The 57,671-nt window shown below is 50.9% G+C and carries 54 protein-coding genes (2 of these 54 cut by a window edge); 21 read left to right on the forward strand and 33 right to left on the reverse strand.

The window, feature by feature from the left end; genetic code table 11:
• A protein-coding gene (locus ABEB26_RS17630) for a S8 family peptidase (protein WP_345723354.1) crosses the window boundary here: on the reverse strand, positions 1-62 show its 5' end (the start). It extends 1,732 nt beyond the left edge of the window; 62 of the gene's 1,794 nt are visible here — the first part of the coding sequence; the start codon lies at positions 60-62; its stop codon lies beyond the left edge, outside the window.
• A gap of 419 nt (positions 63-481) precedes the next feature.
• Between ABEB26_RS17630 and ABEB26_RS17635 the strand changes: the two genes are divergently transcribed.
• Entirely contained in the window at positions 482-1,447 is a 966-nt protein-coding gene (locus ABEB26_RS17635; protein WP_345723355.1) for a metallophosphoesterase, read from the forward strand.
• On the opposite strand, the gene ABEB26_RS17640 is transcribed toward ABEB26_RS17635, so the two are convergent.
• The 5 genes from ABEB26_RS17640 to ABEB26_RS17660 form a co-directional block, all read right to left on the reverse strand.
• Positions 1,444-2,385, reverse strand: coding sequence for a PrsW family intramembrane metalloprotease (locus ABEB26_RS17640; RefSeq protein WP_345723356.1), 942 nt, complete (start codon positions 2,383-2,385; stop codon positions 1,444-1,446). The two genes, ABEB26_RS17635 and ABEB26_RS17640, sit on opposite strands and share 4 nt — an antisense overlap.
• Positions 2,386-2,440: 55 nt before the next feature.
• Entirely contained in the window at positions 2,441-4,246 is a 1,806-nt protein-coding gene (locus ABEB26_RS17645; RefSeq protein ID WP_345723357.1) for an aldehyde ferredoxin oxidoreductase family protein, read from the reverse strand.
• Between the two features lie 138 nt (positions 4,247-4,384).
• Entirely contained in the window at positions 4,385-5,422 is a 1,038-nt protein-coding gene (locus tag ABEB26_RS17650; protein ID WP_345723358.1) for a dipeptide epimerase, read from the reverse strand.
• Between the two features lie 2 nt (positions 5,423-5,424).
• Positions 5,425-6,462, reverse strand: a complete 1,038-nt coding sequence (locus ABEB26_RS17655) for a C40 family peptidase (protein WP_345723359.1) — start codon at positions 6,460-6,462, stop codon at positions 5,425-5,427.
• A complete protein-coding gene (locus ABEB26_RS17660; RefSeq protein ID WP_345723360.1) occupies positions 6,437-6,940 on the reverse strand; it encodes a hypothetical protein in 504 nt (167 codons plus the stop codon). Before ABEB26_RS17660 ends, ABEB26_RS17655 begins: the two co-directional genes overlap by 26 nt.
• A 444-nt stretch (positions 6,941-7,384) precedes the next feature.
• On the opposite strand from ABEB26_RS17660, the gene ABEB26_RS17665 reads away from it, so the two are divergent.
• From ABEB26_RS17665 to rsgA, 3 genes are all read left to right on the forward strand, one after another.
• Complete coding sequence (locus ABEB26_RS17665) at positions 7,385-7,600, forward strand: hypothetical protein (RefSeq protein WP_041304678.1); 216 nt, start codon at positions 7,385-7,387, stop codon at positions 7,598-7,600.
• 106 nt (positions 7,601-7,706) lie between these two features.
• The gene (locus tag ABEB26_RS17670) at positions 7,707-8,606 is read left to right on the forward strand and encodes an ABC transporter ATP-binding protein (protein WP_345723361.1); all 900 of its coding nucleotides are present in this window, start codon (positions 7,707-7,709) and stop codon (positions 8,604-8,606) included.
• Positions 8,607-9,527 carry a ribosome small subunit-dependent GTPase A gene (rsgA, locus tag ABEB26_RS17675; RefSeq protein WP_345723362.1) on the forward strand — a complete coding sequence of 307 codons (921 nt, stop codon included), beginning with the start codon at positions 8,607-8,609 and terminating at the stop codon, positions 9,525-9,527. It abuts the gene before it with no gap.
• 100 nt (positions 9,528-9,627) lie between these two features.
• Here rsgA and ABEB26_RS17680 read toward each other — a convergent pair whose 3' ends face one another.
• Together ABEB26_RS17680 and ABEB26_RS17685 are read right to left on the reverse strand one after the other, a co-directional pair.
• On the reverse strand, positions 9,628-10,809 hold the full coding sequence (locus ABEB26_RS17680; RefSeq protein WP_012191127.1) for an AAA family ATPase: 1,182 nt from the start codon (positions 10,807-10,809) through the stop codon (positions 9,628-9,630).
• Between the two features lie 98 nt (positions 10,810-10,907).
• The gene (locus ABEB26_RS17685; protein WP_345723363.1) at positions 10,908-12,131 is read right to left on the reverse strand and encodes an SH3 domain-containing protein; all 1,224 of its coding nucleotides are present in this window, start codon (positions 12,129-12,131) and stop codon (positions 10,908-10,910) included.
• A 152-nt stretch (positions 12,132-12,283) separates the two neighbouring features.
• On the opposite strand from ABEB26_RS17685, the gene ABEB26_RS17690 reads away from it, so the two are divergent.
• Positions 12,284-12,907 (forward strand): histidine phosphatase family protein, encoded by a 624-nt coding sequence (locus ABEB26_RS17690; RefSeq protein WP_345723364.1) that lies wholly within the window; start codon positions 12,284-12,286, stop codon positions 12,905-12,907.
• A 164-nt stretch (positions 12,908-13,071) separates the two neighbouring features.
• Here the strand turns inward: ABEB26_RS17690 and rpoD are convergent, their stop codons facing one another.
• From rpoD to lysA, 3 genes are all read right to left on the reverse strand, one after another.
• Positions 13,072-14,274 carry an RNA polymerase sigma factor RpoD gene (rpoD, locus tag ABEB26_RS17695; protein ID WP_345723365.1) on the reverse strand — a complete coding sequence of 401 codons (1,203 nt, stop codon included), beginning with the start codon at positions 14,272-14,274 and terminating at the stop codon, positions 13,072-13,074.
• 15 nt (positions 14,275-14,289) lie between these two features.
• Positions 14,290-16,227 carry a DNA primase gene (dnaG, locus tag ABEB26_RS17700; protein WP_345723366.1) on the reverse strand — a complete coding sequence of 646 codons (1,938 nt, stop codon included), beginning with the start codon at positions 16,225-16,227 and terminating at the stop codon, positions 14,290-14,292.
• Positions 16,228-16,392: 165 nt separating this feature from the next.
• Complete coding sequence (gene lysA, locus ABEB26_RS17705; protein WP_345723367.1) at positions 16,393-17,724, reverse strand: diaminopimelate decarboxylase; 1,332 nt, start codon at positions 17,722-17,724, stop codon at positions 16,393-16,395.
• Positions 17,725-17,901: 177 nt separating this feature from the next.
• Here lysA and ABEB26_RS17710 point away from each other — a divergent pair, with 177 nt between their 5' ends.
• Positions 17,902-19,764: a hypothetical protein gene (locus ABEB26_RS17710; protein WP_345723368.1), complete on the forward strand. Its 1,863-nt coding sequence runs from the start codon at positions 17,902-17,904 to the stop codon at positions 19,762-19,764.
• Positions 19,765-20,314: 550 nt separating this feature from the next.
• On the opposite strand, the gene ABEB26_RS17715 is transcribed toward ABEB26_RS17710, so the two are convergent.
• The 8 genes from ABEB26_RS17715 to ABEB26_RS17750 form a co-directional block, all read right to left on the reverse strand.
• Positions 20,315-21,550, reverse strand: coding sequence for a HAMP domain-containing protein (locus ABEB26_RS17715; protein WP_345723369.1), 1,236 nt, complete (start codon positions 21,548-21,550; stop codon positions 20,315-20,317).
• Positions 21,551-21,631: 81 nt separating this feature from the next.
• Positions 21,632-21,871, reverse strand: a complete 240-nt coding sequence (locus ABEB26_RS17720; protein ID WP_345723370.1) for a hypothetical protein — start codon at positions 21,869-21,871, stop codon at positions 21,632-21,634.
• Positions 21,872-21,937: 66 nt separating this feature from the next.
• On the reverse strand, positions 21,938-22,237 hold the full coding sequence (locus ABEB26_RS17725) for an AzlD domain-containing protein (RefSeq protein WP_345723371.1): 300 nt from the start codon (positions 22,235-22,237) through the stop codon (positions 21,938-21,940).
• Positions 22,234-22,920 (reverse strand): AzlC family ABC transporter permease, encoded by a 687-nt coding sequence (locus tag ABEB26_RS17730; RefSeq protein ID WP_345723372.1) that lies wholly within the window; start codon positions 22,918-22,920, stop codon positions 22,234-22,236. The genes ABEB26_RS17725 and ABEB26_RS17730 overlap by 4 nt, the downstream gene beginning before the upstream one ends.
• A 63-nt stretch (positions 22,921-22,983) precedes the next feature.
• A complete protein-coding gene (locus ABEB26_RS17735; protein ID WP_345723373.1) occupies positions 22,984-23,838 on the reverse strand; it encodes an alpha/beta fold hydrolase in 855 nt (284 codons plus the stop codon).
• Positions 23,839-23,862: 24 nt separating this feature from the next.
• Entirely contained in the window at positions 23,863-24,756 is an 894-nt protein-coding gene (locus tag ABEB26_RS17740; protein WP_345723374.1) for a DUF2085 domain-containing protein, read from the reverse strand.
• A gap of 38 nt (positions 24,757-24,794) precedes the next feature.
• Positions 24,795-25,346 (reverse strand): TlpA family protein disulfide reductase, encoded by a 552-nt coding sequence (locus tag ABEB26_RS17745; RefSeq protein ID WP_345723375.1) that lies wholly within the window; start codon positions 25,344-25,346, stop codon positions 24,795-24,797.
• 2 nt (positions 25,347-25,348) lie between these two features.
• A complete protein-coding gene (locus ABEB26_RS17750; RefSeq protein ID WP_345723376.1) occupies positions 25,349-25,606 on the reverse strand; it encodes a glutaredoxin family protein in 258 nt (85 codons plus the stop codon).
• A 68-nt stretch (positions 25,607-25,674) separates the two neighbouring features.
• Between ABEB26_RS17750 and ABEB26_RS17755 the strand changes: the two genes are divergently transcribed.
• The 3 genes from ABEB26_RS17755 (at position 25,675) to ABEB26_RS17765 (ending at position 27,997) form a co-directional block, all read left to right on the forward strand.
• Positions 25,675-26,469, forward strand: coding sequence for an alpha/beta fold hydrolase (locus ABEB26_RS17755; RefSeq protein ID WP_345723377.1), 795 nt, complete (start codon positions 25,675-25,677; stop codon positions 26,467-26,469).
• 63 nt (positions 26,470-26,532) lie between these two features.
• Positions 26,533-27,249, forward strand: coding sequence for a carbonic anhydrase (locus ABEB26_RS17760; RefSeq protein ID WP_345723378.1), 717 nt, complete (start codon positions 26,533-26,535; stop codon positions 27,247-27,249).
• Positions 27,250-27,358: 109 nt separating this feature from the next.
• Positions 27,359-27,997 carry a carbonic anhydrase gene (locus ABEB26_RS17765; protein ID WP_345723379.1) on the forward strand — a complete coding sequence of 213 codons (639 nt, stop codon included), beginning with the start codon at positions 27,359-27,361 and terminating at the stop codon, positions 27,995-27,997.
• A gap of 3 nt (positions 27,998-28,000) precedes the next feature.
• On the opposite strand, the gene ABEB26_RS17770 is transcribed toward ABEB26_RS17765, so the two are convergent.
• Positions 28,001-28,717: a peptidylprolyl isomerase gene (locus ABEB26_RS17770; RefSeq protein WP_345723380.1), complete on the reverse strand. Its 717-nt coding sequence runs from the start codon at positions 28,715-28,717 to the stop codon at positions 28,001-28,003.
• A gap of 393 nt (positions 28,718-29,110) precedes the next feature.
• Here ABEB26_RS17770 and ABEB26_RS17775 point away from each other — a divergent pair, with 393 nt between their 5' ends.
• The 4 genes from ABEB26_RS17775 (at position 29,111) to ABEB26_RS17790 (ending at position 33,611) form a co-directional block, all read left to right on the forward strand.
• On the forward strand, positions 29,111-30,166 hold the full coding sequence (locus ABEB26_RS17775) for an STAS domain-containing protein (protein ID WP_345723381.1): 1,056 nt from the start codon (positions 29,111-29,113) through the stop codon (positions 30,164-30,166).
• Positions 30,167-30,173: 7 nt separating this feature from the next.
• Entirely contained in the window at positions 30,174-30,947 is a 774-nt protein-coding gene (locus ABEB26_RS17780; RefSeq protein ID WP_345723382.1) for a class I SAM-dependent methyltransferase, read from the forward strand.
• Between the two features lie 20 nt (positions 30,948-30,967).
• The gene (locus tag ABEB26_RS17785; RefSeq protein WP_345723383.1) at positions 30,968-32,068 is read left to right on the forward strand and encodes a pyridoxal phosphate-dependent aminotransferase; all 1,101 of its coding nucleotides are present in this window, start codon (positions 30,968-30,970) and stop codon (positions 32,066-32,068) included.
• Between the two features lie 337 nt (positions 32,069-32,405).
• Entirely contained in the window at positions 32,406-33,611 is a 1,206-nt protein-coding gene (locus tag ABEB26_RS17790) for a hybrid sensor histidine kinase/response regulator (RefSeq protein WP_345723384.1), read from the forward strand.
• A gap of 36 nt (positions 33,612-33,647) precedes the next feature.
• Here the strand turns inward: ABEB26_RS17790 and ABEB26_RS17795 are convergent, their stop codons facing one another.
• Entirely contained in the window at positions 33,648-33,926 is a 279-nt protein-coding gene (locus ABEB26_RS17795) for a hypothetical protein (protein ID WP_345723385.1), read from the reverse strand.
• A 301-nt stretch (positions 33,927-34,227) separates the two neighbouring features.
• On the opposite strand from ABEB26_RS17795, the gene ABEB26_RS17800 reads away from it, so the two are divergent.
• Both ABEB26_RS17800 and ABEB26_RS17805 read left to right on the forward strand, forming a co-directional pair.
• Positions 34,228-35,394: a lipase family alpha/beta hydrolase gene (locus tag ABEB26_RS17800; protein ID WP_345723386.1), complete on the forward strand. Its 1,167-nt coding sequence runs from the start codon at positions 34,228-34,230 to the stop codon at positions 35,392-35,394.
• A gap of 100 nt (positions 35,395-35,494) precedes the next feature.
• Positions 35,495-36,412 (forward strand): ADP-ribosylglycohydrolase family protein, encoded by a 918-nt coding sequence (locus tag ABEB26_RS17805; RefSeq protein WP_345723387.1) that lies wholly within the window; start codon positions 35,495-35,497, stop codon positions 36,410-36,412.
• Between the two features lie 182 nt (positions 36,413-36,594).
• Here the strand turns inward: ABEB26_RS17805 and ABEB26_RS17810 are convergent, their stop codons facing one another.
• From ABEB26_RS17810 to carB, 3 genes are all read right to left on the reverse strand, one after another.
• Entirely contained in the window at positions 36,595-37,149 is a 555-nt protein-coding gene (locus ABEB26_RS17810) for a hypothetical protein (protein WP_345723388.1), read from the reverse strand.
• A 49-nt stretch (positions 37,150-37,198) separates the two neighbouring features.
• A complete protein-coding gene (locus ABEB26_RS17815) occupies positions 37,199-37,840 on the reverse strand; it encodes a cyclase family protein (protein ID WP_345723389.1) in 642 nt (213 codons plus the stop codon).
• Positions 37,841-38,016: 176 nt separating this feature from the next.
• Positions 38,017-41,214, reverse strand: a complete 3,198-nt coding sequence (gene carB / locus ABEB26_RS17820) for a carbamoyl-phosphate synthase large subunit (protein WP_345723390.1) — start codon at positions 41,212-41,214, stop codon at positions 38,017-38,019.
• Positions 41,215-41,509: 295 nt separating this feature from the next.
• Between carB and ABEB26_RS17825 the strand changes: the two genes are divergently transcribed.
• Both ABEB26_RS17825 and dnaA read left to right on the forward strand, forming a co-directional pair.
• Complete coding sequence (locus tag ABEB26_RS17825) at positions 41,510-41,722, forward strand: zinc ribbon-containing protein (RefSeq protein ID WP_345723391.1); 213 nt, start codon at positions 41,510-41,512, stop codon at positions 41,720-41,722.
• 342 nt (positions 41,723-42,064) lie between these two features.
• Positions 42,065-43,483 carry a chromosomal replication initiator protein DnaA gene (gene dnaA / locus ABEB26_RS17830; RefSeq protein ID WP_345723392.1) on the forward strand — a complete coding sequence of 473 codons (1,419 nt, stop codon included), beginning with the start codon at positions 42,065-42,067 and terminating at the stop codon, positions 43,481-43,483.
• Positions 43,484-43,542: 59 nt separating this feature from the next.
• Here the strand turns inward: dnaA and ABEB26_RS17835 are convergent, their stop codons facing one another.
• Both ABEB26_RS17835 and ABEB26_RS17840 read right to left on the reverse strand, forming a co-directional pair.
• Positions 43,543-44,502: a M28 family peptidase gene (locus tag ABEB26_RS17835; protein ID WP_345723393.1), complete on the reverse strand. Its 960-nt coding sequence runs from the start codon at positions 44,500-44,502 to the stop codon at positions 43,543-43,545.
• On the reverse strand, positions 44,499-45,698 hold the full coding sequence (locus ABEB26_RS17840) for a M20 metallopeptidase family protein (protein WP_345723394.1): 1,200 nt from the start codon (positions 45,696-45,698) through the stop codon (positions 44,499-44,501). Before ABEB26_RS17840 ends, ABEB26_RS17835 begins: the two co-directional genes overlap by 4 nt.
• 236 nt (positions 45,699-45,934) lie before the next feature.
• On the opposite strand from ABEB26_RS17840, the gene ABEB26_RS17845 reads away from it, so the two are divergent.
• Entirely contained in the window at positions 45,935-47,377 is a 1,443-nt protein-coding gene (locus ABEB26_RS17845; protein WP_345723395.1) for an SPOR domain-containing protein, read from the forward strand.
• A gap of 134 nt (positions 47,378-47,511) precedes the next feature.
• Positions 47,512-48,201 carry a CvpA family protein gene (locus ABEB26_RS17850; RefSeq protein WP_345723396.1) on the forward strand — a complete coding sequence of 230 codons (690 nt, stop codon included), beginning with the start codon at positions 47,512-47,514 and terminating at the stop codon, positions 48,199-48,201.
• Positions 48,202-48,251: 50 nt separating this feature from the next.
• On the opposite strand, the gene ABEB26_RS17855 is transcribed toward ABEB26_RS17850, so the two are convergent.
• The 6 genes from ABEB26_RS17855 to ABEB26_RS17880 form a co-directional block, all read right to left on the reverse strand.
• Entirely contained in the window at positions 48,252-49,691 is a 1,440-nt protein-coding gene (locus ABEB26_RS17855) for a hypothetical protein (RefSeq protein WP_345723397.1), read from the reverse strand.
• A 145-nt stretch (positions 49,692-49,836) separates the two neighbouring features.
• The gene (locus tag ABEB26_RS17860; protein ID WP_345723398.1) at positions 49,837-50,460 is read right to left on the reverse strand and encodes a macro domain-containing protein; all 624 of its coding nucleotides are present in this window, start codon (positions 50,458-50,460) and stop codon (positions 49,837-49,839) included.
• A 3-nt stretch (positions 50,461-50,463) separates the two neighbouring features.
• Positions 50,464-50,946, reverse strand: coding sequence for a PaaI family thioesterase (locus tag ABEB26_RS17865; RefSeq protein WP_345723399.1), 483 nt, complete (start codon positions 50,944-50,946; stop codon positions 50,464-50,466).
• A 16-nt stretch (positions 50,947-50,962) separates the two neighbouring features.
• On the reverse strand, positions 50,963-52,336 hold the full coding sequence (locus ABEB26_RS17870; RefSeq protein ID WP_345723400.1) for a phosphotransferase: 1,374 nt from the start codon (positions 52,334-52,336) through the stop codon (positions 50,963-50,965).
• Positions 52,337-52,465: 129 nt separating this feature from the next.
• Entirely contained in the window at positions 52,466-53,131 is a 666-nt protein-coding gene (locus ABEB26_RS17875) for a pyrimidine 5'-nucleotidase (protein WP_345723401.1), read from the reverse strand.
• Between the two features lie 214 nt (positions 53,132-53,345).
• Positions 53,346-53,642 (reverse strand): hypothetical protein, encoded by a 297-nt coding sequence (locus ABEB26_RS17880; protein ID WP_345723402.1) that lies wholly within the window; start codon positions 53,640-53,642, stop codon positions 53,346-53,348.
• Between the two features lie 429 nt (positions 53,643-54,071).
• Between ABEB26_RS17880 and ABEB26_RS17885 the strand changes: the two genes are divergently transcribed.
• A complete protein-coding gene (locus ABEB26_RS17885) occupies positions 54,072-56,174 on the forward strand; it encodes a glycosyltransferase family 39 protein (RefSeq protein ID WP_345723403.1) in 2,103 nt (700 codons plus the stop codon).
• Between the two features lie 311 nt (positions 56,175-56,485).
• Here the strand turns inward: ABEB26_RS17885 and ABEB26_RS17890 are convergent, their stop codons facing one another.
• Complete coding sequence (locus tag ABEB26_RS17890) at positions 56,486-57,265, reverse strand: type III pantothenate kinase (RefSeq protein WP_345723404.1); 780 nt, start codon at positions 57,263-57,265, stop codon at positions 56,486-56,488.
• Between the two features lie 156 nt (positions 57,266-57,421).
• Between ABEB26_RS17890 and ABEB26_RS17895 the strand changes: the two genes are divergently transcribed.
• On the forward strand, positions 57,422-57,671 hold the beginning of the coding sequence (locus ABEB26_RS17895) for a nuclease-related domain-containing protein (protein WP_345723405.1). The gene runs 1,058 nt beyond the window's last position; the window shows 250 of its 1,308 coding nt (coding positions 1-250); it begins with the start codon at positions 57,422-57,424; the stop codon falls past the right edge of the window.

Raw genomic sequence — 57,671 nt, forward strand, 5'->3', positions numbered from 1 at the left:
CTTAACAAGAGGCTTGCCAGCAATAAACTGCGAAAAAATCCTCTGCGATGTTCTCTATCCATAGCGCCTCCAAATTGGCATAGTTGCGATGTTTCGAGCGGAATGAGGCTGCTATATCATAGGCTATGCCAGTATTCGACGTTATGGATGGCCATTAGTCCTAGCTTGTACTAGCCCATGGGTGATATCTCCAAGCTCTGTAGTAGCTTTTTCATCAACCATTAAGCTCACTATGCTATAACTTCAACAGCATGATCCATGGCTTACAAGGATACATTGGGTTCTGAGCAGTAGGTTTTTACGCTTCGTACCAATGATTCTATGGTTCATTATTGGATGTGTGCCTACCCCGGATTTCCCTTGAGGGGGTGCTGGGGGATTAAAGCCCCCGGCGTTTCCCGCCTTGAGGCGGGACGGAAGGGTGGTGAATGCCAATAATTGGTTAAAAACCGACCCTTGAAGGGTCTATAAGGAAATTTTGATGATTGACGATCCTTTTGCCGATTTGGTGGCCGTGCCACGTGGCAGCAAAGATATTCCAAATGTCTCGCATGTTGTCTATTCGCGGCGCTGGCAATATCTTGGTGGAGTATTGGGGATGCTGGGGCTGAGCAGTGCTACAGCCTTATTTGCTAGCCAACCACCACGTTGGGCCAAGCCAATGCTTGGTTCGTTACTGGCGGCGGGCGTTACTGCAACCAGCCTTGGAGTTGGCAACATTTGGCGTTTGGCCGTCGAACGGCATACCTTGCGCTTGCCCCGCTGGCTAAGCACGCTCAATGGCTTCAAAATCGCCCATCTCAGCGATTTGCATCTTGGGCCAAACTATAGTCAGCGCGTGCTGCGCCAAGCACTCAACGCAATCAAAGCTTGGCAACCTGAGATCATTTTATTAACTGGCGATTTTGTAAATCGCCCTAGTGATGTTGGCACATTGGAACGCATGCTAACAGGAATTCAAGCACCCTTGGGCGTATATGCCTGCCTTGGCAACCACGATTACTGGGACGACCCGCAACTGATTGCCCGCACGCTCAAAAAGGTTGGAGTAGAGGTGTTGATCAATCAACATCGGGTGGTGCAATGGCGTGAGCAAGCAATTGTGATCGCTGGAGTTGCCGATCCATGGCAGGCCGATGCTGATTTGGCGCAGGCGTTGCATAATGCTCCTACCGCTCCAGTCGTCTTGCTAGCCCATGGTCCCGATTTTGCCGACATTGCTGCTAAGCAGCACGTGGCCTTACAACTTTCCGGACATGCCCATGCTGGTCATATCAATGCGCCGTGGTTGGGGCCGTTGGTTGTGCCACGTTGGGGCGAAAAATACCCACACGGCCAATTTCGCATCGACCAATGTGGGTTGTATGTGAGTCGGGGTTTGGCTGGCCTGCCGATTCGCTTTGGGGCAACGCCTGAAGTTGGCCTATTGACCTTGATCGCAGCCTAAAAATCTTCGTGAACTTCGAGAATCCGTCGGCGCAGCGGATATAAATCAGCGGGACGGCAATGCACATCGCCGATTCGCAGCTGATATTTCAAAAACGCCAACTCAGTAAGTAAATGATGGCGAGTACGCACCGTTTGCAGTGCTCGCCAGCCGCCGCGAACCAAGGCTTCCCATTGGCTTTGTACCCGACGGCGGGTTGAACGCACGGTTTGGTAAGTCGCTTGATCGATAAATCCACAGCGAATTTCCTCAACCAACTCTAGATCGATCCAATAGCGCTCTTTACGCCAAGCGATGATCGCTACCAGTACCACAATTAACACGCCGCCGCTACTGATCAACCATGCGATCAATACACCTGGAAAGCGATAGCTAATCGTCATATTGTGCAGTGCGTGGAACACGACAGCCAAAATTAGGCTCAATGGCTGCATCACAACCACCACCCAACGGCGGCGTTCATAGCGAATCATGCCCAAAGCTACCCCAATGATGCTGGTGTAGAAGGCATGATTAAAGCCAAATAACACCACGCGCAGCCACAGTAATGAAGTAATCGAGCCGCCGCGACTAGCAAAATAAATCGCATTTTCGGTCATGGCAAAGCCAAAACCAATCAATGCGCCATAAATAATGCCATCGAGCACACCATCGAACTCATAGCGAAAGAACATATAAATGCCAAACAATGCCAAGGCTTTGAGGGGTTCTTCGACCAATGGAGCATACCAAACTGGTTGGCTACCACGGTCAAAGCCTAAAGTTGAAGCAGTATTGGGCAATTCAGCCAACAACGCGAGGGCCACGGCAGGCACCGCACCCCATACAAACACTGCTAACAGCAGCGGCCATGGTTCTTTTTCATAGCGATCAAGCCACCACAAAAAGGTCACGTACAGCAGCGTTGGCAATACCGTCAAAACAATTGCAAGCCACATTGATTTTCTCGTTGATTGATTGCGGCGCTCAGCTTGGCCATCAATACGGTATGACCTACTCCGTCACCCATGGTCGGGAATCGGGTTCGGGAATACTTAGCTCAGCGAGACGGGCATTTGTGGGAATCCCATCACTGTCCCATCCATGCAGAGCATAATATTTCGTTAGCAGTGTGTCAAGGGTGGGAATTTGATTGGCGGCGATTCCGCTGGTTAATGGCTGTTGTTGCCAGCGGGTGCTGAGGTCGTCGCTATGGCCCCATTGCAAGGCCAGCAGACGCTCGACTGTGATAATTCGTTCGCCAACTTTGGCTAAATCGGTTGGCGAAACGCTCTTGCCAATATCGGCACTCAGAATCGTCGCCAGTTCTTTGGGGGTAATTTGGTAGGCTAAGGCCGCCAAGCGCCGACAAATTCCAGCGCTATCGAGGCCAGCTACAAAGCGTTCATGCCAGATTAGGCGTTCAGGCTTGCCATTGACCACGCTTGGTTGATGGTCGTCGTTGCCTTTGAGCCATTGAGGAATCGTATCAAGCCACTCGTACCAAGGCATGGCTCCTCGGGCATCGCCACCGATCGAACTGGTCGCCAAGTGCAAGGCCCAACCTTGGGCAGCGCGTGGGTCAAGTGGGCTGATCGTCAAATTATTGGCCAGCGGGGCAAATTGGTCGCTGCCATAAAAAACTTGGCTCATCTCGTATACGCCCAACGAGAGCAACCCTCCAATGCCTTGTTTGGTGGCAATCGCATCGATCGCCGCCAATATCGCCGCTTCATCGCCCCATTGCAAATCGTATTGGCGGGTCAATTCACGCTGGCGACATTCCATCAAAAAGGCAATTGCATTGGCGGTTGCATTGGGATCAAGCCCATAGCGCAAGCAGCGTTGGTTAGCCTCGATAATTGCTGCTGGAGATTGCAACCCGCAGCGTGCCCCAAAACCCACAATCGCCTCGATCTCAGGCCGGGGCTGGTTGGTGGTAGCAAAATCATGGTAGCAAGGTAGTGGGCAGCGTGGGCAACCACGATCATAAATCTCGCCAGCATAATCGCCAGTGGTTGGCATCACGCTTGGCTCAGGATCTTGGCCATTGCGTCCAGTAATCGCTCCATGGTTAGCGGCCAAATCAACATAGTAGCTTGAGCCATAATCGCGAATCGCGGTTGCCAGTGGGTCGCGGTCGATGCGCTCGGTAATTGGCTTAAACGATGAGAGAAAGTTGGCGGTATCGGCAGGCTTGACCATGCGGGTGCCGCGCACCACAATCGCCTTGAGTCGTTTCAAGGCCATCACCATGCCAGTGCCAGCAGGCTCAGCCAAGTAGCGGCCTTCAGATACCAAGGCTGCATAGGGCAACATCTTTTCGCCAGCCTGACCAAGCGTCAAAACTCGCGCATCAGCGCCATGTTCGGCCATCAGGGCATCGTTAATTTGCTGGGTATCAAGGCCATTAAGGTGATTAGCAGGGTAAAGTTCGGCTTGACCATTATCGATTACGGCGTAGAGCCAAGCAGTTGCCTGACCAACCACCCAAATCGCATCAAAGCCAGCGCGTTTGAGCGCCGCGCCCCAATCGCCAACCGCCCAACTATGAATCAGATTTCCAGTCAAGGGTGAACGAGTGGTAGCCACAAAGCCGCCAGTAGCATAGGCCGGAGTGCCAGCCAACACCCCAGGAGCCAACAACAACGGATTATCGGGAGAGCGAACTGCTGTATCGGGGGGAACAAAATGATACATCAAGCCCGCTGTCAGCCCACGTCCACCCAAATATAGCTCGCGAATTGGCGATGGGATGTCAAACGTGGAAGTACTGGCTGTGTCGAGGTTAATGCGTAACGCACGCCCGATAAACGCCATGCGTGGTCTCCTTCCGAAGCTACTACGATGCGTATTGTACAGTAGGTACACAAGTCTAGCAACGCATACCCTGTACGCTTGTCAGCCCGACCGCAGGACTGGCCTAAAACCGCTTCTCTAGTCGTTGTAGGCTGCATGCTAGCGTGTTTCAAGTCGGGCGCTGTTTAATGCTGGCCAGTCGATTTGCACGCCTAAACCTGGCGTTGCCGATGGCTGAATCGTAGCGGTTGCAAAGTTCAATCCAGTTGCCAGATCGTTGGTAATCAATAATGGCCCATCAAGGTCAACAAAATCGGCCAAGCCTGCCAAAGCACAGGCCGCTGAAACCCCGATGCTACTTTCAATCATACACCCAAGCATCACTTGTAAATCATGGGCTCTGGCGGTGGCAATCGCGGCGAGTGCCCCGACGATTCCGCCAGTTTTCATCAACTTAAGGTTTACGCCATCAACGACGCTGGCCCAGCGAGCAACATCGGCAGCAGTTTTAATTGGCTCGTCAGCAAAAATTGGCACGCCATAGTTGGCAGCTTTAAGTTGGGCATAGCCCTCTAAATCATCAACTGCCAAGGGTTGCTCAATCAACTCCACGCCCAGTTCAGCCAGCGCTGGAATCAATTGGGCGGCGGTTTCGCGGCTCCAGCCTGCATTGGCATCGACCCGCAGGCGGCTATTGGGCGCGGCTTCGCGAATTATCGCCACGCTGGCCAAATCGGCGGGGCCACCTAACTTAACCTTGAGCATTGGATAATGCGCCACGGCTAAGGCTTGTTGGCGTAAGGCCTCAGGCGCTTCAATTGGCAAAGTAACTGAGGTTTGCGGGATTTCTAAGCCATTCAAACCTAAAAGATGGCGCAACGAGACACCAAGTTGCTGGCCTAAGCGATCATGCAAGGCTAAATCGACGGCAGCGCGGGCGGCGCGGCTCTCAAAATCGAGCTTGGCCAAGAGCCAATGAATTGCCGCTGGATCATAGCTGCTGGTGATTGTTTCGCGATAGCGCTCCAGCCAAGCCTGAATTTTGGCGGCAGTTTCGCCGTGATACGCCACAGCAGCGGCCTCACCCCAGCCATCATCTAAATTCAACAACACATTCTGGCGGGTATTGCTGGCTCCGTGGGCAATCCGAAAGGTGTTGCGCAAGCGTAGTTCAACCGGATAAATCGCCCATTCCATGGCTATTGCTCCTCGCGAATCCGCCGAATCACCACCAAACCAGGGTTGCCCTGCGCTTGATAGACGTGCGCATGCACTTCATCAATCCGATCAAGCGAGATGCTCCAATTGCGTTGATTTGCATGAATCATCCACTCGTTGTCAAGGGCAATCGAAACATGGTTAATCCGTTCGTGGCGGTAATCTTCGATGTTGCGCAGCACGCCCCAAAATAGCAAATCGCCAGCTGCAACCTGCTCACGGCTGATTAAACGGCCAATTTGCGATTGTTGATCAGCGTCACGCGGCAATTGCACGCCCAGCCAACGATAAGCAGCTTGGGCCAAACCTGAGCAATCGAAGCCAAAACTGGTCGTGCCACCCCATAAATAGGGCACGCCAATCAATTGGCGAATTGCCTGCAACATATCCTCGATGCCAGCGCTATCAACCGAACACAAATCTTCAACTGGAGTTAATGAATCGGCTTCGAGCCAGCCTGGCACGCCCGCAGGTGAGCGCATAAAGGCTTTGCCATCACGAAATTCATCAATTTCGAGCCGAATGCCCCATGGCAACAAGCCAATTTGGTCGCCCTCTAAGCCCCACAATGGCAACCAACGGCTGGTAACAACATGGGTTGCCGCACTCCGATAGGTGCTTGGTTGATCGTGTAGCACGACACCATTGCGCCGTACCCAGCCCAAATAACCATCGCTGGTAATTACTTGTAACCATTCATGATCATGGGCGAGCACCTCTAAGCCTTCACCAAAACTGGCTTCAGTTACCAATTCTGAATCACGAGTGGCCTGCCAGCGCACATCGAGCACCCCAAACACCACGGTTGCAAAACCATGCTCAGGCTGTTCGCGCAGTACAATCAATTCATCGCGCACATTCGGCAACAATGCTAATAACGCCGCATGCTGGCTGCGATCCAACACCCGACCACGGAGCACCGTACCATTGTCTTCTTCGACGTGGGCAGCTAAAATCGTCATACGCCGACGATCAAATTGGGCTGCATACTGATCAATCGTGGTTTGAAGTGGATGCATCGTTCACGTCCTCTGCTAGCATGAAACCTTGAGTGGTGAAAAAGTGGGCCTGTGAACTATTGGCTAAAACGTCTACCTGAACTTGTGGATAACGCGCTTGGGCTAAGCCATTCAGCGCAGCGCTCAGCAACACTGATTCAAATTGTTGATCTTGAAAGGCTTGGGCCACCGCCAATTGCAAAATCTTAACCGTACTGGCCTGTTTGACCACAACGATTGCTCCGAGCAAACCGCTACGGGTTTCAATTGCAAATGAGCAAGCATCTAATAAACGACCATATTCGCCTTGCAAGGCCGCAAAGGCCCAGTCGATTGTGGCCGAGAGCGTTGGAGTTGGGTCATTCGGCAGTGGCACGCCAGCAGCATGCAATAGACGACCTAAATCAACCCCATCGTCGATACTCAGGTAGCGCAGTGGGTAGGGGGAATCAAGCACCCCTAGGCGAGTTGCCATGTGTAAGGTTTGCCAATGATCCATGGGGTATCCTTTGAGATCGTGATTAATGGGTATGCTACCATATTTTTGGGCAATCCGAACGATCCCCCACTCCACCAAGAGTCCTAGCTCGATAATCCGACTAAAGACTGAGTGATCGCTACTTGACGGCCTGCAAGCGGCTATGCTATTCTAGGCCTGTTCGAAATCAATTCTGCTATTTTCTTAGATGGAGGCTGCATGATGATCAACTTGATCAACAATCCAGTGCGCACTGCAAGTGATGCAGGCACCCATGCGCCCATCTACCTCGTGCTTCTCTCCTAAAGCGATTCGCTAATAAGCACCGAGGGCCGTGGGCGTGATATCAACAACGCTCACGGCTCTTGTTTTCTACGGCTGTGGACCTGCCTTTCTATGATGGGCCGTGAGCATTCTTTCAAGCAAGATACTCATGGTCTATTATGTTTGTTTAGGAGGCTCCTAGTGTTAATGCTCGACCGCGATGGAACCGTCCTGTGTGTAGAAAAGCCCAAGCCCAAGCCCAACTCGATGAAACGGGCTTATGCCGAGTTGCCCCACGAACCAGATCAAGATCAAACCAGCCGCATTGGCCGCTTGGTAGATCTGGCCTTCGATCAACTAGGCTTTCGGCGCTTGGAATTACACGTTAGCGACGACCACGCCAGCAAACGTCGATAAATCCTCCTCAATGAAGAGAGAGAGTTGATCGATCCCATCTATCGCATATCATGGAATTGCTAATAGCAATTGACCAGTTCGTGCAACCCTTGGATGGAGTATCCCAATGCAGCAAGCACCTGCTTTAGTGGTAGCAAATATTTATAAACAATTTGGCGCGAGTGAAGTCAAACATTGGCTCACTCGTCGCCCTCGTCCTAACCCCAAGCCACCAGTCGTCGCGGTTGATCACGTCAGCCTCGATGTGGCCGAGGGCGAGATTTTTGGCTTATTGGGAGCCAACGGCTCGGGCAAATCAACCTTGATTCGCTTGATCTCAACCTTACTCATTCCCGATTCGGGCAAGATTCAGGTTTTTGGCCTCGATGTACGCAACGATGAAAAAGCGGTCAAACGCTTAATCAATCGAGTTAGCGTTGAGGCTTCGTTTTTTAAGAAATTGAGCGCCTTAGAAAACTTAATGTATGCCGCCCGTTTGTATGATCTCAAGCCAGCCTATGCTCGTGCCGAATGTGTGCGCATTTTGGCGGCGCTGGGCTTGAAGGAAAAACGCTTGTATGAGCCGCTGGAAAATATGTCACGTGGTATGCAGCAAAAAGTTGCGATCGCCCGTGGCCTCTTGACCAAACCACGGCTGTTGCTACTCGATGAGCCAACGACTGGGCTCGACCCACGTTCGCGCTCGGATGTGCAGCGTTTTGTGCGGCGTTTGCGCGATGAATCGGGCACAACCGTCTTTTTGACCACCCACGACATGGACGAAGCCGATCGGCTTTGCGACCGCATCGCGATTATCGATGCTGGCAAAATTGTGGCCTTGGATACCCCGCAAGGTCTCAAAGATCGCATTGGTCAGCAAATCGGCAAGCCCAACGCTACGATGGAAGACGTTTTTATGACTCTCACAGGCCGATCGTTGGCCGACGAAGATTTTATGGACGAAGACACCGACTATATGGAGCATCATCATGAAGACCAAGCTGAACACAGCATCGAAGGAGCGTGAATGAACGGAACAATTATGCGTGCCCAAAGTGGCTTTTTCTGGGTAAAACTCGACGAGACAGGCGAAACGTTACGCTGCACCCTGCGCGGGCGGCTCAAAAAAACCAAACAATATAGCGATCTCGCGACGCTCGGCGATTTTGTGCGAATCACGCCAACCATTCCCAACGAGGGCGTGGTCGAAGAGATTTACCCACGGCGCAGCAAGCTTGCCCGTACAGCCATCAAGGGCGCACATTTTGAACAAGTGATTGTTGCTAATTTAGATATTGTGCTAATTACCTTTGCGGTAGCCCACCCTGAGCCACATGTGCGCATGATCGATCGCTTTTTGGTGATTGCTGAGGCCAATAACCTTGATGTAGCGATCATTGCTAATAAATGCGATTTAGCTGGCGATAGCCTAAAACAGGTTTTCAGCATCTATGAGCAAATTGGCTATCCGGTGTTTTACACCAGCGTTAGCACTGGCCAAGGCATCGAGCAAGTTCAAGAGATAATTCATAATAAAATTTCGGCCTTTACTGGCCCTTCAGGGGTCGGCAAATCGAGCTTGCTTAATGCGATTCAGCCAGGCCTCAATTTACGCACTGGCGATGTCAGCGATGCAGTGCATAAAGGCCAGCATACCACCGTAGCCGGCGAATTGGTGCCGTTGCATGCTGGTGGTTTTGTGGCCGATACTCCAGGGATTCGTGAGCTGGGGCTGTATCAAATGGAGCCAGATGAGCTTGAATGGTGCTTCCGCGAGTTCCGGCCATTTATTGATCAATGTGGGTTTAGCGATTGCACCCATACGCACGAGCCAGAATGTGCAGTCTTGACCGCAGTTGAAGCTGGCCAAATCAGCAGTGCACGCCATCAAAGCTACCAGAAATTACGCGACCACACCGCTGAACAAAGTGCTAGTCAACGCTTTTAAGTTCCCTCGCCCCTTGCCCACCCAGCAGGCGAGGCGAATTGCCAAACGAAAAAAGCCCCTCTCCCGCGTTCAGTGGGAGAGGGGTTGGGGTGAGGGAATATTAGCGCCGATTGTTGTTTTCGGTCGAACGGGCAATCGATGGGCCAGGGGTATGTGATGGCGGCCCAGCAACTTCACGGGCTGATGGTGGCGCTTGCTCTTGCTTGGCGGCATAATCCGCTGCAAAGGCTGCCAAGGTTGCATCAGGCTCGTAGAAGAAATCAAGATTATTGCCATCCTTGGCTTCTTCTTCGGAAACCACAATTTGGACTTTTGCCCCGCTAGGAATTCCGCCCGAAGCCAGCAAATCGGCCAACGGAGCATCGATATCCTTCATCAAACGGGAGCGCAACGGGCGAGCGCCAAAACGTGGGTCGAAACCACGGCGCAGAATATAATCGCGAGCTTCCTCGTTTAAGCTAATTTCCACGCCATGGCGACGATATTGCTCATTCGATTCGGCAACCATGCGATCAAGTACTTGACGTAATGTATCGCTACTTAATGGCCGGAAAGCGATAATTTCATCGATCCGGTTGATCCATTCAGGGCTAAAGACCTTTTGCAGCGATTCAAAGCCGATTTGATAAATTTGTTGGCCAGTCGATTCGACGACGCGATTGGGTGTGCGGAAACCAATGGTGCGTTGCGAGACATAATTTGCCATTTCCTGAGCGCCAACATTCGTGGTCATGATAACAATAGCGCGATGGAATGAAACTTTGCGCCCACCGTTGAGCAAGGTAATCTCGCCATCTTCCATGATTTGCAGCAACAAATTCCAAAGCTCGGATGTGGCTTTTTCAATTTCGTCAAACAAGATCACCGCATTTTCTTGCTCGATTAACTCAGGGTCGAGCAAGGGCTTTTGATCGCGTCCGACGTAGGAGGGAGGAGCGCCAAGCAACGCCGAAACTTCGTGGCCTTGGCTAAACAGCGAACAATCGAGCTTGAGAAACCCACCGCCTTGCGGATGTAAAAATGCAGCTAAACGCTTAGCACATTCACTTTTACCAACGCCGGTTGGCCCAAGAAACAGCAAGGTTGCGCGTGGACGCTGCTGACTACCAGCACTAAAGCCAAAGCGAGCACGATTCAAGGCGCGAATTAAACTTTCGATCGCGCGATTTTGGCCAAAGACACTAGTGCGTAATTCTTGTTCAACGGCATCGAGTGGGTTTTTATCACCGCGCACCGCTCGTTGCATGGAACCGCTGATCGGTGTTTTTTGCTGTTCATCCATACTTTACCTCCAAGACAGATACGGCAACCATGGCAAAACCCGTGAGACTATTGTATCCCACGGGTTTTTGCTGAGTCAAGGATGCTTAGTACTGTTTTTTAGGGTGCTACAGGGATGGTATTTAATACCGCAGGGTTGATAGTTAGGATCTGACCAACGACCCATCCTTCACTACCATTTGGTAACTTGATTTTGAACCAAGCACTATCGCTGCTGCGGTTGATCAGCGAGACATTTACCCCAGCATCAACTTGGGTCAAAACATCGCCGCCAGGTGCTGAGCGCACATTGCCACCATTGAAGGCTACGGCAAATGGGGCATCGCCGCTGACAGGGGTAATTTTGTTGACTTCAGTCGCAGGTAAGTCGATTGTACTGCTATTGAGCCAGCCCGATTGGCCACTTTGGCTGATGGCCACCAAATACCAAACTTCGCCATTAACTGGCATCTTGACGACAATCCGCGCAATTTCGCCAGCAGTTACGTTGCCACGTTGGTTGGCTGGGCCAAACGGCGTGGTGTACACAATGCCTGGGCGGCTGATCACCACATTATCCAAGGGTACTGGCACGCCACCAGGCGCAGCGGTTGGTTGGACTGGGGTAACTTGGGTTACTGGAGTTGAGCCATCAGCAGGTGTTGGCACCATCGTGCCTGAAATTGGATCGGTGGTAGTAGTTGGGGTTACATCGATCGGAGTTACCGCAGTATCGCCCAAGAAGCGATCAAGTGCATCGCCCTTGATTTCAATCGCTTCGTCGGCAGTTGCCAAAGTAATACCATCGGCACTAGCAACCGTCACCTGAACGGTATATTCCGACGATTTGCGGCCATCTTCGTGGCCTTCCATCTCAGGAATAATCAAGCGAGCCTTGCCGCCACTGATAGTTGTGGTCATCGCATCGGTTTCAAAAAACTCAAATGGGCGGCCATCTTCCAATAAGATCGCTCCCACTTGGCTGTTATCAGGGGCATCTGTGGTAATTGAGATTTGAGCCGTCAATTTGCCATCACTCACAATCATGCTGGCACGATCGATCGTCAAGGCTGTGGTTGGAACTTGGGTTGGCACAAGATCCTCTTCGCCGCCACTTTGGCCCCAAACAGCATAGGCGATTGCAGCCAAAACTAGGAACAATACCACCACAACCAAAATGATCCCTAGCCCACCACCTTTTTTTGGTTCTTCGGGGGTTGGCAACGACGTATAGTCAGTTGGAACATAATCAGCAGGCAACGAAAGTTGATCGGGGACTTTTTTGCGCCGTAACTGCCAAACAGTCGTTGGCTGAGAACGTGGTGTTAAGGCAACTTGAGACATTCGGCTCGCCTCCCCCACGAAGTGTGGGTTACTAAAAAATGCAAAGTTATCGCTTTAGGGCGTATTATAGCGAGGAGAGATTGATTTGACAACGAAGCCAAGTGTTGGCTCTGATACAATAGCCTAGCATTAGTGTCAAGCGAGGTCGTTTTATGCGGTTGATCGTGGTTCGTCATGGCGAAACAGCCTGGAATGCTGAACGCCGTTATCAAGGCCATTTGCCAATTCCGTTGAATCAGCGCGGGCGCGAACAAGCGTTATGCGCTGGCCAACGTCTAGCAAAACTAGCAATCGATCATCTTTATGCCAGCGATATTGCCCGTGCTTGGGAAACTGCCACCATTATTGGCGAGCAAATTGGCCGCACGCCTGAGCCATTAATCGATCTCCGAGAGATCAACGATGGCGATTGGGCCGGCCATACTCCCGAAGAATTGCACGATTTGTTTCCCGACCATATGCAATTGATCAAGCTCAACCCCGATAGCACCCAACGCCTGAATGGCGAATCGTATGCTGAGTTGCAACAGCGTATGGCCAAGGCCTTCGATCACTTTGCGGCCAATCATCACGGTCAAACCGTGGTAGCGGTTTCACATGGTGGCGCGATCCGCGCTTTGGTCTGTCATCTGCTGGCAGCACCGCTCCGCCACTTTGGCCGTTTGTGGCTTGATAACGGCGCATTCGTCGAGATTGTTGCCCACGGCGATGAATGGCGGGTCTTGCGGGTCAATGATGCCGCCCACCTCGATGGGGTGTTTGCCAAGGGCGAATGAGCGCAAATCAAAAGGCAAAAGTCAGAAGGCAAAAGCGAGCATAGAATATAAATATAACGTTTAGGGGTCAGGGATCAGGGGCTAGGGTTTAGGAGCCAACAGTGCTATGATTCAACATCCTGATCCCTGATCCCTGATCCCTCTCCTTTCGTGTTTAAAATAAATTATTCAAGATAATCGCGGAGTTTTTTGCCAAAGCGGGGGTGACGCAGTTTGCGCAGCGCCTTAACCTCGATCTGGCGAATCCGTTCGCGAGTTACCCCAAACTCTTTGCCAACTTCTTCAAGCGTGCGTTGTGTGCCATCTTCTAGCCCAAAACGTAGCTTCAAGACGCGCTTTTCGCGCTCGGTCAGCTGATCAAGTACCTGAGCCACTTGTTCGCGCAACATCTGATGTGAAGCTGCATCGGAGGGCGCTTCAAGTTTTTCGTCGGGCAAGAAATCGCCAAGTTGGCTATCTTCTTCTTGGCCAACTGGGGTTTCGAGCGAAACTGGCTCCATCGAGGTTTTGCGAATTGCCCGTACTTTCTCGACTGTCAGATCGAGTGCCTGTGCTAGTTCTTCATCGCTTGGTTCACGACCATTCTCTTGGGTCAAACGCCGCGCCGTGCGCATCATGCGGTTGATCGTTTCGACCATATGCACCGGAATCCGGATGGTACGGGCTTGGTCGGCGATTGCCCGCGTGATTGCTTGGCGAATCCACCAGGTGGCATAGGTTGAGAACTTAAAGCCTTTGGTGTAATTAAATTTCTCAACTGCACGAATCAAGCCGACATTGCCTTCTTGAATCAAATCAAGCAACGAAAGCCCACGGCCAATGTATTTTTTGGCCACGCTGACCACCAAACGCAAGTTGGCGGTGGTCAGGTGTTCACGGGCTTGCTCGCCACGGTCGATGCGGCGGCGCAAGGCTAGGCGTTCAGCATCCGAAAGCGTATGATCATTCTCGATCAACTCTTGTTGGGCTTTATCGCCATCTTCCATGGCGCGGGCTAGCTCAACCTCTTGTTCGCCTTTGAGCAACGGTACTAAGCCGATTTCGCGCAAATACAAGCGTACCGTGTCGTTGACACTAATGCCTTCATTGGAAAAATCGGCTTCAGGATTCTCGCTGACCGTGATTTCATCGTCATCGTCGCCAGTTTCCTCGACCCGAATATTGGCCTTTTGCAAGGTATCGCGAATTTCTTCGAGTTGTTTATCCTCGTCACGCTGCGAATCGATAATTTGCTGAATTTCGCCAGGCGTAACATAACCTCGTTTTTTGCCAGTGGCTAAAAGATCGCTGAGTGTGCGTAAAGCGGGAAAATCGTCAGTTTCATCACCCGCAAGCTCAGAGTCGAGGATTTCATCGTCAAGAGCCATCTGTTCCTCCTCTAATTATTTGAGCGAATCACGGGTATCAAGAAAATAGCTGCTGCGACGTGGTTCCGAAGTCGCACGCAAATAATGTTGTATGGCCATGGCTTGCTCCAGCAATCGTTCCTGTTGATCAGGTTCGGCGGCGGCAATTATCTGACCAAGGCGTTCGCTCCAGCGCTTGCCTAAACGGTGACGCAATGGGCGCAAACATTCCTCGGCTTCACGAGTCACACGAAAACTACGGGTTGGTGGAGCATGATCCCAATTAAGTAGGCGTTCGCCATGGGCTTGCAATTCGGCTGGTACCGTTTCAAGCCATTCAATTGGATTGGGAGTAGCCATCGCCTGGGCTGAGCGCCACAGATCCCATAATACACGATTTTCGACTCGTTCAAAAAGTTCGCTCACATCGCCACTCCACAACTCGCGCAGAGTTGGCGCTGCGGCTAAATCATCACGTAGCTGTTCGCTGACCACTGCTTGGACTTGGGGAAAGCGAATTAATAACGATAAGAGAAAATCTTCGCGCCGCGCCTCCTGCTCTAGAATTGAAAAAACTGGCGGTGGCGCAGCGGGGCGGCTTTGACGCTGGTTGGGTTTGCGCTGACGCTCTGGTTGGTCGCCGCCAATTGTGCCTTCAATTAACCGTTGATCAACCTTAATCTGGTTGGCAAGCCGCTGAATATAATGCGCTTTTTCAACTGGATCGGCAATTTGATTGAGCAAAGGCGTAAGTCGCTCGACCGCCGCCGATTTGCCCTTGGCAGTGGTCAGATCCAAGCCACGGGTCAAGGTTGCCAGATAAAAATCCATCAACGGCTGGGCATTGGCAATCAGTGTGCGCCATTCCTCAGGGTTGTTGCGCACAATATCATCAGGGTCGCGGCCATCAGGCAGCAGGGCTATCTTGATCGTGGCATCAAGCTCACGCTCCCAGCGCAACATGCCTGAAGCGGTGGGCACAGGTCGCACATGGGTATCGAGCGTTTCGCGCAAGGTTTCCAAGCCGCGCAAGGCCGCCGATTGACCAGCAGCATCGCCATCCATCGCCAAGGTAATGCGCTTGGTCATTTTGTTGAGTTGGCTGGCATGGACATCAGTCAAGGCTGTGCCCATTGGGGCTAGCACATTACGAAAGCCTGCTTGATGGGCCATAATCACATCAACATAGCCCTCAACTACGACCACGCTATCGCTACTGCGAATCGTCTCGCGAGCTTGAAATAGGCCATATAGCAGGCTACTTTTATCAAAGAGCAAGGTTTGGGGCGAATTGATATATTTGGGGTGACCATCGCCCAAGATCCGCCCCCCAAAGCCCACAATCTGGCCCTTGGCATTATGAATTGGAAACATCAAACGCCCACGAAAGCGATCATAATAGCCGCCCTGTTCGCGTTCCAAGGCTAAGCCAACCTCGGCCACTTCGCTCGGATTGGCCCCGTGGCGATCGTGCAGGTAACCCAACAAACTTGACCAATCTTCGCTAGCATAGCCCAACTGAAATTGCTCGACAGTTTGCGGGGTCAGCCCGCGTTGCTCGATATAGCTACGCACATGAGCTGCTTTGGGCGATTGCAATAACTGGTGGCTCCAAAAACGGGCGGCGGCGGCATTCAACTCCAGCATGCGCGAACGCAGCACATCTTCTTGATCATCTTGGGCGGTGCGTTGGCGTAATTGGACTCCTGCGCGGGCCGCCAGTTGATTCAGCGCCTCAGGGAAATCGATGCCCTCGCGTTGCATCAGAAAATCAAAAATTGTGCCGCTGGCTTTGCAACCAAAACAGTGGTAGCTGTTGCTATCGGCAAACACCGTAAAAGCCGGCGTGCGGGTATTCGAATGGAATGGGCAAAAGCCCACCCAATTGCGCCCCGCCTTACGCAGCGGCACATAATCGCTGATGAACGACACAATGTCAATGCGTTCTTTGATATCGTCAATAACTGAGTTCATAATTTAGAGCATAGAACATAGAGCATAGAACATAGGTATGTTTGGCACTACGGCTATCAATGGCTCCTTTTTTAACCGCGAAGAGCACGAAGAGCACAAAACCGGCATTCAAAGCTAGCCTCTGATCGCTGACCCCTAGCCCCTGATCGCTGATCCTTTATTATGCTAAATATCCCGCGCCATCAAATCGGCATAGGTTTCGCGGCGTTGAATGAGCGTCGCCTGCCCGCGATCTAACAGAACCAAGGCTGGGCGTGGCACGCCATTATACGCGCTGGCCATACTGAGTGTATAGGCTCCCGCGACAGGCACTGCCACAAGCTCGCCAACCTCGGCAGCAGGCAAAGCCACTTCCCGAATTAAGACATCGCCCGACTCACAAAACCTTCCGGCCAATTGCACGGGCGCAATCGGCGGAGCACAAGGACGAGCAACTAACGCAGCGGTATACTGAGCATTGTACAACGAAGGCCGCAAATTATCGCCCATTCCACCATCAATATGCAAATAATCGCTACCATCAACCACAGTTTTGTGCCCAGTCACGCTATAGAGTGCCACTCCTGCCCGTGCCACCAACGATCGGCCAGGCTCGATAATCAAGCGCGGCAGCGGAATTTGATAGCGTTGGCAGCCCAAACGCACAGCATTGGCAATGGTATTGGCGTAGGTTTCGATATCGCCAGCTTGCTCGTTGGGCATATAGGCCACCGCCAAACCACCACCTGGGCTGAATTCAGTTAAGAGCCAACTTCGCTCACGCCGTTGCTGATCGGCAAATGCCAACAGCCGACCGATCATCTCGCGCAAGGCGGCCCAATCGCGCATTTGCGAGCCAATATGGGCGTGTAAGCCAACCAAATTCAGACCTGGTGCTTGTAAAGCTAAGCGCACCGCCTCGGCAGCAGTGCCATCCTCTAGTGGCATGCCAAACTTAGCGCTGGCGGCTCCGGTGCGAATATGGGCATGTGCGCCCGCCGCCACATCTGGCGCGATGCGCAAGAGAATCGTTTGCGGTGTTCCCCGTTTGGCGCAATAGTCGGCCAAAAATTTAAGCTGATCAAGATTATCAACCACAATTCGGCCAATCCCAGCCTCGACCGCTTGAGCTAATTCGGCTGGTGGTGTACCATTGCCGTGCAAATGCACATGGTCGAGCGGCATTCCAGCACGTTGGGCAATTGCCAATTCGCCACCTGACACCACATCCAGCCCCAAGCCTAAAGAATGCACTAATCGCGCCACGCCCACATTTAACAAGGCTTTGCTGGCATAGTGAATGCTGACATTGCTGCCATAGGCATGGCGTAACGCTGCACTGTAGCGCATTGCAATCGTGCGAATCGTCTCAGCATCCAGCAGATAGAGCGGGGTTGCATATTCAGCCGCCAGCGCCACCAGATCGCAACCAGCAATCTGCAAGCGATCATGAACAACACTGGCACTGATTGGCCAAACATGGGCGTTAGGCATGCGACGAACTTCGGCGTGTTCCATTGGCTCATCCTCGTGGCTTGGCTAGATGAAATTAGGCGTATCAGGTTTAACAAGCTTTTATGACAGATATCTCAGATCTGTACAATATGGTTTGCACAATGACCATTGTATAGTAAGACCCAGATGCCGTAGATGACGGATCGAGAAACTGGTTCTTTTGCTTAGGAGGAAGTCGCAATGTCTCGATTGAAGGTTCGCTTAACTGGTCTACTTAGCGCTTTAGTTATGGTTGGTACGTTATTCAATGGCCATGCCAATGCTGCTCCATGGGCCAATCGTTCAGCCTTTGTCTCACCCAAGTTCGAAGAAGTCTGGCGACGGTCGGATGATCCACGGGTTCGTGATGGGCGCTCGTTGTATTGGGGTTTTGGGCCGTGGTTTGATTATAACGAATATTACCGTGAATCGCCAAATGGCCTGCGCCGCGTGCAATACTTCGATAAAGCTCGCATGGAAATCAACGGGATCAATGGGAACACCGATGTAACCAATGGTTTGTTGGTGGTTGAATTGGTCTCAGGTCAATTGAAAACTGGCGATAATGCCTATGATAACGCCTATCGCACTGCCGCCGACCGCGTGCCAGTTGCTGGCGATGGCTATCAAACCAACAGTAATTCGCCAACCTATGCCTCGTTCGCAGCGGTTTCAACCTACAACAACAATGGCTACCGTGATCCAGATCGCCGCGATCAATCAATTGCCGATGCGATCGACAAATCGGGCAATAAATCAACCCGCAACGATTTACGCGATGCCTACAAAGATCAAACCAAAATTGTCGTTTACAACGCGACGACTGGCCACAATATTCCGCAAGTCTTTTGGGATTTCTTGAATCGCACTGGCCCAGTTATTGTCAATGGTCAGCGCACCAATGGCTCAATCGTCGATTGGACCAGCGCCATGGGCTTGCCAATTAGTGATCCCTACTGGGTAAAAGCCACAGTTGGCGGCGTGCAAAAAGATTTGTTGGTGCAGTTGTTCGAACGGCGGATTTTGACCTACACCCCAACCAATGATGCTGCCTATCAAGTTGAAATGGGCAACGTCGGCCAACACTACTTCCAATGGCGCTATGGCCATTTAGGAACACCATGGAACAGCTCAGAGCCGAGCTTGCCAATTGCTTTTGGTTCGAAGCGTGATGGTGGAGCTGAATGGGATACCTACGCCATGAACGGTGATGGTAGCAGCCAATTGTTGTATGGTAGCAACGATAGCAAAGAAACTGTGCCTTATTCATGGGTGCGTTCATGGGACCCAAGCAAAGTTAAATTGTTCGTCGATTCGCGCCGTGGCAATGGCAGCAATCGCCAAATCTGGACGGTCGGCGCTGATGGTGCCATGACCCGCGTGACTTACACCGACGGTACGCCCACCCCTCCAGGTGTGCCTTACCAAGGCTATGTTGGTACTCCATCGAACGATTTCAATGCTTCAGTTTCGCCTGATGGCAGCAAATTGGCCTTCGTCTCAGATCGTTCAGGTAAGCCGCAAATTTTTGTGAGCTATACCAATGGGGCCAGCCAAACCCAAGTGACGCTTGATGATTGTGATCATCAAACCCCTAGCTGGAGTGCTGATGGCCGTTATCTCTACTGGGCTTCGAACTGTGGTACGAACGCCAAATACAATGTTTATCGCGCCGAACTGAACTGGTTGGCTGATCAACCAAGCAACGATTATCCCTATCTTTCATTGGAATTGCGCAACAAGGTCAATTTGACCAACAGCACAACCAGTGATAATGGCTTCCCACGGGTTTCGCCTGATGGCACCAAAATCGTCTTTACTTCAAACCGTGATGGCAATAGCGAAGTCTATTTGATGAATGCTGATGGCACCAACCAAACCCGTTTGACCAACAGCAGCGCCGAAGATGGTGCGCCTTCATGGAAACTCGATGGCACTAAAATCGCCTTCGATAGCAACCGCGATGGCAACTGGAACATCTATGTGATGAACACCGATGGCACTGGTCAAGCGCAATTGACCAACAACAGCTCCGATGATCGCTGGAATGTTTGGGGCCAATAAGCTCAACATTTCTGCACCCTAAACCCCTCTCCCACCCAGCAGATTTAAGGGCGGACAGGGACGCAGAATGAGTATCCACAGAACGACCTCGGCTTGGTGTACTGGATGGCGCTGAACCAAACCCACACCAAAACCGAGGTCGTATGCCGAGTATACCAGCCCTTGCCCACTGAACACGCTTCTTTCCACCGCCGTCCCTACCCTCTCACCCTGGACGGCTCGTCGGCTCCCCGATTAGCTCTCCTCATCCTGTTCATGCAATCCATCACTACCTGCGTCGTGGCCTCAGGAGTTGGGTCGTGCATGTTCAAGGCCACACCCACCTGCGGGGCATAACGATGATCTGTACGCTGGTCACGTGGGGACACTGGGCGAACCGCCATTGACGATTGGCTGGTGGTCGTCGGAACCACGATCCACGGGACGTGGGTGATGACGGTAACGCGGGGTAGATACTTGGGCACAGCTATACCCGAACACAGGTTGCTCCCCTTTTCCCAACCTGTCCGGCCTTAAACTCGCTCGGCGGGAGATGGATGAGGGCTTTGATTTAACTATGGCGTTCGGCATAGGCGATGCCTGCTTGCAGCGTTGCCTCAACCACCAAACTATTGAAATTCATACCTGTGGTGACTAAGGCTTGGGCAACTTCTGGCCGAATGCCAACTAGCATTGGTTCGCTGCCTAAAAGCCGCACACTATCAATTAGTTCTGAGAAGGCTTGGCTCACCATATTGTCGATGACCGGAACACCCGTAACATCGATAATAATCCAGCGTGGGCGGTCGGTCGAGATGCGGCCAAGCACATTGGTTTGCAACGTTTTGAGGCGTTGTGGTCCAAGCTCGCCGATGAGCGGCACAACCAACATCCGCTTGCCAACAGGCAAAATCGGCACACTCATCGAGCGAATAATTGCCCGTTGATTTTGGATGGTGTCGAGTTGAGCGGCGGCATCGCTGCGGGCAATTTCAGCCTCATGGCGAGCTTGATCGACGCGCTCAACCTGATCGCGCAAGGCTTGTTGCTCGTTGTTGATGCTATCGAGCAGATGATTGAATGCCACAAACACATCGCCAATTTCATCGAGGCGCTTAACTTCGGCACGTTGGGCATAATCGCCAGCAGCAACAGTTTGGGCAGTTTTTTGTAAGGCGCGAATTGGCTTAAAGACCATATGATGGAATAAGATCGTCATTCCAATCAGCGCAATTACCCCGATAAATCCTAGCACATTCATATAGCGCAATGGATTATTGGAGATATTGGCGCGGCGCTGAACGCCTTCTTCAGTGACTAAATCGCGGTAGGTTTTGAAGCGCGTATCGAACGATAAATTCAAATCGCGCACTTGATCAAAGCGGCGTTCGATTACGCGGGGATCGTCAGTAGCAGAGCGATCAATAAACGTTTGGGTATCTTCAATGATTGATTGAACTGAGCGGCGTAGAGCAACATAGGCTGCTTGAACTGGCTCATTGGTATCATCAGTTAAGCCATCCATTACGCCAATTAAACGCTCGGTTTCGCGCACCCAGCCAGTTCGCGAAAGCAAATATTGATCATCTTTCGTTTGCAAAAATGCGAGGGTATTTTGGGTGATGCCTTGGGCGCTGGTTTGCAGCCGCAACAATGAATCGAGTTGCGGAATCGTTTGATCGATCAGCGCCTCGACATCAGTACGATACTTGCCCAGTGACCAGCGAGCAATGATATTGGCACTGCCTACCACCATCACCAGAATGATCAGGCCTAAGCCAAAACGTTGACGAATCGATGAACGCATAATGCCTCAGTGTAAATAGTGTTGATATGATCCATGCGATTATGCTGTTGTTGATTCGTTGTTGAGCGTTGCAAGAATGGCTTACAAGACCATTTGGGCAGCTCGCCCCGCAACCAAAAAGCAAAACAGCGCAACGGCGACTGTCCAACCGACTCCACCCAAAACTGCGCCGACGCGAGCACCAGCACTAGGCCGTGCTTCCACCAAACGCGGGATAATTTCATTGGTGAGGGTGCGATAGCCAGTGGCTAACAAAATGGCTCCTAGCCCTAAATGCGCTAAGCCAAACCCCAGAATGACAAGACTGCCAATCAGCTGCATGGTCGTCTCCTTTGCCGATCAAGGATGCTGCCTCTCTATTCTACGGGAGAACTGCATGACCTGCAACTAATTCAGCAACAAAAATACGATGAAACCAGCTACGAGGGTTGGTATGACTTGGCGCGTATACCACGCCACGATGATCGCGATCCCCCCAGCCGCCATTTTGGGGCTAAACAGCTCAATTTGGCTATTGTTCAAAGCTAATTCGCTGGCAATAATTGCTGCCAATACTGCTGCTGGTACAAAACGTAGTCCACGCTTGATGATCTCTGGCACATTGGCGTTGCCAAACAAGGCAATGAAGGAGTAGCGAATTCCAAACGTGAGCAAACCGATAATCACAATTGTGAGCCACTGACTCATGCCCGTTTTCCCTCCAGCCCTAAGCCCACCCCAATGCCCACAATCGCTGCCACAATCAGGCCCAATTTATAGGGTAAGCCTGCCGCGAGCACCGCCACACTCGCCCCGGTTACCGCTGCGCCAATCACCGCTTTATCGCGTAAAGTCGGGACTAAAATACCAATGAAGGTTAGGGCTAAGGCGATTTCCAAGACTGGCATTGTGCCAATTTGGCTCCCAACCAAGAGGCCAATGGCTGTGCTGAGCTGCCACGAAAACCAAAGCATAAAGCCTGCCCCAAAGAAGTACCAATGGTCATACTCAGGGTCATTGCGTTCTTGATAGCCGGTAATCGCCACTGCATAGGCCTCGTCGGTCAGCAGATAGGCCAAAAGCACCCGCCAAGCGCGTTTAAGCTGTTGTAGGTATGGCGCAACCGAGGCACTATACAAAGCATGGCGCAAATTGACCACCGCTGCAGTCAAAATAATTGCCACGTTGGGCACGCCTGTGCCAAACAATTGAGCCACGATCATCTGCGAGGAGCCAGCAAAAATAATCGTGGACATGGCTTGGATGAGCCATGGCGATAAGCCGAGTTTTAATGCAGTTACGCCGTAAATTACCCCAAATGGCACAACCCCTAAAACGATCGGAATTTCGGCTTTGATTCCGGCGAACCAGGCTTGATATTTTGGATGCATGCAGCTTCCTTGGCTAAAAAAAGCAGCAGGCTGGGAATCAGCCTGCTGAAACATCGACCGAACTTAGAGGCTTTGCAGAAAGGCCTGCACACCTTGGCTGGCTAGCTCTGGCTGCTCGATAAAATAGCAATGGCCGCTGCCAGGAATGAGCTGAAATTCAGCATTGGGAATGATATGTGCCAGCAACCGACCGTTGCCAATCGGCACCAAAACATCGGCATCGCCATGCTGCACCAACGTGGGATGCTGGAGTTTGGACAGACGCTCGATCGTGCTATGGTTCATAATTGCGCTCCATTGGCCCATAAAGCCATGGGCTGGCCCATGATTCTGCATTCCCACCTCAATATATTCCTCGATCACTTCGGGGTGAGTTTCAACAAAGGCGGGGGCAAAATTAAAGCGCACACTATCTTGCATGACTTCGTGGGCGGTTTTTTGCGTGCCACTCAGCATCAATTCTAAAACCCAGGCTTCGGGGGCGAGGTTGCTGGCTTCAGCATGAAACTCGTCGGGCAAGGCTGGAATATTGGTGGGTTCGCTGGCGTAATGTGGCAGTGTGCAGCCCAAAACCAAGCCTTGTACGCGTTCAGGATAATTTAAAGCCACATGTTGGGCGATCATGCCACCCATCGAAACACCCCAAACGTGGGCCCGCTCAATTCCTAGATGATCTAACAATCCAATCGCATCGGCAGCAAAATGCTCCATGCTATAGGCGGTGAAATCGGTGGGAGCAGTGGTTTTCCCGACCCCACGATTATCGTAATAGAGCACCTGAAAATGTTTGGTTAAGAACGGTAGTTCCTTGCGCCACCCATCAGTTGTGCCGCCCAATCCCATAATCAAGAGCAAGGGTGCGCCTTGCCCAGCGACTTCATAATTAAGCGTGATGCCATTGATTGCTGCCTGGGGCATGCCAGAGTACCTCCAAAAAATCCACTAAGCGACAGAACGTTCCATAATGATCCGCAGCCATGCCAACAACCCAAACTCAGCAGCGGTCATAAAGCTAGCAAAAATCGCTGGCTGCGCCAGTTGGCTCAAACGCACAACTGTATTTTCGCTACGGGTGATCATGGCGATGATCATAATGTTGACGATAAACATAACACTTAAAATGCCGACCGTGCTGAAAATTGCCAACGGATAGGCAATAAACGGCGAGGCCAGTTGGGTCAGCACAAATAGACAAACTGCCACCGCCACTAAAATCGCGTAATCGCGCCAACTGCCAATAATTTGTTGATCGTAACGGGCATTGGCTCGCACACTGACATTAAAGGCGAATAAAATCATCGAACCCATACTAATGCCCATGGCCAAGCCTGAGAGGATGCGTAAAATTGGCTGCGGCGTGTAGAGATTGTAGTTGCCAATATCGAGCAACAGCGAATTAAAGCCATCGCTGCCCATCCAAGCCACACTCAGAACCAATACAATCCCAATCGCCAAGGGTGGCAGTTTGGCGGCACGACCACGGCCCAATAAACTGAGGGTGATGATTGTGGCCAAAAAGCCACTGTACAAGCCAGTATTGCGCTGGCAGAGTGGCATCATCGTGCCCCCAAGGCTTAGGGTATGCTCCTTCGAGCAAACTCCATGTACGACCCAACTGAGTTTCTCGGTGAAATTGCCGGGAATTAAAAATAGCCCAGCAATCGTTAATGTGATTAACACCCCGATCAAGCCCCATAAGGCTGGACGTTCATCGCGTTCGGGCAAGGGCTTGGGTTTGCGGGCCTCTTGAACCATAACTTCGCGCTCGGCTTTACGGGCTTCAACTTGTTGCTTGGCCTTTTCAAGCACTAAACGATTGAGATCACGCTCATTCATGATCGGGCTACTCCTGCTACTTGAGGTTGATGTATGGCTTAGGGTTGCCCAAAATCGCTGATCAGCTTAAGCGTTTGGGAGCGGCTGATAGCGCCAACATGGATTTTTTGGACCAACCCATTGGGATCAATAAAGTAGGTTGTGGGCAAATAGTTAACATTAAAAGCTTGGCTAATGCTGCCATCGCGATCCAGTGGTAATACATAGCTTACCCCAATTTCGCTGGCAAAACGCTGCACAACTTCAGCATTTTCATCTTTGTTCACACCAATAAAGACCACATCTTGGCGTTCGCGGGCAATTGCCTCGAAATCGGGCATTTCGGTGCGGCATGGCACACAGGTGGTTTGCCAAAAATTCAGCACCACAACTTTGCCGCGAAAATCGCTCAGCGACACCTTTTTGCCTGCCTGCTCATAGCTTAGCTCAGGAATTTGCTCGCCAATTTGAACTGTACCTTCAGCCAAACTCAAGTTTTGGGCCAAGCTAACGTTGGCGGCTGGCAGGCTTTGTGCTGTGGGACTAGCTTGGCTGGCACATGCGGCCAGTAACAAAAGCATACATCCAAACGAGGCTAAACGGCCTATCATTATTAAACTCCTTGATCTGGATTGGGTATAGAGTTGAGTGCATTGCGAATGGTAGTCTCATTGAACGGATAGTACCAAGATTGGGCTGCAATTTGCAGCACAGGTATCTTATACTTATAACGCTCATACACTGCTACATCATCAAGAATATTGATACACACAAGCTGAGCTTGAAACTCCTGCGCTAGCGCTTCAAGCCAATGCTCGGCTTCGTCGCATAAGTGACACCCGGGACGCATATAAAGCTGCCAGTTCATCATGACCCTCCTAGCATGCTATTGTACCGCGTCCACGATCAACGAGTGTATTTTTTGGAAGGAGCTAGCTCATGCCGCCGATTGACGTTCGTGGTCGTAGTTTGATGTACGATGATGGTGGTGATGGCGAGGTGGTGTTGTGTATTCATGGCTTTCCATTCAATCGTTCGATGTGGGATGAAGCGCGATTGGCCTTGGCTAGCCGCTATCGGGTGCTTAGCCCCGATTTGCGCGGCTTTGGCGAATCGAGTGGCAGCGAGAGTTGGACGCTTGACGATCAAGCCAACGATTTAATTGAATTATTGGATCATTTGGCGATTGATCGGGTGGCAGTGCTTGGTTTATCAATGGGTGGTTATATTGCGCTGAATTTGGCGCGACGCTATCCTGAGCGTTTGTGGGCAATGGTGTTGATCGATACCAAAGCTACATCTGACAATTATGATGCCAAGCAAAATCGTTTGAAAACCGCTGAGACCGCTCTCCGCGAAGGGGCGGCCCCGATTGCTGCCCAAATGTTACCTAAATTGCTAAGCCCAGCCAATGCCGAGGATCAGCGTTTAATCGAGCGGCTCAACGGCATGATGCTCACGACCAATCCTAAAACGATTGCCAGTGCGGCTCATGCCATGGCCAGTCGCCCTGATTCAACACCGTATCTTTCGACCATGGCGCTACCAAGCCTTGTAATCGTTGGCAACGACGACCAAATTACCACGCCCAACGATGCCCATGCCATGGTCGCTGCCTTGCCGCACGCCAGTTTAGTGACAATTCCCGATGCTGGACATATGAGCGTTTTGGAGCAACCAGAAATTACCTATGGTGCGATTCGGGTCTTTTTGGATCAGGCTCAACAAGGTTGATTGGCGCAACAGTTAGGACTATAATGGGCCAGTTTGATTCTAGCTATCTAAGGAGTAGCACTCATGGATGTGCGCAAACTATCGCGACGACAATTTTTAGGTGTGTCGGGAGTTGCGACGTTAGGTTTATTGGCTGGTTGCGAAGTAGGCGAAACAAGCAAGCCTGCGGCAACCGCCGAGCCAACTGAATTTAACGCCGATAGTGCTTTACAAATGCTCAAAGATGGCAATGCCCGCTTTGTGACCAATCTTACGGTTGACCCCAACCAAGATCCTAATCGCCGGACAACTACTGCCAAAGGCCAAAACCCCTTTGCCACGATTGTTGGCTGTGTCGATTCGCGGGTTGGGCCAGAAGTGGTGTTTGATCGTGGGATTGGCGATTTGTTTGTGGTGCGCACGGCTGGCCAAGTTATTGACGACGTGGTAATTGGTAGCATCGAATTTGGAACTGCTGAGTTGGGCATTCCCTTAGTGATGGTTTTGGGCCATCAAAAATGTGGAGCGGTAACTGCCACGATCGAATCGGTTGAGAAAAACGAGCCTGCGCCCGACCAAATTGCCGCAATCGTTGAGCACATTCGGCCTGCGGTTGAGGCCGTCAAGGCTTCGGGTCAAGAACCAAGCGATTTAGTCGATGCGGTTGTGCGCGAAAATACCAAATTGACCGTAGCTGCCTTGAAAGCAGCACCATTGTTGGCCCAAATGGAGTCTGAAGGCAAAGTTCGCATTATCGGCGGCTACTACCATTTAGATAGCGGCACAGTCGAATTTTTCTAGATCTTGGTCATTAGATACATATCTTGGGTAGCGGAACCATAACAGTGTTGGAGCCAAGGCTTGATATGCTGGTAGCAATGATGCTTTGCATACAAGGAAAGGTTTTCCGATGGCTCCACCTGTTGTTTTGCCAGATCTGCAAACATTGACCGTTGATGCGGCGGCGGCGCTGGCCTATTTGCTAGCTGGCAATGCCCGTTTCGTCGCCAACCTCCCACTCGAACCTCATCACGATAGTTTATATCGCCAACAACTAACCCAAGGCCAACATCCATTTGCCATGATCCTCGGCTGCGTCGATTCACGAGTGATTCCCGAATTATTGTTTGATTGTGGCTTTGGCGATTTGTTAGTGATTCGCACCGCTGGCCATGCGATCGATGAAGTAACCGTTGGCAGCATTGAATTTGGCGCTGATGTGCTGGAAATTCCGTTGCTGGTGGTGCTTGGCCATGAGCATTGCGGGGCAGTTCGCGCCACAATTAACATGCTTGATCAGCATCAAACTGCACCCGATCGAATTGCTGTGTTAGTTGAGCATCTGCGCCCAGCCGTTGATGAAATTGATATTCATGCTCCCGACCGCTTGGATGCAGCGATTCGGGCAAATGTGGTGCATACTGTGACTGAGTTGCAGCAAATACCATTATTAGCTCAGCGTGAGCAAGCGGGCCTATTGAGGATTGTAGGGGCGTATTATAGTTTGGTGAGTGGCGCAGTCGAATTATTGACTACGCCACTTGATTAAGGTTTATTTTTCTTCAATCGTGATTGTCAAGATCGCATCGCCTGGTGCGCCACCCATACCTGGGTCGCGAGGCGTAATTTGATCAACGACATCTTGACCAGCAGTCACTTGGCCGAAGATCGTATAAGCATCGGGGGTCAAGTGTTGGGCTGGAGCCAAGGTAATGAAGAATTGTGAGCCATTGGTATTGGGGCCAGCGTTGGCCATGGCCAAAACCCCAGCCTTATCGAAAAGCAAATTGCTGGTGGTATCTTCATATTCGTTGACAAACTGATAGCCTGGGCCACCCATACCAGTGCCAGTTGGATCGCCACCTTGGGCCATAAAGCCTGGAATCACGCGGTGGAAGGTCACGTTATCATAGAAGCCTTCGCGAGCCAAGAATACAAAATTATTGACCGTGCGTGGAGCATTTTTGGCGTTGAGTTCAATCACAATATCGCCTTTTTGGGTTTTGAGGGTTGCGATATATTGCTTGTTAACATCGATCGTCATTGCTGGCTCGCTGGCATATTGCTTGGGCATGCCAGGGCTGCTAGTGTTGCCACTATCGCTGGGAGCACTGGTTGGGCGGCCTGTGCTGCTCGCCTCGGTTGGGGCTACTTCAGCAGTTGGGGCGGTGGTTGGACGAGTTTCGATCGTTGGAATTGCGGTTGATTCGGCTGAACCACAGGCGGTTAATACGAGCGCTAACAGCGCAATTGTGGTTGTTCGTCGCATTGGTTAAGGCTCCTCACAGGACATAAAAAATCACCGTGGGATTATAGCAGGGATTAAGGGTTAGGGATCAGGGGCTAAGGTTTGATCCACGAAGGACACGAAGTTACACGAAATAAGGTTATAGGCTATGAGCTATTGGCTAGCGAAATACTTGCGATACCACAAATGTTCCGATAGCTACTAGCCTTCAGCCAATAGCCTCGCATCCTCTGCGTTAAGGCGAAGGGGCTGGGTAATGGTTGTTAAATCATAGCCTATTAAATTACTGCTACATGTTTCAAATGAGGCATTGCTGTCATCAACTTGCCACAATCATAACTACCATTGCAGCAAGGCCTAGAGTATAATAGCCCCAAGCATCAATTCACATTGCTAGGGTCTTGGGAGCTTTTCATGGCAGCAGATAAATCAATCGGTCAATCGTATCGCCAAATTCAACAAACCCTGCTTAACCAAATTCTCAGTACCATTTTAGCTTCAACCGGCACGCTCAGCGTGATAATGCTGATTGCCCTCGTCTTTCCCCAAGCCCGCACAATCCCGTTTGTAATTATGACGGTTGTAGCTGTGTGTGGTGTTATAGTTATTGTAACCAGCCAATATTGGATTCGGCGTGGCTATCCACGGCGTGGGGCATTTTTCTTTATTATGACCTCGATTGTATTAGGTGCAATTTTAGCTGTAGTATTTAATGTTCCCTCATTTATGGCATTAGTTTCGATTTTATTGATTATTGTTAGTGCTATTTTAATTGGATTTCGCTATACAATTTACCCATTAGTCTTATCGGTTGTTATTTCAACGTTATTAATGATTTCGGAATATAATCAATGGTTCAAACCCTACCAATTTGATAGTAGCGCAATTTTGTCATTGATTATTCAAGTTGTTGCCACCCTGAGCATGTTGATTGTTACTGCTCTGGTGATTAATATGGCAGTTAAACGCTTGGAAGAAAGTGCTAATGAGGCTTTTTTGCGGGCGCGTGATGCTGAAGAAGCTCGCTTTGATCAAATTGCGCTCAACGACCAACTGCACCATGACAACCTTGAAAAGCAAAAATTACTTGATGTGATCGATGCGCTTGAAACTCCGGCGATTCCGATTTTGGCTGATACCGTGGTTATTCCGATTGTGGGCTATGTTTCCAACGATCGTTTGCAGAAAATTCAGAAACTTGTGTTACAGCACATTTATCGTGAGCGGATTCAAACTGTCCTGCTCGATATTACTGGCGTTACCAGTGTTGATCAGAGTTTTGCTGAAGGCCTACGGCGTTTGGTACAAGCAATTTATGTCTTAGGCGCAAAAGTCTTTCTGACTGGGATTCAGCCAAAAACCGCCCATATGTTTGTTGATTTGGATTTACATACCGTTTTACCAACCACCTATGCTACCATCGCTGATGCAATTGAAGCGTTAACCCAATTAAATAATACCAAGAGGTAATTATTGAATGATTCAACCTGATTATGAATATCATGGGCTGATGGCTGAAGCTTGGGATGTGCTGCGAGGCGATACTTCTGGTTGGAGTGATCGCTTTTTTTATCGTGAATTGATTGCGCAACACGGGCAGCCTGTGCTTGATATTGGCTGTGGGACGGGCCGCTTATTGCTTGATTATCTGGCTGAAGACATTGATATCGACGGAATTGATAATTCCCCCGATATGTTGGAACTCTGTCGGCTCAAGGCTCAAGCCGTAGGCCTTAAGCCAAATCTCTATCAACAACAGCTTGAAGATCTAAACTTGCCCCGCCAATATGCCACGATTTTAATTCCCTCAAGCTCATTGCAATTAATTACCGAGCCAGCGCTCGTGCAACAAGCACTGCAACATGTGGATGCTCACTTGTTAGCAGGTGGCGTAGTGGCCGCCTCGATTATGACCCTGTGGCAACCTGATGACCCATTAGAATCGACCTTTGCCGATGAGGCTACCCGCAGCAGTGATGGCGTAGTATTTCGGCGGGAAAGTTGGTCACGTTTCGATCCAACCAGCCATTGCGAGGCAACCAACGATCGTTATCAAAAAATTCAGGCTGGTCAAGTCATTGCTGAAGAATTGCATCAACGTGATCCGGCGACCCGTTCGTATCAGCAAGCTGAAATTAAAGCGCTGTTTGAGCAAGCGGGATTTGTTGAGGTTCACCTTTATCAGGGTTTTGCTTGGCAATTAGCCGAACCGCATGAACAACTGTTTTGTGTGGTTGCTCGCAAAGCTTAATCATCAGAAAATCGATTGCTATGCCACAAACACTCTATCTTGAATGGGCCAAACAACAGCCTGCCACTGCGATTTTAAGCAATAGCAGCGTCTATTTGCCTAATCTACGGAGCGTAATCCAACAACAATTGGCTGATGCTGCATGGTTTGAAGCGGCCCAACAAGCCAACCCTTGGGGGCATCCCCAACTTCGGCAAGCTCTCCAATCGTGGCATAGCAGCATGTATCCGCCGTTGATTGTGACTGGGGCTTCAAGTGGTTTGGCGGTGGTGTGCCAAGCCTTGTTGCAACCAGGCGATCATGCCTTGATTGAAACCCCGCAGTATGAGCCATTGAGCCGTTGTGTCGCCGCCCGAGGAGCCACTTGGAGTGCTTGTCCACGCGATTCCAGTAGCTTTGAATTGCAACTAGATCAATTGGCGAGCAGTATTACGCCCCGCACCAAGCTGTTGTTAATCAGCAATTTGCATAACCCCAGCAGTGCATTGAGCGCCCAACCACAACTGCTTCGCTTGCAACAAACCCTCAATCAAACCACCGATACCCTTGGCATTGCCCCCATCACGATTGTGGTTGATGAGATTTATTGGCATTTGGCAGCACAAACTCCATTTCGCTCAGTAGCCGAGCTAGGCCCACAGTGGATCGGTATCAACAGCCTGTCTAAGGTGTATGGGCTGAGTATGCTGCGTTGTGGCTGGATTATGGCAGCGCCCCAGCTGCTCGATCAATTGCGCTCAGCCTATCTTGATTTGATCAACATTGGCTCGCCGTTGACCGAATATTTAGCAGCAAGTATTATCGAACAATTACCCAATTATCAAATAGCCGCCCAAGCCCATGTTGCCGCCAATCGCCAATTGCTAGAACACTATGTGCAGCCATTGCTTGAAAGTGAGTTGATCAGCGGTGCAATTCCAGCGACAGGCTGCACCTATTTCCCCAGAATAATGCGTGCTCAAGCCCAAATTGAGCACGTAGCCCAACAAACTGGCTGTGTGCCTGGGCAATTTTTCGGCTCGGCCTATCATCAGCATTTGCGGATTGGCTTTGGCGGCCCTAGCAATTTAATTGAAGCAGCATTAAAAGCCTTTACCCAAACAATGCTAACACTTGAATAACGGTGAATAGGCTTCGGATCAACCTGCGATTTGTAGGATACTCCTGCAAATGCTATACTACCAAGACATCCAAATTGGTTCGTCCAACCAACATCAAGCCAATTTAATTCGATCATAACCCTCTCACGATAGCCGTTGGCTCGCGGATTGCTCCAAGGTTGCTCATCAAAATCTAACACCAAAACTATGTTGGTTTTAGCCAATCGGCGCAATGACCTCGCAACATTAACCATCTACCAACCCAATTGCTGATGCTGCCCTGTTTGCTACAGATTGCATAACCACAACTGTTGCGTTTATCCCACAATCGCTGGCCATGCCACGAGACAGGAATTTTATGGATCTTCACCATGTTCGGATTGTACTGCTTGATCAGAATGGGCAGGCAACGAGGCAGATTACGAGCCTGATTACTGCAATTCAGGCGGTGCGCTACCAGCTTGTGACCGTTACTGAAGTGGCTCAAGCACTTGATATTTTAGCTACACAACGAATTGATGTAGTGATTGTCGCGCTTACAGCCCACGTTGATGAGCTTAATTGGCTTCAAACAATCCGTTCGAAGGCTCCCATTTGTCCGGTAATTGTGTATGCTGAAGATACTGATGAGTCGATTGCCTTGCATGCGCTGCATAGCGGTGCACATGATTATGTCTTAACGAGTGACCTTAGCCCAAGTGTCTTTCAACGAACCATTCGTTATGCTCGAGCGATTGTTGCCCAAAGCGTGGCCGAACAACAAGTCCAAGCATTAACCCTCGCCTTAGCGACCGCCATGAGCGCAGCCCAACAGCTTGAACAAAACCTTGATGTAGCGATTCATGAAATTCAAACGCCGATGAGTATTTTGCTTGGCTATATTCAGCTATTCGAGCGCCGAGTTGCTAGTTGGGGTGGCATTCCGCTGCGTGAGCGCCAAATGCTCAATACGATGCGGTTGCAAACAATTCATATTAGTCGCTTGGTGAGCATCTTGCTTGATTCAACTCAGATGGCGACCAATTATGGCAAACTTGAGCGGCGGCCACTTGAGCTTGGGGCTGTGTTGCGGGCAGTCGTCGCTTCAATTCAAGGTATGCGAGCGCCGCATTTGTTGGTCTTGCGCCTACCCGAGGTAGCAGTGTGGATTGATGGCGATTATGGGCGATTAATGCAGATCTTTCATAATTTGCTATTAAATGCCCTGAAATATAGCGACCTGCATAGTGAAATTACCCTAACCTTGCGAGCCGATGGTCAGATCATAGTCCAAGATTATGGCATTGGCATTCCATCCAATGCGTTGCCAAAGATTTTCAATCAATTTTTTCGAGCATCCAACGCACAACTTCAGGGTGGCACGGGCTATGGCATTGGCTTGGCGGTTGTACAAGATCTGGTTCAACAGCACGATGGCACGATTACGGTTACCAGTGAACTGGGGAGCGGAACCACGATGACAGTACAGTTTCCCTGCACGCTACGCCCAAATCGCTTGGTCGAACTCCCAACCCTGATCAATGAGCTTGATGAAGTGCTAATTCGCCAACGCTCATTGAGTTGATTTGTGACCATTCGCGCCACAAGGGTTAGGTTTAATTTAATATGGCAACTCGTGTTTCTGCTGCCACATGCTCGTCGATTCAGCTTCTCGGCGTAAGTCATGTTGGGTTATGGCCCGTAAGCGAATCGTACAACTGCGTGGCGTTTGGCAGGGAGCCTGCTTACAACTTGGGCAGACTTCGACCAAACGCGCAGCCTCAGCGATATGCGCAGCGGCAACAACCCGGGCAATTCGTTCATCCAACAAGCGTTCTTTGGCAGCCGCATTAGCAGCCAAGCGTTGGCTACGGGTATGAATATAAGTTTTCAGAGTCATTCATCGTCCTCGTTTCATAGGGTTGTGGGGCATTCCGCGAAGTCAATAATCAATTGGCTGAGGATCAATACTGTACGGTTTAGCAGCTATAGGTAGTTGATTAAGCGCGAGAAGATTCCATAGATGCAAGCGATACCGGCAAATCGTATCATCCTGAATCTACTTAATCATTGCAACATTGATCGAAGAAGCTTAACATAGTATAGCATACAAGGGGCTGAGGCTTGGCTATCTGAGGTACAATAGCTGATAGAAACACTCTCGCCACAGCTCAAAATTCGGTTGCAATCGTGGAGGCGTTATGTCCAAAGCCCATTTGTATGGTCGTGATCTTCAAGGCATCAGCCGCTTGGCGATCGAGGCGACAACCCAGGTGACCAACATTAGCGAAGGCTTGTTTGCCACGATTATGCGCCGCCCCAATCGCCGCATTGGTGGCATTCCAGGCTTGGTCTATCGCCAAATTCATGGCATTACCCGCTTAGTTGGCTGGAGCCTTGATCAGCTGTTTGGAGCACTCAGCACGGCCAACTCGCAGCAAGTCTCATCACGCCAACGCGACGATCTGATTGCCGCCTTGAATGGCGTTATGGGCGATTATTTGGTTGCTAGCAACAATCCCTTGCACACGAATATGAGTTTGCGGGTAGCCGGAGCCGAATTTGAGCCAGCTACCATTGCCGCACCCCAATCACGCCTATTGCTCTATATCCATGGGGTTTGTATGCACGAGCAACAACTCCAGCAGCAAGGCCATGATCATGGTTTAGCTGCCGCCGCAACCCTTGGCTATAGCCCAATTCATGTGCGCTATAACACGGGTTTACATATTGCCGAGAATGGCCAGCAACTCAGTCAATTGCTCGAACAACTGCTAGTTGATTGGCCTGTGCCCGTCGAAGAATTGGTGATTCTTGGCTATAGTATGGGTGGGCTTGTAGCGCGAAGTGCCTGTTATTATGCTGAGCAGTTGGGCCATAGCTGGAGCCAACGGTTAACTAAATTAGTTTTTTTGGCCACTCCACACCATGGCTCAGCCTTTGAACGCTACGGCGCGTGGTTACATTATGTGCTTGAGCGCAATCGCTACAGCGCCTTATTTGGCCAAATTGCCCGTTTGCGCAGCGCTGGTATCACCGATTTGCGTTATGGCACGATTTTACCGCACGATCAGCCAACGTTTGATCGATTTGAACAACCTGCTTATCGCCCTGACTTGCTGCCATTGCCCGCTCATGTTGCCTGCTATGCCTTGGCGGCGACCCGTTCGCCAGAACATCAAAGCCTCAGCAAGCTGCGGGGCGATGGTTTGGTGGCGGTTGCCAGCGCCTTAGGCCACGATCCCAAGCAGTCGAGTCATAATTTAGCTATTCCTGCAACCCAGCAAGCGATTGTTTATGCAACTCATCATTTTGGCATGCTCGCCAATCAAGCGGCCTATCAGCAGATTTTGGCATGGTTGCAATAGCTTGAATCTGGCATGAATGCTGCTAAGATTGCAACCGAGAACTGATAGACAAGAACCATTGCAGCACTACAATGAATCCATCAACGTTGATGAGGTGGCTATGCTTGAGCGATATCGTGGTTGTTTGTTGGGGTTGGCGGTTGGCGATGCAGTTGGCACAACGGTGGAATTTAGCCCGCCAGGCTCATTTAAGCCGTTGACTGACATGGTGGGTGGTGGGCCTTTCAACTTGCCATTAGGTGCGTGGACTGACGATACCTCGATGGCGTTGTGCCTTGCAGCCAGTTTGATCGAGCGCCAAGGCTTCGATGCGGCGGATCAAATGCAGCGCTATTGTCGCTGGCGCGATTATGGTTATATGAGCAGCACTGGCTCGTGTTTTGATTGTGGAATTACGGTTGGCAACGCGCTCAGCACCTTTCAACGCACGGGCAACCCCTACAGCGGCTCGACCGACCCTGCGACTGCTGGCAATGGCTCGTTGATGCGCTTGGCTCCAGTGGTTTTGGCCTACGCCAACCAGCCTGAGCAAGCCATGCAACTGGCAGTCGATAGTTCGCGCACAACCCATGGCGCAGCAGCGGCGGTTGATGCTTGTCGTTATTTCGCTGGCTTGTTGATTGGGGCATTGAATGGCGTGGATAAAGCGACATTGCTGGCCCCACGCTATAGCCCAATTGCCAATTATTGGCAGCAACAACCATTACAAACTGATATTGATGAGATTGCCGCTGGCTCATTTTGGCAACGCCAACCGCCCGAAATCCAAGGCACTGGTTATGTGGTGCGTTCGCTTGAAGCTGCGTTGTGGGCGTTTGCAAAGAGCAATTCATTTCGTGAAGGTTGTTTGATGGCGGCCAATCTGGGCCACGATGCCGACACTACCGCCGCAATTTATGGTCAAATCGCTGGAGCCTACTATGGTGAAGCTGAAATTCCTGCTGAATGGCGCGAGCCGATTGTTAGCCACGATTTGATTGTTGAATTTGCTGAGCGGCTGTATCGTTTGAATTATTAATATTCCCTCACCCCAACCCCTCTCCCACGGCGGCGGGAGAGGGGCTTTTGGTTTAATTGTTTCCCCCTCACTCGCTGGGCGGGAGAGGGGGTCAGGGGGTGAGGGCATGAATATCGACGGCGAATCCCACCCATGATTGTTAAAACCTACCCTTGAAAGGAGTGGGCTCGGGGGTGAGGGAGTTAGCTGGTATGCTTGGTATCAGTCAAACATAAGAGCGTCCAGCGGCGCTGACCATGATTAAAGGTAGCAAAGCTTCGATCCCATTGGCTCGAATTAAACCAGGGTGCCCATGGGCCTTCAATCCGGCAAACCGTGGTGGTGGCCATTTCGCCGCCCAGCATAGCCTCGACACAGACTTTGCTCATTGTGCGGGCATCACCATCGCTAAATGACGAGCTGGTGTAGGCTCCGCCGCTGACCAAGGCATGGGTTAACGCGCCTTCATATTCATAGCCGCTATAAAACGTCAGCGGCAGATCAAAGGGAATTTCGGTAGGTAACCCTAGCTCGGGCAATTCGCGATTAAGCGTGGGATGGCTGAGAAACCGATAGATTAGATGACTGGGATTAAGGTTCGTATTGGCAAACAAACTATCATACGCTGATGCATCATTTGGCCGAATACTGCGAAAAATCACGCCACCATTGAGATACATACCACGCAAGGCTTGCAAAACAAGCGTAATCCGTGGATCGGTTACCGGCTCAACCACAAGATCAATGGTATGCAACATAGTAAAACTCCCAAGATTGCCACAAACTGGCTGTAGCAAGTTTTCGCAATTAACGTGGTTGAAGCACGGCCCGAGCTGGAGCACCATCGCTACCCAGAATTTTCAAGGGCAAACAGAGCAGATTGTATGGGCCTGGGGCAACCTCAGTTAAATTGATACCCTCTAAGATTGCCACCCGACCGCCGAGCAAAATACAGTGGGTTGGGTTGCCTGGCTCAGCCTCAAATGGCTCAATTGAAAGATAATCGATCGCAATCAAGCGCAAATTGTGCTCAATCACCCAACGGGCTGCGCTACTGTCGAGTGCCCGAAAATCGCGATGGAAGCGTAGGGGTTCTTCTTGCCAAAAGGCCGAATTGCTGGTTTTGAGCAAGAGACGAGTACAATCGCTGGGCACATTGGCAGCGGCTAATTCTGCACCAGTAATTGGGCCAGTGCCAGTTAATTCCACCACATAACAATCACCAACAAATCGATCAAGCTCCAAGCTTTCAACCGCCAAATCGTTGTTGATAAAGTGCAGCGGTGCATCAACGTGCGTGCCAATGTGCACTCCAGTGTTGAGGCGGGTTACATTACAAATATCGCCTTTGTTCATATCGGCGGCGCGTTTTTGTTCAATCGGCGGATCGCCTTCCCAAACCGGCAGGGCTGGCGAAATCGGAACGCTAATATCGATCAAGTGGGCCATGGGTGGCTCCTTCAATGGCAAGGCATGCTACACATACCTCTAGAATAGCTGCTTCCATTGTCTCACAAAATAGCCATTTGAATGATTGTGACGACTCCCAGGATTTACGCCCTCCTTTTTTTAAATAACAGGCAGCCAGTAGGCTTAAACCCACTGGCTGCAAATCGGTCTATGGCTTAATCTTGCAAGGCTCGCACGCCCAAACCACCTTGACGCAAGGCCTGAATTGCATCGGCAACCGCAGCGGCACTAGCCACAGTGGTGATCGAAATCACGCCTTGGCGCAAAGCCGTTTGGCGAATTGCCTGTTCATCAAATAACGAGGCGCGGCCAAGCGGTGTATTGACAATAATATCAACTTGGCCGTTGATAATATAGTCAGCGGCGTTGGGTCGGCCTTCGTTAACTTTGTAGATCGTTTCGACGACCAAGCCATGCTCACGCAGATAGTGGGCTGTGCCAGCAGTCGCAATCACTTTGAAGCCTAGTTCGCTATATTGCTTGGCAACTGGCACGAGGGCTGGTTTATCGTGGTCGTTGACGCTCACAAAGATTGCGCCGCTGGTTGGCAAACTGCGGCCACAGCCTGCTTGGGCTTTGGCAAAGGCGGCTCCAAAGCTATCGCCACTGCCCATGGCCTCGCCAGTTGAGCGCATTTCTGGGCCTAAGGCGATCGTCGCACCCGGGAAGCGCCGCCATGGCAACACAACTTCTTTGACATGGAAGCCGCGTAACGCTGGCGCACTGCTAATGCCTTGTTGCTTGAGGCTCACACCCGCCATTACTTTGGCAGCGAGGGCGGCCCATGCGACACCACTGGCTTTGGCAACATAGGGAATCGAACGTGAAGCCCGTGGATTGACTTCGAGCACATAGATTTCATCATCCTTGACCGCGAATTGAACGTTCATCAAGCCAACCACGCCCAAGGCTCGGGCTAATTTATCGGTGGCGATTTTGAGTTGCTCAATCACCTGCGGCTTGATGCCAACGGTTGGCATAACACAGGCCGAATCGCCGGAGTGGATGCCTGCGCGTTCGATTTGCTCCATCATGCCAGCAATCACCACGGTTTCGCCATCGGCAACTGCATCAACATCCAGCTCAGTCGCATCTTCAAGGAAACGGTCGAGCAGCACAGGGTGTTCAGGCGAAGCATCGGTGATATGGCGCAAATAATCGTCAAGCCCCGCTTGATCATGGATAATTGCCATACCTTGACCGCCCAGCACATACGATGGCCGCACCATGGTGGGGTAGCCAATACGCTCAGCGATGGCCCGCGCTTCATCCCATGAGGTTGCTGAGCCATAAGGCGTGGCACGCAAACCACATTCCGCCAACACTGCGCCAAATTGGCCACGATCTTCGGCGCGATCAATTGCGGCTGGCGAGGTTCCCCATAATGGTACGCCTGCGGCTTCCAAGCCTTTGGCCAATTTGAGCGGGGTTTGACCACCAAACTGCAACAACACGCCTGCTGGTTGCTCAACATCGACAATATTCAGCACATCTTCCAAGGTCAATGGCTCAAAATACAGCCGATCAGCAGTGTCATAGTCGGTTGAAACCGTTTCAGGGTTACAGTTGACCATAATCGTTTCATAGCCAAGCTCACGCAGAGCAAACACGGCGTGACAGCAGCAATAGTCAAATTCCAGCCCTTGGCCGATGCGATTGGGGCCGCCGCCCAAAATCATCACTTTGCGCCGATCGCTAGGGTTGGCTTCGCTCTCGGTTTCATACGATGAGTAGAGGTAGGGCGTTTGCGCCGGAAATTCTGCCGCACAAGTATCAACATGATGATAGGTTGGCTTGATGTTATGCCCAAGCCGTTGTTGGCGCACCTCTGCTGGCGTTGCATTCAGCAAATAAGCCAATTGCGGGTCGCTGTAGCCATTGCGTTTGGCTTGCAGCAAGAGGTCGGCGGGAATTGTCGCCAAATCATAGTTGCGCACTGCTTTTTCGAGCGCAATCAAACTGGCCAACTGATCAAGGAACCAATAATCGATTTTGGTCAATTCATGAATTTGATCGACCGTCCAGCCAAGATCAAAGGCGGTGCGCATGGCAAAAATTCGCTGTGGCGTTGGCGTGATCAAAAGTTCGCGCAAGCGCTCTTGGGCCACAGGTTGACTGCCATCAGCACCCCAACCCATGCGGCCATTTTCCAACGAGCGCAAGGCTTTTTGCAAGGCTTCGGTGAAGGTGCGCCCCATGGCCATGGCCTCGCCGACTGATTTCATAGCTGTGCCAAGCACTGGCTGCGAGCCTGGAAATTTTTCGAAGTTCCAACGGGGAATTTTGACCACCACATAATCGAGCGATGGCTCGAATGAAGCTGGGGTTGATTTGGTGATATCGTTGGGCAATTCAGGCAACGTATAGCCAACCGCCAACTTAGCGGCAATTTTGGCGATTGGGAAGCCCGTTGCTTTGGATGCGAGCGCCGATGAACGTGAAACCCGTGGGTTCATCTCGATCACAATCACCCGACCATCGTGGGGATTGATTGCGAATTGGACATTCGATCCGCCAGTTGCTACGCCGACAACTTCCATTACCGCCAAACCCATATCGCGCAAGCGTTGGTATTCGCGGTCGGAGAGGGTCATGGCCGGAGCAACAGTGATTGAGTCGCCAGTGTGCACGCCCATGGGGTCGAAATTTTCAATTGAACAGACCACCACACCATTGCCAGCGCTATCGCGCATCAACTCAAGCTCGTATTCCTTCCAGCCCAGCAAGCTTTCTTCAATCAACAGCTCGCCAATGGGGGAAAGTTTCAAGCCCTCTTCGACGATCCGCCGAAAATCCTCAGAATTGTAGGCGATCCCGCCGCCAGCACCGCCGAGGGTAAACGAAGGCCGAATAATCGAAGGAAAACCGGTAGCTTTGACTAATTCGAGGGCTTCTTCGAGTGAGCGGGCAATGCCTGATCGTGCCGATTGCAAGCCAATCCGATCCATGGCCTGCTTGAACAACTCGCGATCTTCGGCGGTAGCGATGGCCTCGACATTTGCCCCAAGCAACTGCACATTATATTGCTCCAACACGCCAGCACGATGCAAATCCATGGCCAGATTGAGCGCGGTTTGACCGCCGACCGTGGGCAGCAAAGCATCGGGCCGTTCGCGGGCAATAATTTCGCTGACCGTTGGCACATCCAACGGCTCAATATAAGTACGATCAGCCAACGAGGGGTCGGTCATAATCGTAGCTGGATTGGAATTGACCAAAATAATGCGGAAACCCTCTTCGCGAAGCGCTTTGATCGCTTGAGTCCCGCTATAATCAAATTCGCATGCTTGCCCGATCACGATTGGGCCTGCGCCAAGCACCAGAATCGAGTGAATGTCGCTGCGTTTTGGCATCGGTGTCTCCATAGTGGGGGATGTACGCCCGCAAGGCACGCCGTTGGCTTGCCGCGCCCCATCCTAGCCAAGTTCGTGTGTCGGGCTGCCATTATACGATGAAATTGCCTGCCACAATTCAAACCAAGCGTTGCTTACAACTGTGTGCTCCTAGCTCCAAGTGACTAGATTAGGGCGCTTATCTGGTTGAGAGTTAGGGCAAATTGTCTTTGATTTGTCATCTTCATGGGTCGTCTTCGGCAGCGTGGCTAGCTATAGTAAAAGCAGCAACGCCACATGCCGAAGGAGGCATTCAATGAAGCTGTTCAAACCGAAAATGATTAATACCGCGCAATTTGAAGATGTAAGCGATTTCGCCAGCGAGGCCTTGATCTGCAAAAAATGTAATCATGAAATGCAAATCTCTGGCCCATTGCCGCATAATGCCAAATGCCATGTTTGTGGCTCAACCAACCTTGTGCGGCGCAATAATCCCAATCGTAGCAAAAATGATCAACGTGCTGCCTAAATCAATCACAATAATGGAGACTGCAAGGTCTCCATTATTGTGGAGTTTTCCACAGCATTCCACTAGCTATCAACATACTATCCCAAGCATTAAACCCACGCATTTAGCTTATGCTAATGAGCAAAATAGATTGCTTGACACTTATTGGACATGGTTTTCCACATATCCACAGCGTGGCTTATGCACATCGGGTTAGCAATGCTGCGCTGAGTTTGCCAAGAAACGCTACTATCCGCTATCATGCAAGCTACATTTTGCCTACATCGATACAACGACTCTCCTGTGGGCTGATGAACTCAACGGCGAGTTGGACGACCCACCAGCACAGAGGAGCTTTTGGCTTTGGATACAAAACAGATTTGGTTTACTACCCTTGGAACCTTGCAAAACCAAATACTTCGCTATGATTACGATACATGGCTAAAAACCACATCATTGGTCTCGGTGGCCAACGATTTGGCGGTGATTGGTGCACCCAATGTCACCACCAAACAAGTCATCGAAGATCGTTTTATGAGTGTGCTGCGCCGTGCTTTAGGCGAGGTTTTAGGCTATCAAGTGAATGTACGGGTGATTATCAGCAGTGCTACACCAGCTCCAAGCGAACCAGTTGCCGTAACTCTAAGCGAGCCAAGCCCAACAACTGAGGTGGCCGAGCCAAGCTTTGCCAGTTTCAATCAACCTGCGCCAATGCTCAATCAACTGCCCTTGGGCGATCCTAATCGCTCGTCAGTGCTTAACCCACGCTATACTTTTTCCTCGTTTATTGTTGGGACATCCAATCGTTTGGCCCATGCTGCGTGTATGGCGGTGGCCGAACACCCTGCCCAAGCCTATAATCCATTATTTTTGTATGGGGGCGTGGGGTTAGGCAAAACCCACTTGTTGCAGGCAATTGGCAACTATGCGCTTGATCGTAATCCTGAAGTGAATGTGCTCTATGTGTCGTCAGAGAAATTCACCAACGATTTGATCAACGCGATTCGTCGCCAACAAACCGAAGAATTTCGCATCCGCTACCGTAATATCGATATTTTGCTAATCGACGATATTCAGTTTATCGCAGGCAAAGAAGGCACGCAGGAAGAATTTTTTCATACCTTCAATACCTTGCATGGCGCGGGCAAACAAATTGTGCTCAGCTCGGATCGCCCACCAAAAGCGATTTTGACCCTTGAAGAGCGTTTACGCTCACGCTTTGAATGGGGCTTGATTGTCGATGTGCAAAACCCAGATCTCGAAACCCGCACGGCGATTTTGCGAGCCAAAGGCGAGACCTTGCAAGTACCAGTTTCCTCAGAGGTGATCGACTTCTTGGCTCAACGAATTCAAAGCAACATTCGTGAGCTTGAGGGCTGTTTGAATCGGGTGATTGCCTATGCCAACCTTAATCGCACGCCTGTCACGGTTGAAGTTGCTTCGGCTGCCTTAGCCGATTTGCTCGATACCAGTCGGCGTAAACGGGTAACGGCTGATGATATTTTTCGCGAAGTTTCACAACATTATGGCATCGATCAACGGGCAATTCGTGGGCGGGGCCGTTCGCGCAATGTGGTGTTGCCACGCCAAGTGGTGATGTATTTGCTGCGCGAAGAGACCGATGCCTCACTGGTCGAAATTGGCGAGTTGCTGGGTGGGCGCGACCATACAACCGTCATGCATGGCTACAATAAAATTACCGACGACCTCACCAGCGATGCTCGTTTGCGCAACGATATCACCTCGCTGCGCCAACGACTCTACGGCGAAAACGCCCGTTAATCGAAAAAATGCCACGGTTGATCGATCAGATCAATCGTGGCATTTTTGTTTAAATCTGCTTAATTCTTGGTGAGCCACTCTTCGAGCGTGCGCCCGACTGCTTCTAATGCCGAGGCACTGAGCTTATCGATCGTGTCGCTGGTGGTGTGCCAATGCGGGTAATCGAAGTCGATCAGGTCGGCGGCGCTAAAGCCGCGTTGTAAGAAGGCAGTATGATCATCAAGAATATGGTGTTTGGTTTCCGAAATGAAGGTGGTGTAGCCCAAATCGGCAGCTTGTTGCCAAATTTCGGCTCGTAAGGCGGGAGTCGAGCTTTGCTCAAGGTAAATTTGTTGATCAGCATCGCCAATCATATCGACGATAACCACAGCTTTGGGCGTGGTTTCGAGCTTGGGAGCTAGGTCGATTGAGCCAAGCGTCCAATTCCATGTGCCAATTCCGCCGTTATCCTCGGCATCGAAAAACACCAGCCAAACTTCCTCGTTGAGGCGTTCGGGTTTGAGTACCCGCGCCAATTCGAGCAGCACCGCAACGCCGCTGGCTCCATCGTTGGCGGCTGGCACTGGTTGCATCCGCTTGGTTGGGTCGGGATCATTATCGGCGTAACGGCGAGCATCGTAGTGCGCTCCAAGCAATACTAACGGCCCAGTGCCACGTCGGGCGATAATATTGCGGCCTTTTTTATTTTCGGGCACGTTGAAAAATTGCTCTTCAACATCCCAGCCATATTCCAGCAAGGTTTGCACAATCCAATCGCCATTGGCTTGCCAACCAGGTGTGCCCGTATCGCGTGGAATCCATTGCATTTGGACTTTGGCAAATTCCATGGCGTTTGCCCCGTTGAACTGTGGGCTTTCGGTTAGGCTTGGCTTGGGCAAAGGCACAATCGTTGGCGCACTTGTAGCTGCGACTGTTTGAACTGGATTGGCAACCGGTGTTCCAGTCGTTGCGCCGCAACCAGTTAAGCTGATGATCATGCCAAGTTGCAGCAAGCGTTGGAACCAAAGGCGTTGGATCATTCGTTGCCCCCGTTGAGATAGCGAGTTGCGGCTTCGCATAAAATGGCAACACCCAAGGGCAATACGCCTTCGTCGAAGCTAAATGCAGGGTGATGATGGGGATGTGCTCCCAACTCGCGCTCAAGGGTTTGCCCACCCAAGAAGAAATAGCAGCCAGGCACTTCATTCAACAACACCGACATATCTTCTGAACCCATGGTGCGCACGCTGTCATCGACGTTCTCAGCGCCCAAAATCGCTTCAGCCGCGCCACGTACCAAGGCGGTTGCCGCAGGGTCGCAGATGGTTGCTGGGCACATTTCATCGTATTTGAGGGTGGCAGTTGCCCCAAAGGTTGCCGCTACGCCTTGCACCACTTCATGCACCCGTTGTTTCAAGCGTTCGCGAGCTTCGGGGTCATAGCTGCGAATCGTGCCAGTCAGGGTGGCATTGTGGGCGATGATGTTGTGGGCTGTGCCAGCTTGAACTGAGCCAACCGAAAGCACTGCTGGCTGTTCAGGGTGAACATTACGACTGACGATTGAATGCAAAGCAACGACCATATGCGAAGCCACCAATACCGAATCGACCGTGGTTTCAGGTTGAGCGCCGTGGCCCCCTTTGCCGGTAATTTCCACAATAAAGGTATCAGCAGAAGCCATGATTGGTCCTGAACGAACATTGGCTTTACCCAACGGCATGGGTGCCCAAATATGCAAACCAAGCGAAATATCAGGCCGTGGATTGTGCATCGCGCCAGCTTCGACCATCTTTTGAGCGCCGCCGCCACCTTCTTCAGCAGGCTGGAACAGCAATTTAATTCCACCTGTGCCGAGAGCTTCGCGGTTTTGCATCAGGGCTGCGGCCACGCCTAAGCCGATCGCCACATGCCCATCATGGCCACAAGCATGCATTTTGCCATCGACGGTTGAGCGATAATCGACATCGTTTTGTTCATGGATTGGCAAGGCATCCATGTCGAAGCGCAACATGGCAACTTTGCCACCTGGCTGAGCCGGAATATGCCCTAAAACGCCAGTGGTTGCAACCCCCTCGGTAACCTCGTAGCCCAACTCGCGCAAGCGATCAGCCACAATTTTGGCCGTGCGAAACTCTTCGAAGCCAAGTTCAGGATGCTGGTGTAAATCGCGGCGATCAGTGATCAATTGCTCGACCAAGGTATGAGCAACATAACGAAAATCTGGACGACTAGCCATAGACAACTCCTTATAATTGTGCGCTTGCGCCGAAAAGACCACTACCGTCATGCTACACAGATTTTGATCTTTGACAAAGGCTGAGATTGGCCAAAAATCACCCCTAACTCTTAACAATAGGCTTTGCCCGCATCTAAGGCGTGTGATACAATAACGCCCAATACCGTTGTATCCCTCTCTTATGGCACAAATTGTGCGCTAGTGCCTGGAACAATACGTGCAGGCAAGGAGACCGCATGGCAGACAAAGAGAGCATCCTGCAGCTCGGTATCGAAGCTGCGCGTGCGGGTGACAAAGAAGAGGCGCGGAAGCTTTTCCGTTTGCTGACCCGCGAAACACCCTACGACCCTCAAGCATGGTTGTGGTTGGCTGGTGTTGCCGAGGATCGCGAAGAAAAGCGTGCTGCGCTGGAGAAAGTCACCGAACTTGATCCGTCGAATGAATTGGCTCGTCAAGGTTTAGAGGCGCTGGGTGGCCCTGCAGCGAAGTCTGCTGCTCCAACCCCACCGCCTGCTCTTGAACCTGCACCAGTTTTTGTGGAGCCAGCAACCACTACCGCATTTGATGATTTTGATGTCGATTGGGGTCAACCAAGCCCCCGTGCCGTTGAGCCAACTCCTGCGCCCGTTGCCAAAGCCGAGCCTGCGCGTACCCGCGAACTAACGCCAGACGAAGAATTTGCCATGTCGTTGGATTCATTGGGCAGCTATTCTAACGCGATCAGCGATCGCCAAAAGAGCAGCGGCGGCGATTCATCGGTCGATTTCGATATTCCAGATTTTGGCGATGACCTTGATCTCGATGCCTACATGAACCGTGAGCGCGTCGATATCTCGACAATCGAAGTTAAACCCGAAGAAGCCAAAAAACCAGTTCGACGCTCGCCAACCTTGTCGGCAGCAACGGCTGAAAGCAATAATGTTACGCCACGCGGCGGTAAGCGCAAAACCAACCAAGGCAATAGCGCCTTAATCCGTGCTTTGCTTGGGGTCTTGCTGCTGTTCTTGTTGGGCTTCGTGGTTTGGAAATTCTTCCTTTCAGGTGATTCTGAGCCAGTTGCCAATTTGAATACGCCACAACCAACCTTTGTCGGTGGGCCAACTGACCCAATTTCGCCAACGGCTGATTTGGCTTTGGCAACCCCGATTGTCGAGCCAACTCCCGACCCGAATGCACCACCACCAACCCAAGTTGTGCCAACGGTTGATCCCAACACCTTCCCCGTTGATCAACAATTGGGTAGTGCTCAACCAGCCTTCTTGCCTTCCGATGGCACAATTCCATTGAATATTGATGGTTGGTTCTTCAACTATGCTGGTGGTAATTTAATTGCCGATGGCAATGCGATTAATCTCCAGCCCCAAGGTCGCTGGGTGGCGGTACGCTTGTTGATGGCCGATACCTTCGGCGGTCGCACGGTTCCTGCCGATTTGGTGGTCTTGAAGGATGCTCAAGGGCGGGTTTATCGCGCCAATCTCGATGCTTCCGAAGCGGTTACCAATGTCTACCCCGATTTTGTCAACCGTGGGTTCCCCTACATCAACCAAAAACAAACCGCACCTGGTGGCAACTTCACCATTGCCTTGGTGTTTGATGTAGCCCCTGATGCAACCGATTTGGTGTTGTTCAGCCCTCAATACCTCGACCAAGGCTACTACGTGCGGGGCAACTCACAATAATCCAAACCCAAGCCAAACTGGTATCTGCAAGCGACCTTTCGAATTTCGGAAGGTCGCTTGTTGGTTGTGCGGATCAAGCAAGGGCTGTGCTATCATAGCTCGTAGCAAAACCATCAGCACAAAGGAAGGTTGTTGTGGGTCTAGTCTTCAATGGATTGTTGCTGGGTATTCCGCTGGGCTTAACGGTTTTAGGCGCGAGCCGCGGAATTCAGCGTGAGGCCATGACATTAATTGGCATTTTGTTGGGAGCCTTGTTAGCCGAATTGTGGGGGCCAATTTGGGGGCCAAATAATGCTACCCGCTTTAATCAAGATATTGCCAATACGACCGCTTGGGTTTCGATTATTCTCTTGCTGGTTTGTACAATTTTCATCGGCTATGGCGGGGCGTTGCTGCTGCCGTCGCGCAAGCAATTGGCCCAAGGCCGCTCTCGCTGGTTTGGCGCTGGTGCTGGCTTGTTCAATGGAATCTTGCTGCTCAGCCTAATTTTGCGCTATGGCAATGTTTATAATAACGATTTGATGGTCAGCGTCTGGGCTGCGGATAGCCGTGTTGCAATGTTGTTTATCGAGCGCTTTCCGACGATGTTGCTGGTTGGGATTGTTTCAATTGCCGTGATTGTCAATCTGCGTTTATTGCAACGCTTGATCTATAAAATTCATGGCAAGGAAACCAAACCAGAAGAAAAGAAGAAGGCCGAGGAAAAACCAGCCACTCCACCCCCACCACCAGAGCCAAAACCCCCAGCTCCCGATACTGTCAACAACCCGATTTTGCGCGATTTGATTTTGGCTGAGATTAAAAAAGATAAGCCACCAGCCTAAAATGCTACAATGGCCGAAGCAATTTCGGCCATTGTTGTTTAACCTAGAATTTAGTAGTTGTTCAAGGTTGCTGGCAAGAAGATCTGTTGGGTGTAGAGGAAGTCGATTTTCGCGCCACACAAGGCATATTCACTGCTTGCCGACGACGCATCCCACACCAAGGCAAAGCCTTTTTCTTCGTTTTCAATTGGATAATTAATGTTGACAGAATTCTGAGTATCTGTCCCCATCACTGGCACACTGGTGATTTGGGTAAAATCGCCACTGCCAACAAAGCTGTAGAGATTGAGGGTTGGGCCAGCCGCAGCATTTTTATAGTAGAAGGTGACGCGCGCGGCTTTGGCTCCTTCAGGTGCAGTCACATTGGTGGTCAAATCTTCAACTTCGTTGCTTACATTGACACAACCATTGGCATCGCTGGTGTAATTGACGTTCGAGCGGCGGGGCACAAAGGTGCTGCCCGTGATGAAGCGGCTATCTTGGCTTGGCTTGGCGCTGGGGTTGGTATATTGGAAACGGACCCCACACAAGCGAATTTGATTGCTCAACACCCCACCAAAATCGGCCAAAACGCTCAATGATTCGCTGCTTTCGTTGACGGTGTAATTCAACGATTGGTCAGCATTCACCACCGCCGTATTCGAAACTGGACTAGTCAAGGTGGCGAGAGTATTGGTTACCCCTTGGCCGTTTGATGCAATTAATTTGACCGTTAGATCAGCGCTGTTGATATCGCGGAAATAGCTGCGCACTGCCGTCAGTTGGCTGCCTTGGGGCAAATCAACATCGGCATTCAGCGTGCGCCCATTGATTTTGACAAAGGTACAGCCAGCCCCAGCATAGCCATGTTCGGTGCTAGAGTTGGTGTTGACCAAGGTGCTACCAACAATAAACAGATAGTCGGTCGATGGGCGTGGCTCGGCTGGGGCTGTGTAGGCGATCCGCACGCCACATAATTGCATCGCCGCGTTGGTTACGCGGGGAAACCACTCAAGGAACAAGCCACGGGTTTGCATATTGACCACATACGGGGCATATTGCGAACTCATTGGGGCGTAGGTGTTGGTCAAGCCCACCGAGCTAGAAATTTCCACCGTGATCAATTCGCGCGGAGTAACCATATCGCTATCATTGAGGGTCAACTCAGCTTTGGTTTGAGTTGTGCTGGTGTCGTAGAGATAATAATCCAAGCCCAAGATCGTTGCGCCATTAGGCACGGCGACTGGGGCGGTAAACTCGCCACTGCTGGTGGCATAAATACAACCAGTTGGTTGATTATTAACATTGCGAGTGGTTTCAAACGCCGTGGTTGAGTCGCGGGTTTGAAACGAGCTGCCAGCAATCCATAGATACTGGGTATCGTTGGGGGTGGCAGGAGCTTGGGTTTGAGCTGGGCTAACTTGGGCCCGAGCAACAAAAACTGGGCCAACGAGGAACAACATTGCCAATAGAACAATGGCGAGACGGAATGAAGCGCGGATTCGCGACATTGCTACTTCCTTTCCAAGAATACGAATAGCGGTCGTAAAGATTACCCCTATGCTAGCATAAAGAGATTAAAAAAGAAAACTTTTGAGGGAACCCGCATGGGTGTTTTTTCGGGTGATTTGCGCTCATCCTTGATGAGGATTCAGCTTATTCTTCGCGTTGTAAATCGCGTGGATCAGCCCCATACAGCCATTGATGCTGGGCTTGAGCTTCCCACCAACTGCACGGGAATGCTGGTGCAGCGACTTCCTCAATTGCGGCGCGAATTTGGCGGGCACAAATTTTTGGTTCAACCCGCCCAACCCCAGTTCCCAAGCCTGGAATTGCCACGGTTTTAACCACATCAGCAATTGCTTGACCATCAGCTAAACGCCCATGCTTGATCAACAGCAAGACTGCACGGCAGGCCAAATAGGGGTTGACCGTGCCTTGCAAAATCATGGGCACACGCATGGTTGGGGCCGCAATCACGTAGGGAATTTTGGCATGATCGGTTGGCACAAGCGCAGCATTGCCAATCAACAACTCACCATAATGCTCTTGTTGAATGATCGTTTGCAAGCGTTCTTGCACATGCCAGCCAAAAAAGCGGCTATAGAGCATATCGATGCCGCCATCCATAAAACCAAAACTGTTGGCAGGGCTGACCACGGCATCAGTAGCGCAATCGAGAATTGAGCCATGCTGAATGCTGACATTCGGCAAATCGCCACAAATTTGCTGCCATGCGGCGACCATGGCTGGTTGAACATCGGCCAGAATGATCTGCATTGCTCACTCCTTGGGATAATTGATAATTGCAAATGTGCCTTGACCTAAGGCCAATAACTCGCCAGCCTCGTTAACCACCCGCCCGGTTAAAATGCCAAAACGGGTGGTGCGTTCAACTAATTCGGCGGTGGCAATAATGGTTCCATCAACAATTGGCCGCAGGTAGTTAATTTTCAATTCAAGCGTGGCGCAACCCAATGGGCGTTCGAGTGCTGTCCAAAACGCGCCGCCCATGGCTGTATCCAACAGGCTATAGGCTACGCCACCGTGGGCGATCCCAGCGGGGTTGTAATGGCCTGGGTCGATCTGCAATGAGCAGCGTGAGAAGCCAGGCTGAACATCCTCATACACCACGCCTAAACTCCAAGTAAAACCTGCTCCATGGGCTTGGTGCTTACCGATGCGTTTGATTAAGGTCAAGGCTAATTGCTGTTCGCGCTCATCCATGCGGGCTAAAAGTTGTTGAGCTTGTTTCAATGTGTCCATAATAATCCTTTGGGTACTAGCATTCGAGCAGTGAGATTAATTGGCGCAGGTAGGCTGGTATCATTGCTTCCATCTCCCATGGTGCATAGAGATAGGGCTTGATCCAATGCTGATAGGTTAGAGCTTGATGGATTGGTGTCAAGATCGCGGCGTGCTGATAGGCTTGCCGCAATTGAGCATACTCTAGCCCAAACTGCTCAACCCATATATTAAGATAGCTTTGAATTAAGGTTTCGCGTACATTCAGAATACTGCTAAATCGTTGCTCAATACCTTCAAGCAGCAGCCCAAGGCTAAAAAATGGTTGACTAATGCTAGCATCCGACCAATCAGTAAAAATTGTACGTTGTGCTGCAATGATGATATTGCTTGCTCCAAGATCGCCATGTTCAAGCGTATCGGGAAGATTGAAGGCTTGCAAGCTACAACAAGCGGCCTTTAATTGGGGAATCGCTGCTTGGAGTTGTGCTAATTCAGCCGATGTTAATCCCCATGATTGGTCTAAGAGCATCGCTTGATGGTCATTAAGCAATGGCTCAATCTGATCGATTAGCCAACTTAGCGGGCGAATTGCTAAGCCACAGGCTGCAAGCTGCTCACGTTTGGGAATTTGGCGGATTTGCAATTGAGCATAAGCTTCAAGGCTGCGTTGCCATTGCTCAAGGTTGGTGCTTTGATTGAGGGTTGGTGCTGCAAAATCAGGCAAGAGCATCCAGGCTTGTTGTGGCTCAAGCGCTAACACTGATGGCGTATGGTTTAGTTCGTGGGCCTGTAAGTATTGGATTAAGCGTATTTCATGAGCAAACATCGCCGGGAGTGCCTTGAAAAAGATGCGACCTTGGGTTGTGGCAAGTTGCCAAATGCTGGAACGGTTCCAAGTGCGATGTTGCTGAATTTCTCCAAGTGCCTGAATATCAGCCTGCGCTAAAACACGGTTGATCCATGCAAATGCGGCTGGCCCCCAATTGGCTTGATACCACGGGACTTCTTGCAGTGGCAGAGTTGGAGTTTTGTACTGGGTCTGCCATTTAGTCAACAGCAGGGCTAGGCTTGGATCAACTTGTTGATCATTAATGGCTTGATCGATGAGCATCCAAGCTGCGGTTGCTATGGGCTGGATTGATTCAGCAAGCAGCGTGTATGTAAGGGTCATTTGGTGCTGCGTAAAATCATCATCAATCTGTATACAGCGCAAAACGCGGGTGGTTAAGCCCAAATGGGCGACAACCCAAGCATTGATATGGGCTACATCTTGCCAAAAGTGGCTGAGTGGCATTTGCCATGAAGGTAAACGTAACTGGTTGGTATTGGGCAATAAAAAGAGATATTTGTCAGTAGGATCACTAAGAATCAGGCGATAATTAACCATCCAGGTGGTTTCAGCGTTCATAATAAAAACTCCTAAGCAATAGCATTTGAATGCGATCAATAAATCAGCTTGGATCGCACATCCAAGCTTAAGACGCTAAATTTGCTTGCTATTGCTTAGGAGTGATACATCTGATACCTATCTTGGCTACTAGGCCGCTAAATCGAGCGGCACACCACAGCGTTCGTGGATTGCCAAGGTGCCAGCCAATACATTCGGCACAATAATATCAGCAAAGGGATGTTGGGTGTCAGCAGGCGCAACCAGCACCGTAGTCATGCCGAGGCTTTTGGCGGGAGCCAGATTGGCCATGGTATCTTCAAACAACACACATTCATGGCCTTGAGCATTTAGCGAACTCAAAACTGTGTGGTAAGCATTCAAATCGGGCTTAGCCAAAAATTCAAAAGCCCGAATATCGAAAATCTGCTCAAAATGGTCGTGCAAGCCAAGCCGATTGAGCACGCGCACTGCATGTTCACGCGGCGAGTTGGTGAAAATCACTTTTTGCAAGGGCAAGGCTTGCAGCGCAACATGCAACGTACCATCATCAGGCAACAGCACATCAAGCGTTAATTGATGAATAAAGGTCAAATATTCTTCAGTTTCGACAACACCGTGGTGTTTTTGTAAGCCCGCCAAGGTTGTGCCATATTGTTCATAATAATGTTGGCGCAAGCGTTGGGCTTCCTCGCCCGCTAAATCTAAATGCTCTTGAAAAAACAACCCAATCCGATCATTTATCTGTTCCATCAGCCCCGATGAGTCAGCGTAAAGGGTGTTATCTAAATCGTACAAAGCAAAACGAAGCGTCATTGGAGCCTCCTTCGACAACATCAGTGCTGGTTACAATACCTCAATACATCAAGCGATCAGCCAAAACCTCAAATTGAGGGTTTTTCTAGTCTATCACGCAGATCAAGAGGCCTGTGTAAATGGCATGTTAAGAAATGGGCTTAGTTTGGCTAAACCTTTGGCTGTTGCGAGGAGTTGCGTCGTTGCAAATTGGGCTTTTCCCGATCAATCGCGGTTAGGCACTACAATCGCGCTCGCCAAATAAATCGTGGAGTGATTGAGGATCGTTGGCGCAGGGGTGAGGGTGTTTGGCAAGGTAGCAATCGGGCATCAGCCATGGTGGCAACAATTGTTGCGGCGCTAATTCGGCGTTCCAGCCTGCCGTATAGAGGGCATCGAGGGTTTCGTGATAGGCCTCGACCAACATTGGGCGACGAGCAGTGTTGGCAAAGCGCCACCAGTTCGCTAGCTCGGCCAAATGCTCAAGTAGATCATGTTGGCGTTGATAGCTTAAGTCGTATTCTTGCATCATGGGTTGCTCCTTTATGCTTGCCTCTCGCAAGGAGAGGGGCTAGCGGTCAGGCTAAAAATCGAGCCACCGCCGATCATCAAATATCTACCTCCGCATGGTTGAGGGTGAACTATGGGGTGCAAACGTATAGTACCCTACTTTTTAGCCAAACGACAACCTGATCACTTTTCAATACTTGGGTTACTCGTCCCGTGAGCCTAATTGCTGGTTGTCACTACCAATTCCCCAACTTCGTGCTCTTCGTGTTCTTCGCGGTTGCAATCCGTTTGTCGCCTGACCTCTCTATTCGATAGCAAGTGCTATTCCGCCAGCGTTTCTTCATCGATTTTTCAAAGGTTTGTGGTTTGTTAAGGCTGATTTGGACAACAGCAACAAAGCTGCGTGCTAGCCACAACCAGTGTGGCATATGCGAAGGAAGGAACGAGCTTCATGAGTGCACTCTCGCTTGATCAGCATGCCACTGAGCACCCCCGTCAAGGTTTAGCTCGCTTGATTGATGCTTGGCCACAGTTGGCGTTGGCCTTGATTGTGGTTTTAGCGGCGGCTTTGCGTTTAGCCAATTTAGGCGAATTAGGCTATGTCAACCATTATTACAGCGCTGGAATAACCAGTATGTTGCAATCGTGGCATAACTTTTTCTTTGTGGCGGCTGAGCCTGGCGCTGCAGTTAGCATCGATAAGCCTCCAGTTGGTTTGTGGCTGCAAGTGGCTTCAGCCTCTATTTTTGGCGTAAATGCCTTTGGGGTGTTGTTGCCGCAGATTTTGGCTGGGCTTGGCTCGATTATTGTGCTGAACCACTTGGTGCGGCGCAAGTTTGGGGTTGTGGCAGGATTGGTGGCCGCCTTGAGTTTGGCAGTCACGCCCGTGGTGATTGCTACCGACCGCAATAATACGATTGATAGCGTGCTGATTTTCTGTTTGTTGCTCGCGACGTGGGCCTTTATTAAAGCCAGCGAAACTACTCAATGGCGCTTTTTGTTCTTGGGTGCAGTGCTGATCGGCATCGGCTTTAATATCAAAATGCTCCAAGCAATCTTGCCCTTGCCCGCGATCTATCTGTTTTATCTCGTCAGTGCCAAGCAGCCATGGTGGCGCACGATCGTGCAATTAGTGGTCGCAAGCGTGGTTTTGGCGGTGGTTAGTTTATCGTGGGCAGTAGCAGTCGATCTCACGCCTGCTGATCAGCGGCCCTATGTTGGCAGCAGCGGCGATAATTCGGTGCTCAGTTTGATGTTGGGCTATAACGGTTTGCAGCGCTTACAGGGCATGAATGCTGGTGGTGGGGCCGCTGGTGGCATGCGGCAGCGCGGCAATAGCACATTTCCGCAACGTGGCAATGGCAATTTCACTCCACCTAATAATCAAACTGGCGCAAATCCTCAGCCAGCCCAACCAAACCTAGGCAATGGCAATTCCAGCCCACCCAACCAAGCTAGCCCGAATGCTGGCCGTGGTGGTTCCTCGGCAATTGCTGGTGGTAGCGAAGAAGGCTTTGATCGTTTATTTAGCACGCCGCTGAGCAAAGAAGTTAGTTGGTTGTTGCCATTTGGCTTGGCTAGTTTGCTATTACTGTTGGCACGCGGTGGTTTAGACTGGCCAGTTGGGGCTAAACACGGCGCTGCGGCACTTTGGGGCGGTTGGCTGCTGACCGCAATCATCTTTTTCAGTATCGCTGGCTTTTACCACGAATATTATCTTTCAATGCTGGCAGCCCCCTTGGCGGCCTTGATTGGGATTGGCGTGGTCGAGTTTTGGCGCTGGTGGCAAGCCAATCGCTGGGCCGCTAGTGCCTGCTTAATGCTGGCAGTGCTAGCCAGTTTGGGTTTACAACAAACGACGGCCTTGGCGTTTGTTGAGTATAGCTGGTGGCTGGGTTTGAGCGTAATCATGGTTATGCTGGGTGTTGGAGTGTTGCTCTGGGCCTGTATTCGCCAAACCTCACGCCTAGCCCAATTGGCATTCGGCGGCTTGTTGATTGGCTTACTGATTACGCCCAGCGTTTGGTCGGGTTACACCACCATGAACGCTAGTGCCAATCAATCGTTGCCAAGTGCCTATAGCGGGGTTGTTTCAGGGCCGCCCAATAATGGCGGTTTGACCGTCAATCAAACTTTGATCGATTATCTGCAAGCTAATACTCAAGCTGTGGAATATCTCCTGGCGGTGCCAAGCTCGATGCAAGGCTCAGATTATGTGCTGGCAACCGGGCGACCGGTGTTGTATATAGGTGGTTTTATGGGCATCGACAATGTGCTAACTAAGGAGCAGTTGATTACAATGGTAGCGAATAATCAATTGCGCTATATCTATTGGAATCGTAATGGTGGCAATGGCTTTGGTGCTGGCAGCAACAGCCAATCTGATCTCTCAAACTGGATCAACAACTCCTGCACAATTGTAGCTGGCTTTGATACAACCACCCAAAATAGTGGTGCGCCAGGTGGTACGAGCGTTGGCCCAAACCAAACGACGCAAAATCGTGGTGGTTTTGGGGCGATGCAAATTAGCTTATACGATTGTGGCAACGCCTAAAATTAACCAAAAACCCCTCTCCCGCCGAGCGAGTTTTAAGGGCAGACAGGTTGGGAAAAGGGTAGCACCCTGTGTTCGGGTATGGCGATGCCTAGGTGTCCACCCGCGTCACCGTCATCGCCCACGTTCGGTGCACCGTGGTTCCGGCGACCACCAGCCGATCCGTCAATGGCGGTGGCTCGCCCGGCCACCGCTATTGACGGATCGCTGGCGGTCGGTGGCGATCGGGCAGGATGCACCACCGGTCGGCATGCTGGCCAGTCATCCAGCCCAGCAGCGTTGCTGTAAGCTCCCCTCGCCCACGGCATAACCTATTGGCGATTCATCGCGTGAATCATTTTGAGGCCTTCGTGGGTCAGCCATGGGTCAACATGATCAATCACATGGGTTTCACCAGCAATAATATCGGCAATCACTTCAGCCTGACCACCAGTTGCGACAACTGTCCCACGCATGCCCAACTCTTGCCACATGCGCGTGACCAAGCCTTCGACCAAGCCTGCATAGCCCAAAACAATCCCCGATTGCATATAGTGCGAGGTGTTTTTGCCGATCACCCGTGGCGGACGAGCTAGCTCAACGTGATAGAGCTTGGCGGCAGCGCGAAACAGGGCATCAGCCGAAATCCCGATGCCAGGGGCAATCGCCCCACCAATATAATCACCCTCAACCGAAATCACATCAAAGGCCGTCGCCGTACCAAAAGCAATCGCGATGACTGGACCACCATAGCGCCGAAAGGCGGCAACCGAGTTGGCAACCCGATCAGCTCCCAGTTCGCGCGGCGTATCGATCAACAAGCGCATGCCCGTTTTGATGCCTGGGCCAATCACGACTGGCTCAACATTCAAATAGGTGCGGCTCAACTCGCTAAATACACTGGTTAAAGGCGGCACAACACAGGAAATCGCACAGCCCTCAATTTGATTGATCGCAATACCACGCAATTCGAACAAACTACGCACCAACACTGCATATTCATCGGTTAATTTTTGGCGTTGGGTTGATAAACGCCAATGCGCCACCATCTGATCGCCATCCCATGCGGCGATTTTGCTATTGGTATTGCCAATATCGATTGTTATTAACATTCTGCTTTTTCCACATCAGCGTGAATCAAAAATCCAATCCATTATTGCATACTTTTGCTTTTTCAACTATTTTTAACAATTCGTCAATGCACGTAGCGCTTAAACAATGATAATATAAGCACAGAATTGGCTCTTTTTTGGCTAGGGAGCGTACCCGTGGCCGTTCAAGTTTGGATTGGCGAAAAGCCCGAACACCCCAATGAGCGTAAAGCAATTATTGCCTTAGCCAACGGTCTCGACCGCTTGGAAGGGCTTTATGTCATGCTGGCAAATTTTAGCGTCGGTGGCCATACCATTGACCTTGTGGTGTTGAAGAACGATGCAGTCTTTATTCTTGAAATGAAGCATTGCGATGGCAAGGTTTATGGTTCGGTCAATGGGCGCTGGAAGGTCGTCAGTAGCGCTG

The sequence above is a fragment of the Herpetosiphon gulosus genome (assembly GCF_039545135.1).
Taxonomy (GTDB): Bacteria; Chloroflexota; Chloroflexia; order Chloroflexales; family Herpetosiphonaceae; genus Herpetosiphon; species Herpetosiphon gulosus.

What these genes read in the sequence shown, in the direction of transcription:
- ABEB26_RS17635 (WP_345723355.1), top strand. Translation starts at nt 482, where the DNA reads ATGATTGACGATCCTTTTGCCGATTTGGTGGCCGTGCCACGTGGCAGC.
- ABEB26_RS17640 (WP_345723356.1), bottom strand. Translation starts at nt 2,385, where the DNA reads ATGTGGCTTGCAATTGTTTTGACGGTATTGCCAACGCTGCTGTACGTG.
- ABEB26_RS17645 (WP_345723357.1), bottom strand. Translation starts at nt 4,246, where the DNA reads ATGGCGTTTATCGGGCGTGCGTTACGCATTAACCTCGACACAGCCAGT.
- ABEB26_RS17650 (WP_345723358.1), bottom strand. Translation starts at nt 5,422, where the DNA reads ATGGAATGGGCGATTTATCCGGTTGAACTACGCTTGCGCAACACCTTT.
- ABEB26_RS17655 (WP_345723359.1), bottom strand. Translation starts at nt 6,462, where the DNA reads ATGCATCCACTTCAAACCACGATTGATCAGTATGCAGCCCAATTTGAT.
- ABEB26_RS17660 (WP_345723360.1), bottom strand. Translation starts at nt 6,940, where the DNA reads ATGGATCATTGGCAAACCTTACACATGGCAACTCGCCTAGGGGTGCTT.
- ABEB26_RS17670 (WP_345723361.1), top strand. Translation starts at nt 7,707, where the DNA reads ATGCAGCAAGCACCTGCTTTAGTGGTAGCAAATATTTATAAACAATTT.
- rsgA (WP_345723362.1), top strand. Translation starts at nt 8,607, where the DNA reads ATGAACGGAACAATTATGCGTGCCCAAAGTGGCTTTTTCTGGGTAAAA.
- ABEB26_RS17680 (WP_012191127.1), bottom strand. Translation starts at nt 10,809, where the DNA reads ATGGATGAACAGCAAAAAACACCGATCAGCGGTTCCATGCAACGAGCG.
- ABEB26_RS17685 (WP_345723363.1), bottom strand. Translation starts at nt 12,131, where the DNA reads ATGTCTCAAGTTGCCTTAACACCACGTTCTCAGCCAACGACTGTTTGG.
- ABEB26_RS17690 (WP_345723364.1), top strand. Translation starts at nt 12,284, where the DNA reads ATGCGGTTGATCGTGGTTCGTCATGGCGAAACAGCCTGGAATGCTGAA.
- rpoD (WP_345723365.1), bottom strand. Translation starts at nt 14,274, where the DNA reads ATGGCTCTTGACGATGAAATCCTCGACTCTGAGCTTGCGGGTGATGAA.
- dnaG (WP_345723366.1), bottom strand. Translation starts at nt 16,227, where the DNA reads ATGAACTCAGTTATTGACGATATCAAAGAACGCATTGACATTGTGTCG.
- lysA (WP_345723367.1), bottom strand. Translation starts at nt 17,724, where the DNA reads ATGGAACACGCCGAAGTTCGTCGCATGCCTAACGCCCATGTTTGGCCA.
- ABEB26_RS17710 (WP_345723368.1), top strand. Translation starts at nt 17,902, where the DNA reads ATGTCTCGATTGAAGGTTCGCTTAACTGGTCTACTTAGCGCTTTAGTT.
- ABEB26_RS17715 (WP_345723369.1), bottom strand. Translation starts at nt 21,550, where the DNA reads ATGCGTTCATCGATTCGTCAACGTTTTGGCTTAGGCCTGATCATTCTG.
- ABEB26_RS17720 (WP_345723370.1), bottom strand. Translation starts at nt 21,871, where the DNA reads ATGCAGCTGATTGGCAGTCTTGTCATTCTGGGGTTTGGCTTAGCGCAT.
- ABEB26_RS17725 (WP_345723371.1), bottom strand. Translation starts at nt 22,237, where the DNA reads ATGAGTCAGTGGCTCACAATTGTGATTATCGGTTTGCTCACGTTTGGA.
- ABEB26_RS17730 (WP_345723372.1), bottom strand. Translation starts at nt 22,920, where the DNA reads ATGCATCCAAAATATCAAGCCTGGTTCGCCGGAATCAAAGCCGAAATT.
- ABEB26_RS17735 (WP_345723373.1), bottom strand. Translation starts at nt 23,838, where the DNA reads ATGCCCCAGGCAGCAATCAATGGCATCACGCTTAATTATGAAGTCGCT.
- ABEB26_RS17740 (WP_345723374.1), bottom strand. Translation starts at nt 24,756, where the DNA reads ATGAATGAGCGTGATCTCAATCGTTTAGTGCTTGAAAAGGCCAAGCAA.
- ABEB26_RS17745 (WP_345723375.1), bottom strand. Translation starts at nt 25,346, where the DNA reads ATGATAGGCCGTTTAGCCTCGTTTGGATGTATGCTTTTGTTACTGGCC.
- ABEB26_RS17750 (WP_345723376.1), bottom strand. Translation starts at nt 25,606, where the DNA reads ATGATGAACTGGCAGCTTTATATGCGTCCCGGGTGTCACTTATGCGAC.
- ABEB26_RS17755 (WP_345723377.1), top strand. Translation starts at nt 25,675, where the DNA reads ATGCCGCCGATTGACGTTCGTGGTCGTAGTTTGATGTACGATGATGGT.
- ABEB26_RS17760 (WP_345723378.1), top strand. Translation starts at nt 26,533, where the DNA reads ATGGATGTGCGCAAACTATCGCGACGACAATTTTTAGGTGTGTCGGGA.
- ABEB26_RS17765 (WP_345723379.1), top strand. Translation starts at nt 27,359, where the DNA reads ATGGCTCCACCTGTTGTTTTGCCAGATCTGCAAACATTGACCGTTGAT.
- ABEB26_RS17770 (WP_345723380.1), bottom strand. Translation starts at nt 28,717, where the DNA reads ATGCGACGAACAACCACAATTGCGCTGTTAGCGCTCGTATTAACCGCC.
- ABEB26_RS17775 (WP_345723381.1), top strand. Translation starts at nt 29,111, where the DNA reads ATGGCAGCAGATAAATCAATCGGTCAATCGTATCGCCAAATTCAACAA.
- ABEB26_RS17780 (WP_345723382.1), top strand. Translation starts at nt 30,174, where the DNA reads ATGATTCAACCTGATTATGAATATCATGGGCTGATGGCTGAAGCTTGG.
- ABEB26_RS17785 (WP_345723383.1), top strand. Translation starts at nt 30,968, where the DNA reads ATGCCACAAACACTCTATCTTGAATGGGCCAAACAACAGCCTGCCACT.
- ABEB26_RS17790 (WP_345723384.1), top strand. Translation starts at nt 32,406, where the DNA reads ATGGATCTTCACCATGTTCGGATTGTACTGCTTGATCAGAATGGGCAG.
- ABEB26_RS17795 (WP_345723385.1), bottom strand. Translation starts at nt 33,926, where the DNA reads ATGACTCTGAAAACTTATATTCATACCCGTAGCCAACGCTTGGCTGCT.
- ABEB26_RS17800 (WP_345723386.1), top strand. Translation starts at nt 34,228, where the DNA reads ATGTCCAAAGCCCATTTGTATGGTCGTGATCTTCAAGGCATCAGCCGC.
- ABEB26_RS17805 (WP_345723387.1), top strand. Translation starts at nt 35,495, where the DNA reads ATGCTTGAGCGATATCGTGGTTGTTTGTTGGGGTTGGCGGTTGGCGAT.
- ABEB26_RS17810 (WP_345723388.1), bottom strand. Translation starts at nt 37,149, where the DNA reads ATGTTGCATACCATTGATCTTGTGGTTGAGCCGGTAACCGATCCACGG.
- ABEB26_RS17815 (WP_345723389.1), bottom strand. Translation starts at nt 37,840, where the DNA reads ATGGCCCACTTGATCGATATTAGCGTTCCGATTTCGCCAGCCCTGCCG.
- carB (WP_345723390.1), bottom strand. Translation starts at nt 41,214, where the DNA reads ATGCCAAAACGCAGCGACATTCACTCGATTCTGGTGCTTGGCGCAGGC.
- ABEB26_RS17825 (WP_345723391.1), top strand. Translation starts at nt 41,510, where the DNA reads ATGAAGCTGTTCAAACCGAAAATGATTAATACCGCGCAATTTGAAGAT.
- ABEB26_RS17835 (WP_345723393.1), bottom strand. Translation starts at nt 44,502, where the DNA reads ATGATCCAACGCCTTTGGTTCCAACGCTTGCTGCAACTTGGCATGATC.
- ABEB26_RS17840 (WP_345723394.1), bottom strand. Translation starts at nt 45,698, where the DNA reads ATGGCTAGTCGTCCAGATTTTCGTTATGTTGCTCATACCTTGGTCGAG.
- ABEB26_RS17845 (WP_345723395.1), top strand. Translation starts at nt 45,935, where the DNA reads ATGGCAGACAAAGAGAGCATCCTGCAGCTCGGTATCGAAGCTGCGCGT.
- ABEB26_RS17855 (WP_345723397.1), bottom strand. Translation starts at nt 49,691, where the DNA reads ATGTCGCGAATCCGCGCTTCATTCCGTCTCGCCATTGTTCTATTGGCA.
- ABEB26_RS17860 (WP_345723398.1), bottom strand. Translation starts at nt 50,460, where the DNA reads ATGCAGATCATTCTGGCCGATGTTCAACCAGCCATGGTCGCCGCATGG.
- ABEB26_RS17865 (WP_345723399.1), bottom strand. Translation starts at nt 50,946, where the DNA reads ATGGACACATTGAAACAAGCTCAACAACTTTTAGCCCGCATGGATGAG.
- ABEB26_RS17870 (WP_345723400.1), bottom strand. Translation starts at nt 52,336, where the DNA reads ATGAACGCTGAAACCACCTGGATGGTTAATTATCGCCTGATTCTTAGT.
- ABEB26_RS17875 (WP_345723401.1), bottom strand. Translation starts at nt 53,131, where the DNA reads ATGACGCTTCGTTTTGCTTTGTACGATTTAGATAACACCCTTTACGCT.
- ABEB26_RS17880 (WP_345723402.1), bottom strand. Translation starts at nt 53,642, where the DNA reads ATGATGCAAGAATACGACTTAAGCTATCAACGCCAACATGATCTACTT.
- ABEB26_RS17885 (WP_345723403.1), top strand. Translation starts at nt 54,072, where the DNA reads ATGAGTGCACTCTCGCTTGATCAGCATGCCACTGAGCACCCCCGTCAA.
- ABEB26_RS17890 (WP_345723404.1), bottom strand. Translation starts at nt 57,265, where the DNA reads ATGTTAATAACAATCGATATTGGCAATACCAATAGCAAAATCGCCGCA.